We start from the raw sequence: 57,671 nt of genomic DNA, 5'->3' as shown, positions 1-57,671 counted from the left end.
GAGCTTTGGCTTACCCGCAATGGCAAAACTGCAGGTGTCCATAGGCTTTAATTGCAGGCTGGCATTTAAAACCTCCTGACCATTTATAAATACCTTAAGCAGATGATTTAGTTGCGTATTAGCACAGATGTTCAGTTGACTTCCTTGTTCCGCTGCAGTTATGTGGAAGGAAAGCTGCTGATTGCCGTAGCTAAGTCCCCCTGTGTTTTTAACCGGGAACCAGTGTTCCTCCCAAGTATCAAACGTGCAGGGTAAAAATGAACGGTGTTTAAAAGGAGTTTTGGAACTTGCAGCAATACTTTGGTTAAAAAGCCTTCCCGATTGGACTTCGGTGTACTGTCCGTCACTATCCGTTAGTAAATCTTCCCAAATCATTCCATAGCGCGACAGTCCCCAGATCCAGATTTTTTTACCTGGTTTGTCGTCATAAGCCGCTGCATGGCCCATGCCAAATTGATCGTTGTGCCAGTAGCAGCCCCAAAAATCGGAGAAGGATCCAAATACATGATAAGATTTATATTCGCCTACGTCGTTCTGTTCATATTGGGAGATGTGTTTCCCATTTTCATCTTCCGGCCAGTTTAAGGCTGTGCCATTATGGCCTATATGTTTATGGCCAGGAAATACGTATTCCAGGTTTCCAGCAGTTTTTATCCCCACATTGTTCCATTGATAGTAGGATTGCGACAGGCAGCTGTTATTATACCACCAGCTTTTGGTGCTAAAGTAAGCCGCATTCTTATCCAGGTGAACCTCAATTCGCCATTCCGTGCGCGATGGCCAGTCCGTAGCGCCAATAAAACAACTCACACTTCCATCCTCATTGTGGCGTAAGTGATAATCTATCGGTGCAGAACAGGAGGGCGTATGGCCAATAATGCCCATGTTGGTTTCCATTCCTCCAGAAGTCCAGGGCCCCCGCATCGCAACATCCCTGAACTTCGCGGTGTGGTTAAAGTAAATAAATTCTTTGCCCGTGGCTTTTTCAATGGCCCCCCAAATCTTACCCCCTATAGATGGGTTAATCCAGAGTTTTATAAAATCATTTTCCATGACCACCATTTCCCAGGCCAGGTCTTGCGGATGATCAGTATAACCATCAAATCTATTATAAGGGTACAAGCGGCCAAATTCAGGAACAGGGTTGGGATCTGAATAGGGGTAGGTGCAAAGAACAATTTGTTCAGTTCTGATTTGGGCCTTCCCGTTACATGTTGATCCTTGTTCCATTTGCAGGTGATAAATTTGTTTATCAAACTTAATGAACTAAATAATAATAAGCAAGTAAAAATGTATAATTGTGTGCGGACACAATAATGCTGAGCATGGATAAATGGATAAAATGTGTTTAATTTGTAATACGTATACATTTTAAGTTTCGAAGGCGTTTCGAGGCGCTTTTGCCAGGAGCAAATTGCTGCTTTGAGCAGTTCAGGAGATTAAATAAAATTCCTGTGTGGTAAACTTTCTGTTACAGTTAAAATCGATACATTTACATAATTAAATAAATTAGCCTCCGTTTTTTTAAGAATGAAAGAAACAAAGAACATCCGTATAAAAGATATTGCCCTTAAGGCAAAGGTATCTGCGGGAACAGTAGACCGGGTATTACATGACAGAGGAAATGTTTCTGAAAAAGTAAAGGAAAAGGTACTGAAGATTTTAGCGGAGATGAATTACGAGCCAAATTTTATGGCCCGGGCACTTGGTAACAAAAAAGAGTATCGTTTTGCAGCTTTAATCCCTGATCCGGCTTTCGATGCTTACTGGCTGGATCCTAAACTAGGCATTGAGAAAGCTGCAAAAGAAGCCAGGCAATATGGTGTAAATGTAAGTCCGTTTATGTTCAACCCTTACGATGTGCAGTCTTTTAAGGAGATGGCTGAGGCAGTTACTCAGTCCAATCCCGACGGGATTTTATTGTCGCCTATTTTTTACCGCGAGGTACTTTCCTTTTTTGAAACCTGGAAAAAGATGGAGATCCCTTTTGTGTTGTTTAATACGCAGATTGCGGAGTTCGATCCCCTGAGTTACATTGGGCAGGATTCTTACCAGAGTGGTCTTGTTGCAGCAAACCTGATCCATTTTGGCAGGCCACAGCCTGCATCGATATTGATTGCGCACATTGATGAGGAAATGAGTAATGCGGCGCATTTGATTAAAAAGGAGCAGGGCCTTAGAAATTATTTTATCCAGAATAATCTGAGTGAGCACTATGAAGTGATTAAAGTAGAGTTAAACCGCAACAATTACGCATTATTTGTAGAGCAGCTGGATGCTGTATTTGAAAGTAATCCTCAGCTGCAGTTTTGTTTTGTAACCACCTCAAAAGCTTACGAGATTGCAAAATATTTTGAGCAGAAGTTCATCAATCATATTAAAATTATTGGTTACGATTTAATCCCTCAAAACCTTCATTACCTGAATAAAGGTGCCATAAGTTTTTTGATTAACCAGAATCCGCTTGGACAGGGTTATTGGGGAATTAACCAGCTGGTAGACCATCTGGTGTTTAAAAAGGAAATTTCTGCCATTAAGTTTTTGCCGCTTGATATCGTAACCAAAGAAAACCTTAATTATTACATAGACGAATCTATGTTGTACAACAGGTTTTAAGATAGTTACTGGAAATAAAGCGATCCAAAGAACTGTGACTGATGGAAGTTTGGTTCGTCAGATTCAATGTTGTTCCATGACAGGTAGTGTGGCTTCGGAAGCCCATCTCCGCATTTAAAGAAATTGACCCTGCTTTGGCTCTTGTTAAGGCTACTGAAGTGATGAAAGATCATCACTTCAGTAGGAATAACTACGGTAAGTTCCCAGTCTATTAACTTTTCTTCTCTGGGGTTCCGGATGCGGCTTTCATGTTTTATTTTTCTAATCTCAGCTACCGGCAATAACTGTCTTTCCCTTCCGCTTCCATAACCCAGTAAACAGGTGCCTGCACAATTGAACTCAAAATTGTAATAGTCAGCATCATCATTAAAGCCGATAAAAAACTCAACACAGCTGTCCAGGTATACCGGGTCATTAGGATTTAGGTACACTGCGCGTATGGCTTCTTCAGTGACGAAAAATTTAAGCAAAATGGCATTTTTGCCATGCGCAATGGCAAAAGATACTTCAGGTTTATAACCAAATTCGGGCCATGGCCTGCAGGCTATAGCATGTCTCATTTCCTGATCCAGAGATTGGGAAATCTTTTCTATAGGTGTGCAAAGGTTAATGTCTTCTAAAAAGGCTGCCTGGAGCATATTTGTATATATGGGGTTACTTCTTCTTATAATTTCGTTTATAGCCAATTTTTTCTACCGGAATGGCCTTAAATCCGGGTATTTTTTCCCAAACTATCGCATCTTTTTTTAACCTGAAATCCTCCTTTGCGTAATTTACAAATCCCGGGTCAGTAGTGGTTTCAAAATTGTCATCTGCATACTGGGTCAGTTCCGGCTTACCTTCTACTCTTTCCTTGTTGTTTACCAGAAGGTTTTTGGAAAAGAAATTACGTTTGGGCATTCCAGGATCATCTTCCCAATAGTTGGCCAATGCCGGATACTGTACAGAATATGGCGGTTTATTGTAGTTTACCAATTCCAGTCGTGTCCTGAATAATCCGTTTGGCGCCATCACCCCTCTGGCCCAATTGCTCAGTCTGTTGTCCATATGAAAGGCGTAGCGGTTGTCTATAATGATGTTATTGGTGTAAGGATTATCCCTGCCGCCACCAATAAAACCTGCCACTGTACCGGCTTTATAAAAAATATTACTGTAAACCTGCATGCCGCATGCGCCATCATCATGATAAATGGCCATGGTTTTATGTTCACTGCCTATGTGACTAAAGTAATTGTATCGTACAATTTGTCCCTGCTCGGAGGGGTTACGGCCAAAATATAAAGCACCCATATCATCGCCTTCCAGGTTCAGGTGATGCAGGTTGTTGTATTCTATCAGGTGATTGTTACCATGTAAAAAGATGCCAACAGAAGGTGCATTGTACACCTCGCAATTGGAAATGTGGTTACCACAACCAGTAATCCAGATGCCCGGCCTGTACGTTTTCTCCAATCTGTTGTAGTCGTGTACACGGCAGTTTTCTACGTAGTTGTTACCCGCCTCCAGGGTTAACCTGTTTCCGCCGTTCAAATAAATGCCACCACAGCCGGTATTGAATATCTCGCAGTTAACGATACCATTATTTGTACCCGCTTCCCTGTCAAAATTGCTGTTGTCGTAAACATATTGAACAATATTGCCTACCGTTCTGGAAGTTGGTATGCCGCCAACATTAGACATAGGGTCGATAGGTTTTACACCTTTGCCCATGTAAATGGCCATTAATCCGAGGTTAGAGAAGCTACAGCTCTCTATCATCAGTTTTGTTGTGCGTTCCGTTGAAATTCCCATTCCCCTGCCACATTGGAAAAAGAGGTTCTTAACCGTAACATTTGATACGTCATCAAGGGCAAGCAAGGGTGTCTCCATTTCAGATATTTCAACTTTATCGAAATTATCGGGCGGCAGGAAATATAAAGTCCTGGTGCTTTCTTCTACATAATATTCTCCCGGAAGATCAATCTCTTCAGGAAGATTATACACGTACCAGGAACGCCAGCCCTTTCCGCTGCTAAAACCGTAATACGAAGGGTATTTACTCGAAATGACTTTTTTAACCGTATCAATAGCTTTTAACTGTACAGCGTCGTCCGCATAGCCCCACATAAAATAGCCGGAGATCCAGGCTTTTTCGGGGTGTTTCCATTTTGAGGGCCTGCTTACTGAATCTGCATAAGTGAAAACACCGCCGCGGTTACTAAGGTCTCCCCAACGTGGAACAGATCCGGTATCCAACACAGATTTTATAGGGATGCTACCTTTATTTGGCCAGCGGGCAATAGTGCCCGGATGCCCATCAATAAATATTTCCAGCCAGGCAGGAGAAATAGGTCTGGAGAATCCAAACGTATGCATTTTGCCAATATTGGTGATACCTGCCTGATCCAGGTTAATTTGCCTGATTTTACTTCTTACCTCGGGCGAAAACCGTTGTGCAAATTCAGGATCAGAAACAGGAAGGATCAATTCCTTACCGGCAATTTTGCCACCGTGTAAAATAGCCTTTTCTTTTTTATAGCCGGTAAGAGTTAAGGGTACCTTAGAATCCCAGCCCGTTTTTGCCGTAATCTCAAAAGTCTGGTTTAAGAAATAAGTTCCTCCCCTTAAAATGATTTCTATAGGGGCAGAAGATTGTTTGCCGCTGCCTTTTGCTAAAGCTACCGCTTTTGTCAGGCTATTAACAGGGTTGTTTTTGCTTCCGTTTGCGGTTTCGCTCCCTTTTGGATCTACATATATTTTAGTAACAGATTGTGCGTTTGCAGCATAAAATGTGCTGCAAAACACTACCGCAAGCGACAAGGATAACTTAAAAAGATTCTTCATGCCTTATTGGTTTTTTTTAATCACAATCAGGTAGCCTTTCTCAGCCTCCATTTCAATATCATCTTTTAGGTTAATGGCTTTCGCATCCTGAAATTCCTTAACTTCAGGAATGGTTGCCGTAACTTCATTTGGTTTCATGCCAATGGCCTCCCAGTCAATAAGTAATTTGCATTTAGCAGGTTTAGAGGTCCAGTTGGCTACGGCAATAATTACTTCGTCTTTACCTTTGTAAATGGTAGCCTGTGTCTCTGGATTATTGGTCTTAACGGGTACTTCGTCGTTCCAGAAACCGATCATTTGTTTTCTTTCAATGTGATAGTCGTCCCAGAATTTCCAGATGTATTCTGGAGTTTTAGCCCTGAACCACCCTAACCTGTTGGTGATGCCAAAAACCATTCCGCGCCATGGGTTGCCGCCTTTGTTTAGCATTTGCGAAGAAAGACCAAAAGGAATTCCGCTCACTTCAATTAGCCAGTAATCTGCAGAGCGGTTATAATCTCTTGCCTCACCAACCCATAAATGGTCTATATAAGGTAACATGTCCATGTATAAATTTAGCGAAGATGCCCATCTAGCATATTTGTTGTAATGGTTCCAGGTGTGCATGTCAATTTTACCGCCGGGTCTTTCTCGTTCCAGGATTTTACGCGTGCGTTGCATGGTTTCCCTGTCTAATGCAAGGTCATCCATGTAAATCCCATCTATTTTTAGTTCCTTGCACATCCAATCCATTCCGCCCAGAAAAAAGTTATTTAGCCGCGAATCAGGTCTGGTTAATATGGCAAGGTCTTGCCTGCCTTTGTACTTTCCGGCAGTAAAGGTGGCCACCCAACCAGGGATGAAGTTTTCTTTGAGGTTTTTGCCCAACCAGGGGTGTACGCCATTAGGATTTACCAATGTTCTGGTGGCCATACCTGGGCCAGGATATATAATTTCGTCTCCCAAAGCACGCATTGCCCATAATTCAGGTGCGTTTACGCTGATTTCACGGGTAGTATAATAAATCTTTGTTTTAAAGTTTTTAACGTGCGAGCTATCTATAAAAGCTTTTAAATCTGGTACATTGTCATTGGCAAATGGATAGTCCAGAAAAGGATAGATGTCTTTTTTATGGTGAACGTTAATGATATTGGCGCCATGCTGTTCCGCAAGTTTTATTGTGTTGCTGGTGGTGTCAATATCAGAATGGTAATAACGGTCATTAAACTGAATGCTTTTGTTGATTAGTTTAAAGGGAGTCACTAAAAATTCAGCATCAAACAAATAAGTTTCACCTTTTTTAAGGATTCGCTGACCTGAATAAGCCTTAATCATAACTGCTTTGTCTTGCTTGTAGATATCTACACCGCCCTTATTGCCATTGCCCCAGGATTCAGGCTCATGAAGCGGTCCAAAAGGATAATATAAATTAACAAGCTGTCTCTGGTAATTCTTGCCTTTAAGTTTAAGCTTAAGCCCTCCGTTTACCGCGCCCATCCAGACTTCATCCTGATGTTTCTCAATAACATCCCATTTCCATTTCCATTCTTCCGGACTAAAGCCACCTTCTTTGTCCAAACCCATCATGTAAATGGCTTTTTCAGGTTGCATAGGCACCTGGAGTCTGATGTCGTCTATGTTGATGTCTTTTGTTGCAGATACCGTAGCACTGTAGCCTATAAAGCCGTCGTAATCTGCACGTCCTTTTACATTTACGGTAATATCCCCGTTAGTGAGGGTGGTTTCCCAATGTGTAGAGCCCGGAAAATGGTCTGTAAATTTTAATGTGGAAGCTTTTAAATCCAGCTCTTTGCCTTTTTGTTGGATCACAAATTTGATAGGGGCGGCAAGAATAGGCTGTCCATGAGGAGAAATGAGTTCGTTGTTTTTGTCAAAATAACTTTGGATATCTAAAGGCAAACCCTGATCAGAAAGCCTAATGCTCCGGCCCAGTATGCTGATGTCTTTTTGTGCTCTGGTTACTTGCTTAAAGCCATTTGTGATGCCATTGTCTAATGCTACATCTGTATTTAACCAGGATAAACGGGCTAAAGTTGTTTCATCGTTTAATCCATGATTCACAATCAGGTTTCCCGCTACCGTTAAAGTAACATCAATGAGCGTAGCTGGGAGGCCCTCAGGTTTAATTTCAACCGTCCCTTTAAACTCTCCTTTATAATCTTCCGGAACGTTTACGCCAAACCACAGCGGAAGTACAGTTTTTGGTTTGGATGAAATGGTTTTAGAGAACTTTTCGCCTTTGAATGAAATTCCACCCGTATTAAAACAAGTCACATCTTTAATTAGTTGTCCTGCGCTGTTTTTTAGGGAGGAGAAGTTTACCTGAATGTTTTTTAGCTGTAAGGCATCGGCATATACACCTACCTGAAAAGTATAATATTCTCCAGGTTGGGCCTTGCCATTTACGGAACTGAGCTCCCTGGCCGTGTAGCTGGTCCATTTTTCTGGTAAACTATCCAGCAGGCGGATGGAATTGGCTCTGCTTTCAGGGAAAGTGAAGTATTTTTTTTCTGGAAATCTTTTAAGTAATGATTTAACGTTTTCGGTTTTTGCTGGTTTGGACATTATAGTTGGTTCCAGGCCAATATAACCGGTTAGTTTGGTTTCCCTTATGGCATCTACATCAATGGCATGGGTTAATTTGTCCTTGTTTTGCGCGTAAACAAAAGGGCCCATTAAGGTAAGCGTAAATAGTAAAAGCTTTTTCATCTGCATAAAATTTGTTTTTAATGGTGATGAAGCGATCATGATTTGTTCATTTCAATATCTGTTTTTGAAAAATCAGGATGGTTTCATATTAAAGTTTAATTAGGTGTGGTTCGGTAATTCAAACAATTATTTCAGCGAAATCAAATCGTTCAATATACAGTTATATATGGTTTTTAAATGGCAAATCTAAAATTATGCGATTTGTTTAGGCCAAACTTAAAAAAAATTAGGATATATAAAAAAATAATTTTACAATTGTGTTCGCACACAGTAGCTGTAAAGTTAATTGTGTGCGTGCCCAATTACATTTTGTGTTTGCGGGCACTAGTGTATAAATGACAATAAGTACCGTAACCAAATGACCGATAAACCAACCAAACTTTACAACCTGGAAGAAATATCAAGTGCTTTTCTCATTAGCGGAGAAGTAGCGCATGTTGTCGCCTACGGATCTGGCCATATCAACGATACTTTTCATGTTAAAACCAAACAGGAAGAAGATCCTGACTACTTGTTGCAGCGCATCAATCAATATGTATTTACAGATGTACCAGGATTGATGAAGAACATTGAACTGGTAACCGCTCATGTAAGGGATAAGATGAACAATGCCGGTAATTATGATGCGCATAAACAAATGCTCACATTGATCCCAACCCGCAAGCATAAGTTTTACCATTTAGATGCTGAGGGTAATTTTTGGCGGATGTATTATTTTCTGCCCAATACCACATCTTATGATATTGTATCTACACCTACACAGGCTTATGAGGGCGGCAAAGCATTTGGCGAGTTCCAGGCTTGTTTGTCAGACATGGATGCCAAGCTGTTGGTAGAAACGATTCCAGATTTTCATAACATCGCAAAAAGAATTACCACACTTAAACGTGTAGTGGCTGAAAACCCGGTTGGAAGGGTGGAGGAGGTTCAGGATGAACTTGATTTTATTATGGAACGTGAGCATGCCATGAATGCCATATTAGATATGGGAAAAAATGGAATGCTCCCACTAAGAATTACACATAACGATACCAAATTTAGCAATGTTTTACTGGATGAACACGATAAAGCACAGTGTGTAATTGACCTGGACACGGTGATGCCGGGTTATGTGGCTTATGATTTTGGTGATGCGATCAGGAGCTCTGCAAATACCGCTGCGGAGGACGAAGCCGATCTGGACAAGATAGATGTAAACCTGGAGATTTTTCAGGCATTTACCGCCGGATTTTTAAGCAAAACAGGAAGTTTCTTAAGTAATAAAGAGATAGATTCTTTGATACAGGGTGCTTTGTTGTTTCCGTATTTGATGGGTGTGCGTTTTTTAACGGACTATATAGACGGAGATAAATACTATAAAATAAGTGCCCCAAAACACAACCTTCAGCGTGCAAAAGCACAGTTTCAGCTGTTGAAAAAACTTGAATATAATTATGATGCTATAAACAAAATTGTACTAGCCGAAGCGAATAAGATGCGCGTGAATTCCATAAGACAAGCTATTTAAAATTTCAAAACCAAAACTTAATTTAACCAAAGTATGATGAAAAACCAACTCAAAAATTTCTGTTCTTCAAAGCTGGGAACAGGAAAAACCATGCTGGCCTCGCTGGTTTTGCTGCTGCTTTTTGCAGCCGGCAACCTGGCCATGGCAACAGTAAAACCTCCAATTACTGTAAAAGGTACGGTGAGGGATGCCAAAGGGGTGACCTTAATTGGCGTAAGTGTAAAAAGTTCGGCCGGACAGGGGGCAACAACTGATTCTAATGGTGCGTTTACCATCGCTACAGATGACAAGGCTACTTTGACCTTCAGCTACATTGGTTACACTTCGCAAACCATAAGCATTAATGGGCGCAGCACCATTAATGTTACCCTGGCAGAAGCTGCCGCTAGTCAACTGAATGATGTTGTTGTAGTAGGTTACGGTACGCAAAAACGTAAGGATGTTACGGGGGCAATTACAACTGTAAAGTTTGATGAAGGTCCTAAATCTTCTATGCCCTTCATGAACGTTCTTGAAGCACTTCAAGGAACTTCCGGTATTAACGTGGGTCCATCAACAGCAGCTGGAGCAGCACCTAATATTGTGGTTAGGGGACAAAACTCTATTAGTAGTAACAATAAACCATTAATTGTTCTGGATGGAGTGATATTTAATGGTGAACTGAATGAAATTAATATGAACGACGTGGCAACCTTCGACATTTTGAAGGATGCAAGTGCAGCCTCTATCTATGGTTCGCAATCTCAAAGTGGAGTTGTAATCATCACAACTAAACGAGGAAAAACAGATAAGCCACAGATCAACTTTAGTACCTATTATGGCATTCAAAACTGGACTCGTGTGCCTAAAATGAAAACTGGCGAAGATTTTATTCAATGGAGAAAAGACAATTTAATTGCAAGGGGAAACAGTGTTGCTACTTTGGCTAATATATTACAACCCTTAGAACTTCAGGCCTATAATGAAGGTCATACATTAGATTGGATGGATGAAATCACTCAACATGCCCCTGTGCAGAATTACGAATTGAGTGTTTCGGGCAGGACTGACAAGCTAAACTATTATTTCTCTGCAGGCTATTTGGATCAAAAAGGCGTGCTATATAATGATAGATTCACAAAGCCCAACCTCACTATGAAATTGGAGAATAACATCACAGACTGGTTATCATTTGGTGCAAATGCGTACTATTCTTCTCGTGATTTCTCTGGATTTTCTCCAAATCTTTATATGGCAACTTATATGCCTCCATATAGTTACAGGTATTTACCTGGGTCAAATGATGAAATTTATGAAAGATATCCTGTAGGAAGTACATCGCTGTTTAGCCCTTTTTGGGGAAATCCAACCAATTCGATATTACCCGGGATATATGACGATGACTTGAACAGGCAGAGCAACATCAGGGGTACTGGTTTTATAAACGCTAAAATTCCATTTATCAAAGGCTTAAATTATCGTTTTGAAGTTACGGGTAACAAAGGTACAGTTGAAACAGCCTATTTCCACCATGAGTTTGGTGAAGTTAATACAAGGCTTCCAGCCAATGTCGCTAACCCCCTACAATTTTTGTCCAGAGCGAATGGATTTAGAAAAAATGATCAGACAAGCAGCTGGTTGATTAATAGTTTACTATCTTATACAAGGACTTTTGGTAGCCATAATTTTGACGTGCTTGCTGGTTACACACGAGACCACTCCAATTTTGAAAGTGTTCGTTTTAGTGGTGCTGATTTTGCTAAAGCCGGTACAACCTCCTTGGGTTACAATGGGCTTAATCTTGCAACCACGAAAGATGGGTTAAATGCGATAGTTGAATCAGGCAATGTTGGATATTTTGCCAGGTTAAATTATAACTATAAACAACGTTACTATGCAACTTTAAATGTTAGAAGAGATGGTAACTCAGCTTTTGCTGAAGGACATAAATACGGAGTTTTTCCTGGAGGATCTGTTGCCTGGGCAATGAGTGAAGAAGACTTCATGAAGAAAATTACTTTTGTTGACTATTTAAAAGTTAGGCTGGGTCTTGGAAAAGCAGGTAATCAGGCTGCAGTTCCATATGAAACGTTATCATACGCAGAATCTGGAAATACAGTCTTCGGCAGTACGACGACGACCTATAGTAATCCTGCAAATTTAGGCAACAGGTTATTTACCTGGGAGAAAACCCTTGGTCTAAACTTTGGTGTGGATTTTCAATTGTTAGACAACAGATTGTCAGGTAATATCGATCTATATAGAACAACCACTACAGATCAGCTACTAACTCGTCTAATTCCGTCTGTAACTGGTTATAATAGCGTAAAAGACAATGTTGGAGAAGTTAGGAATCAGGGTATAGAGATTACACTAAATACGGTTAACCTAAAATCGGACGGTGGTTTTACCTGGGGTTCAGGAATTAGCTTTTGGATGAATAGAAATAAGCTGGTTCATCTGTATGGGCTGGATGCGAATAAAGATGGCATTGAAGATAATGACGTAGCTAACGGGTTATTTATTGGTAAATCATTGGGTGCTAACTGGGATTATACTGTAGATGGTATAGTTCAAACTACTGATGTTGATTACATGAACAGGTATCTAACTGCTACAGGCACAAGAATATTTGTTCCTGGTGATTTAAAGATCCGCGATTTAAATGACGATGGTCTGATCAATGAGTTGGACAAATCCATTGTTGGTTATGCAAAAGAAAACTTCAACTTTAATATCTCAAATACATTTAGTTATAAAAATTTCCAGTTGTTTTTTAGTGTGAACGCAATTGTTGGTGGTGGTAAAAATAACTTTTTTAGTTCTACGAACGTGAGGGGTTTAAATCCAGGTGCCGTATTGTCTAACATTGCCAACTGGCTAGATCAACCATATTGGACACCTGAAAATGGCAACAATGAATTTCCAAGACCAAATTATCCAAACACGACGTATAATTATGGTTTTTATCAATCCAGAACATTTGTGCGTTTGCAAACTGCATCTCTAAGCTATACGTTTCCAAGATCGATCACAGAAAAATTGAAAGTGGATAACCTAAAGGCTTATGTAAGTGGTACCAATTTAATCACATTAACTGGATGGACCGGGCTTGACCCTGCAAATGGTGCTCAAATTGGTGGTAATGGTGGATCTTCGAATGGAAACGTAAATCTTTCTAATCCATTAATGCGGGCAATAACTTTTGGAATAAACTTAGCATTCTAATTAAAATCTACAAACATGAAATTATATAAAAATATGCTAATTGCTGCAACAACTGGGTTAATGTTGTTGGGCTCCTGTAAGGATGATAAATTTCTTCAGGAAACTTTAAAAGATAAGCTGAGTACTGAAACGGCTTATACGAACAAGGCACAATTTGATGCATTAAGCGCAACGATGTACCGTAGCGTTCAGTTATTTTATAACACAGCGGATCTTACCCATGAGGGATGGATTCTTGGATTGGGTACAGATGTATGTTTTGATCCACGTGATGATGCTGCTAAATTCAACAACTGGGGCCTGGTTAATTCAAGAGAAACTTTTTCTGCGGATTGGTTTAATCTGCAATACCAGATTATTAAAGTTGCAAATACTTTAATTGAAGCGGCCTCAAAACCAGGTGTGTTGTGGTTAAACGAGGCAGAAAAAACGTCTACCCTGGCAGAGGGTTATTTTTTCAGAGGCTTTGCATATCGGAATCTTGCCAATTTATATGGAGGTGTGCCGATTGTAGATAAACCAATAATGGAAAGTAAAGTTGATTTTGTAAAAAGTACCCGTGAACAGGTTTACGCTTTTGCCAAAAGTGATCTGGAATATGCCCGGACTTATTTACCACTTACTACAACTACTCCCGGAAGAGTAGTTCGTGCTGCTGCAGACCATGTTTTAGCAGAAGTAAATATTTCATTGAAAGATTACGATGGGGCTATTGCCGCTGCAACCAGAGTTATAGACGGCACCGATGGAGCGTATGCGTTGGTAAATGCGCGCTTTGGCGCACGTGCTAATGAGGCAGACAAGAATTACTATTATGATCTTTTTGTTATGGGCAACCAAAACCGTCAAGCTGGTAATACAGAAGGTATTTTCGTAGCACAGTTTGAGCAAGGCCCAACAGGTGCTGTGGTGCTTGGAGGAACTCAGAATTTTGGAAGACCTTTAATTGAACGGATGATGTGGTGTTACATTTGGGGCTTTCAGAAAGGTGGTTATACTTCAGGTTCTCCTCATGATACTACAGGACGTGGAGTGGCTTATGTTAGACCTACTAATTATACCAATTATACCATTTGGAAAAATGCAGGTAATGACCTGCGTAACACTGAGGTGAATATTAAACGAAAGTATTATTTCAATGCTGCTGTGGGTGGATTTGCAAAAGGAGACCTGATTCCTAAATCTTATTTAACTCTTAGAGAGGATACTATGCAATGGGTTTATCCAAATTGGCAAAAATTTGGTACAGACAAACATATTGCGGGATTGCCTGATAATGGTTATGTAAGGGACTTTTACGTAATCCGTTTGCCTGAAACTTATTTATTAAGGGCGGAAGCCAGATTAGCGAAGGGAGGGCAGGCACAACTTGTTGCAGATGATATAAACGCCGTTAGAGCACGTGCGCAGGCACCTCTTGTTTCAGCAGCAAATGCTACACTAGATTATATCCTCGACGAAAGAGCAAGGGAGCTATTTGGTGAGGAATTTAGAATGATGACCTTAACACGACTAGGAAAGTTATATGAAAGGACTAAGGCGTATGGATATGAAAAATCAGCAGCCTCAGTACAAACTTACAACAATCTGATGCCTATCCCTCAGGACATGATAGACAGGAATGTCGGCGCATTTATACCGAACAACCCGGGTTACTAACCCAACCAATAATAGTAATAGTTAATTCCTTGGATGTGCAGGCAAATGCCTGCACTCCCTGGTTTTTTAAACCAAATATACTTGCTAATACTAAACCTATGAGGTTAATAAAAGTACTGCTGCTTTCCACGATTTCGTTGCCGGTTATTCATGCTTATGCACAGGATAAAACCGGCTATGTGCCCCTAAGCCAAAAAGAGAAACAAAAAGTAGAGCAGCTGCTTAACCAGATGACAGTTGAGGAGAAAGCCCATCAGCTGGCTTCATTTTACCCCAACGCAGATAAAAGACTAAATGTACCTCACATGCAGGCAGGCGAAAGCTTACATGGTATTGTTGCTCCGGGAGCAACTACCTTTCCACAAGCCATAGCCATTGCCAGCTCCTGGGATCCAGCTCTTGTTGAGCGGGTATCGGGTGCAATTGCCAGCGAAGCACGTGCATTAGGTATACATCATGTGTATACGCCAATGCTAGGTGTAGTAAGAGATGCAAGATGGGGCCGGTTCGAAGAAGGTTACTCAGAAGATCCTTATCTGGTAAGCAAAATTGGCGTTGCTTTTATCAATGGTTTACAAGGAACAGGTAGATTCCGCTTTGATAAAAACCACGTTGTAGCTACCGCTAAACATTTCGTAGCCGACAGTGAGCCTTTGCTTGGAGCCAATGGTGCTGCCGTGGAAATTTCATTGAGAAGCTTACATGAAGTGCATCTGCCGCCATTTCGGGCCGCGGTTCAGGAAGCACATGTAGGGGCAATAATGCCTGCACATCACAGTTTAAACGGTGTACCATGTCACATCAATACCTACACCTTAAATGATGTGCTAAGAAAAGAATATGGTTTCGACGGGCTTGTGGTATCTGATAATAACGATATCAGATGGGTGCAGGATCGTTTGTTTGCCACTGAAAATAGAGAAGAAACAATCAGAAAATCTTTAGAAGCGGGTGTCCATACCGAACTTGCCTTTAAACAAACCTGGGCCGATAAAAGAATGTACGGCCCACCATTGGTTGCGCTGGTAAAATCAGGTAAAGTGCCAATGAAATTGTTAGACGATGCCGCTAGAAAAGTGCTGGAATTTAAAGTAGCACTGCATCTTGAAAATGAAGAAAACCCCATGGGCAAAGAAATGACCCAGTTGCAAAAGGAAACTAAAAATGCAGATGTAAATGCAGATGTTTTTTTCTCGCAGATTGATGGTTCATTGTCTAGCCCAAGGTCAAATTATAAAACTGTCCTCAATAATCCTGCACATGATGCATTAGCGCTGGAGGCAGCACGCAAGAGTATCATATTGTTGAAAAATAGCAATGGACTGCTACCTTTCAAAAAAGACCAGTTTAAAAAAATAGCTGTAATAGGCCCCAATGCAGATACCATCCGCTTAGGTACCTATTCTACTCAGCAGCCTAAGCATTTTATCACGGTAAGGCAAGGTATAGAAAAAGCCATCGGTGAAAACGGACAGGTGTTATATGCCAAAGGCACCGATATTCAGCATCCAAATGCTGCGCAAATTCAGGCTGCAGTAACCGTAGCAAATCAAGCTGAGGTGATTGTACTTGTGCTTGGCGATGACGACAAAACGGTAATGGAAAATGTAGATCGTGATGACATTAACCTGCCGGGGGCACAAGACGATTTAATGAAGGCTATGGTAGCTACAGGAAAACCTGTGGTATTGGTTCTACTACACGGGCGTCCTGCTGCTATACAATATGCAAAAGACAATGTTCCGGCCATTTTAGACGGATGGTTTTTAGGACAGGAAACAGGTGTGGCCGTTGCTGAAGCCATTTTTGGTGATTTGAACCCATCCGGGAAACTCACGGTTACTTATCCAAGAAATGTAGGTCAGGTGCCTGCATTTTATAATAGCCTGATCCCCGGCAGACCCAGGGAGATCTGGAATGCAGCTTACGATCCAACTTATCCATTTGGGTATGGCATCAGTTACACCACATTTAAATATTCAGACCTAAAGCTTTCCAAATCTGAAATGGTTGCGGTAGACACTGTTTATGCTGAAGTTAAAATCCAGAATACCGGAAAGGTAAAAGGGGATGAGATTGTACAGCTATACATCCGCGACAATGTGTCGTCTTTAGCACGGCCCATTAAAGAACTAAAAGGATTTAAAAGAATTACGCTGGAGCCAGGTGCTGTACAAACGGTAACCTTTCCAATATCATTACGCGCGCTGGAATTTTGGAAGGATGGCAAATGGATTACTGAGCCTGGTGCTTTTACCATTATGGTTGGCCCAAATTCAGTAGACCTTACCAATGTATCTTTAAAATTAACGCAATAAAGAGCTTATGAAATTAACGAAATACATCAGCAAGTGCATCCCGGTTTTTAGTATAGGATTGCTTTTTTCTTTTCCCTCGGTGGCGCAAAAATTATCGGTAGCTGCGCTGGTTTGCGAATATCAAACCAATCCAATCGGAATAGATGTAGTTAAACCAAGACTAAGCTGGAAGCTGAAATCATCAGGACAAGACATTCTGCAAACCTCATATGAACTGCGGATGAGCAAAGATTCTGCACAACTTAAAAATGGTAAAAATTTAAGCTGGACAAGTGGGAAAGTCAAATCTGCAAGCTCTGTACACATTATGTACAACGGCCCGGCCCTTGCTTCGGCACAACGCAATTATTGGCAGGTACGGGTTTGGGACAATAAAGGCAATGTTTCTAAATGGAGCGACTGCAACTATTGGGAAATGGGTTTATTGAAAACCTCAGACTGGACTGCCGAATGGATCAAAAGCAACATTCCGGCTGATACTGTTGACGGCCCTGCACCAATGTTTCGCCGATCATTTGAACTCGCCAAAGCAGTGAAATCTGCCCGTTTGTACATTACGGCACATGGCATTTTTGAAGCCTACTTAAATGGAAAACGCATAGGCGACGAGTATTTTGCACCCGGATGGACCAGCTACCGCAAAAGATTACAATACCAGGTTTACGATGTTACTTCTTTACTGAACAAAGGTAAAAATGCAGCAGGAGTGATGGTGGGTGACGGCTGGTACCGCGGGCATTTAGATAAATGGAAAAACATCTACGGCAAAGACCTGGCCCTGTTGTATCAACTCGAAGTTCAATATACAGACGGTACTAAAGAAACAATTGCCTCCAATAAGCAATGGAAAGCAGCCATAGGTCCCATTCGTTCTTCTTCTTTCTATAATGGTGAAGTATACGATACACGCCTGGAGAAAAAGGGTTGGAACATGAGCGCCTATAACGACAAAGGTTGGTTGCCGGTAACCACTGCCGTATATGACAACAGCATTCTTGTTGCGCCAGAAATGCCGCCAGTAAGGAAAAAGGAAGTCTTTCATCCGCTTAAGCTGATCAAAACTCCAAAGGGAGAAACTGTGATAGACTTTGGACAAAACCTGGTAGGCTGGGTGGTCATAGACATTAAAGGAAAGCTTGGTGATGTGATTACCATAAAGCATGCAGAGGTACTGGATAAGGAAGGGAACTTTTATACCGCTAACCTTCGTTTTGCGAAATCAGAACTCAAATACATTTTGGCCAGTAACCAGGTAGAGCATCACGAGCCGCATTTTACCTACCAGGGCTTTCGATACATTAAAATTGAAGGCTTCACAGGCAAATTAGATACGGCTGGCATCAGGGCTGTAGCCATGTACTCTGATATGGAAGCAACCGGAAATCTGGTTACTTCTAACCCTATGCTCAATCAATTGCAGCATAACATTCAGTGGGGTCAAAAGGGCAATTTTGTAGATGTGCCTACAGATTGCCCACAAAGAAATGAGCGTCTGGGCTGGACGGGCGATGCGCAGGCATTTAGCCGTACGGCAGAATATAACATGAACGTAGCGGGCTTTTTTACCAGGTGGTTAAAAGACCTGAGTGCAGATCAGCATGCAGATGGAGCTGTAACCTGGGTAGTACCAGATATCATGTCGCCAACCGCAGCAGGTGTTGCCGGTTGGGCTGATGCGGCCACAATTATTCCCTGGAGTTTGTACCAAACTTATGGTGATAAACATATCCTGGAGCAACAGTATCCTGGAATGAAAGCGTGGATAGGATACATGGAGCAAAAAAGTATCAATGATTTATGGAATACAGGTTTCCATTTTGGCGATTGGTGTTTTTATAGTCCTAGTCCAACGGATGATTCAGGAAAGGCTGCCGTAACCGATAAATACTTAATTGCTCAGGCATTTTATGCTAATTCTGTGCAGCTGATGATCAATACAGCCGAAGTTTTGGGCAAAGATGAAGATGTGAAGAAGTACCAGGCTTTGCTTGAAAAAATCAAAAAGGCCTTTGTAAAAGAATACGTAACGGGTAATGGCAGGGTTGTGTCTGGTACACAGACCGCAATGGCTTTAACGCTTTCCTTTGATCTATTGCCAGAAAACTTAAGAGATCAGCTGGCAGGCAGATTGGTAGAAAACATCAAAGCCTACGGTAACCACCTCACTACAGGCTTTCTGGGTACACCATATTTGTGCCATGTGTTAAGCCGCTTCGGTTACGATGATATGGCCTACACACTTTTGTTGCAAGATACCTATCCATCCTGGTTGTATCCGGTTACCAAAGGCGCAACCACCATCTGGGAGCGTTGGGATGGAATTAAAGCCAATGGCGATCTTCAGGATCCAAGTATGAACTCCTTTAACCACTATTCATATGGTGCAATAGGAGATTGGATGTACCGCAGAATGGCGGGATTAGATACAGACACAAAAAATCCAGGTTATAAAGGCATCACCATTGCTCCGCATCCGGGGGGGGATCTGAGCATGGTGAATGCTACTCTGGAAACCATGTATGGAAAGCTTCAATCCAAATGGCAGCTTAAAAATGGCCTGTTCATTTTAGATGTGGTTGTTCCACCAAATACTACTGCAGAGGTGATTTTGCCCAATGCAGCGAATACTGAGGTAACGCATAACCTGGTCGTTTCAACTTTAAAAAAGGCTGTAAAAAGCGGCAAAGACCTTAAGTATCCTGTTGGCTCTGGCAGCTATCATTTTGAGTATCATTTTAAACCATAAGCAATGATGAAATTAAGAACCGTTTTATGTTTTCTATTACTGGTAGCAGGTTTAAATACCTCAGCTCAGTTATACAATATCAAAGATTATGGTGCCATAGGTGATGGCAAAACCATGAACACGCAAGCCATTCAGAAGGCCGTTGATGCGGCAAGCGCCAAAGGAGGAGGAAAGGTCGTTGTCCCGGCCGGATCATTTTTAACCGGCACTGTTCATTTAAAGTCGGGCGTTGAACTGAACCTTGAGCCCAATGCTGTGTTGTTGGGTAGCGCCAGTTTAGCTGATTATGAACGCAATGACAGGTGGTATGCGCTGTTAATTGCCGACAAGCAAAATAACATTTCCATTACAGGGAAAGGATCAATTGACGGGCAGGGGCATGATTTGGCTATGAGTATTCTTAAACTGGTAAAAAATGGAGCTATCAAAGATCCGCTGGTATTGAGAAGACCGAATGAAACCTTCAGACCTCAGCTGATTGAGTTACAGCGCTGCAACAAGATTCTGGTTAAGGATGTAACCCTAAAGAATGCGGCCTGTTGGGTGCAAACATACAATTTATGTACCGATATGGTGTTTGATAGTGTAAAAGTACGTAGCACCGCGTATTGGAATAACGATGGTTTTGACATTGTAGATTGCCAGAATGTAGTGGTTAAAAATTGCGATGTTGATGCTGCGGATGATGGCATTTGCCTTAAATCCAGTGATGCTTCAAGTGCTTGTGAAAACATCGTTATCCAGGATTGTAAAATACGCTCCAGTGCAAGTGCAGTAAAATTCGGCACCGCCTCTCTCGGTGGTTTTAAGAAAATTAAAGTGAATAATATTTTTGTTTACAATACCTACCGTACAGCTGTGGCACTGGAAATTGTAGATGGAGGTATCATGGAAGATGTTGAAGTGTCTAACATTACGGCTAAAAATTCAGGTGGCGGAGTTTTCATTCGTTTAGGGCACCGCAAAACAACAGTTCCTCCTGGAATCATCAGGAGAATTTCCATTAAAAACGTGAATGTAGAAATTCCTGCCGGTAAACCAGATGAGGGCTACGGCATTGCAGGTCCGCCAGAAGAAGATATCTTTCCCCACAATTTGATGCCTGTTATTATTGTGGGCTTACCTGGTCATCCGGTGCAAAATGTATCTCTTGAAAACATCAACATTGTTACTGCGGGTGCAGCCGACAAAAAGAAAGCATATGTTTCTTTGGATTCTATTCCTAAAATTGATGAAAGGGCAAGTGACTATCCTGAATACGTAATGTTTGGTGAACTGCCTGCCTGGGGCTTATATGCCCGTCATGCAGAAAACATTTCCATTAAAAACTCCAACTTCAAATATGTACAGCCAGATTTCAGGGCACCATTTGTTTTTAGTGATGTGAAAGGCCTGGTGATGGATAAAGTTAATGTGCCCGCTGTAATTTCTTCTGAGGCAGTGATTTTACACCAGGTGAGCGGCTCTTCCATTAAGAACTTAAAAACACCTTTACCAGGCAAAGCTACTGTTTACACCCTTAAATAAAGCTCATGTTTAGACGCCACTTTTTATCTCTTCTACCCCTTGCGGCAGCATCAGGCATCAACCTAAAATCAGTAGCTGCTTCGCCTGCAGTTTCAATAGAAAAGAAAACTGACAGCAGGAAGTACTGGATTCGGGTACTTACTAAAATAGCAGATCCGGTACTATTGAATTTAAGTGAAGGAAAGCTTAAAGCGAATATGCCGGTGGAAGTTAACCCAACGAGTACGTTGGATAGAAGTAAGGTGACGTATCTGGAGGCATTTGGAAGGTTGATGGCCGGCATTGCACCCTGGCTTGAACTGGGCGCTGATGACACGGAAGAAGGGAAATTAAGGGCAAAATATATTAGTCTCAGCCATAAATGTCTGGCGCATGCCGTTAATCCGGCATCGCCAGACTATATGCAGTTTACAGCTCAAAAGTATGAGCAGGCATTGGTAGATGCTTCCTTTTTAGCTCAGGCTTTAATCCGTGCGCCAAAACAGCTTTGGGAGCCTTTAAGCGCCGAAGTTAAGGCAAACCTTATTAAAGCTTTGAAATCTACACGTGTAATTAAACCCACTTACAACAACTGGTTGCTTTTTATGGGCATGATTGAAGCTTTTTTTCTAAAAATTGGCGAGGAATATGATGTGGTAAGATTGGATTATGGCATTAAAAAACATTTTGAGTGGTACAAAGGGGATGGTATTTATGGTGATGGCCCTGCCTTTCATTTTGATTACTACAATAGTTTTGTAATACAGCCCATGATGATGGACATAGCAGGAGTGATGTTAGAGAGCGGGAAAGAAAACAAAGCTTTTTATGCATTGGTGCAAGAACGGGCTGTGCGTTATGCGGCCATTCAGGAAAGGTTAATCTCTCCGGAGGGAACATTTCCACCAACAGGTCGGTCGCTTGCATACCGTTTCGGTGCCATGCAGGGCTTATGTCAGATTGCTTTGTTAAAAATGCTACCCCCAGAAATTAAGCCTGCTCAGGTAAGGGAAGCTTTAACATTGGTGATTAAAAGAATGATTGAGGCACCAGGCACTTTTGATGCCAATGGCTGGCTTACCATCGGGTTTTGTGGGCATCAGATAGATATGGGCGAATCTTATATCTCAACAGGTAGCTTATACCTCTGTAGTACAGGATTACTCGCTTTAGGCTTGCCAAAAGAAGACCCTTTTTGGAGTAACGCCCCGGCCGACTGGACGGCCAGGAAGTTGTGGAACGGCATTAATATGCCTGCAGATCATGCTGCAGCAAGTTTATAAATTTTTAAAACTACCTATGTGGAGGATAGGCCTATGAGATAAACAGCTATTAAACTACACATCCGGACTAACCATCAGGATTTCAAACCAAACCATTCACACCTAAACAAACTTAAAGTATGAAAAAAGTACTTGCGCTACTTGCGTACGCTATTCTCTGTAATACATATTTTGTATTTGCAGGTAAAGCAAAGATGCCTGTAGCCCCCAACGAGAAAAAACTATTGACCATTACAAAATCAAATCAGCAGAGGGTATTAACAGGTACTATCTATGATGAAACAGGAGTTTCACTTCCTGGAGCTACTATTAAAGTAGAAGGAAAAGAGCGAGGTGCTGTTACCAATGGCGAGGGTAAATACACCATCCAAATCAATACCAATGCTGAAGTCCTTATCGTCTCCTATATAGGATACATTAATCAGCGGATTACAGTTGGAGAACGAAAAGTACTTGATGTAAAATTACTCCCTAATCCTAAAAATGCACTCGATGAAGTTGCTGTTGTTGCTTTTGGTACGCAAAAAAAAGAGAGTGTAATTGGGTCAATTACTACAGTGAGACCAGGTGATTTAAGAGTTCCATCAAGTAATCTTACCACCGCACTAGCAGGGAGGGTAGCTGGAATTATTTCTTACCAAAGAAGCGGTGAGCCCGGAGCAGACAATGCTGATTTCTTTGTAAGGGGGGTTACAACTTTCGGAACAAATAACAAGCCTCTGATCTTGATTGATGGAATTGAGCTGACTTCAACAGATTTAGCTCGTTTGCAAACAGATGACATTGCAACATTTTCAATCATGAAAGATGCCACAGCAACGGCTTTATATGGTGCACGTGGAGCAAATGGAGTAATTTTAGTTACCACCAAACAAGGTGTTGCGGGTCAGGCAAAAATATCTATCAGGGCGGAGAATTCTGCTTCCATGGCCACGCAAAATGTGGAACTTGCCGATCCTGTAACGTATATGAAACTTGCAAACGAAGCAGTATTGACCAGAAATCCTGGTGCTGCAGCACTTTACCTTCCTGATCAAATAGAAAATACAGAAAAAGGAACGAACCCTTTGGTTTATCCGGCAAATGACTGGCGGAAAATGCTCTTTAAGGACTACGCCATGAACCAGCGTTACTATTTAAATGTAAACGGCGGGGGAACGGTAGCCAGATATTATGTTTCTGGAGGATTCAATAAGGACAATGGTGTTTTGAAAGTTGACGGAAAGAATAATTTCAACAACAACATCAATTTGAAAAGCTATACTTTACGTACCAATGTAAATGTTGACCTCACCAAATCTACCGAGCTAATTGTGCGTTTGAGCGGAAACTTTGATGATTATAATGGACCGCTTGACAGCGGTACGGATATGTACAGAAAAGTAATGCGCAGTAACCCTGTTCGGTTTCCTGCATTTTATCCTGTAGATGAAGCACACAAGTTTGTCAAGCACATTATGTTTGGTAACTATGGCAACAATACTTTCCTAAATCCATATGCCGATATGGTAAAAGGATACAGAGATGAAAGCAGGTCCCAAATGATGGCCCAGTTTGAAATAAAACAAGGCTTAAATGGAATTACCCAAGGTCTTTCTGCAAGGGCAATGCTTAACCTTGGCAGAACTTCATTGTTCAATTATAAAAGGGCTTATGCACCTTTTTGGTATCAGTTAGCGGGTTATGATCCGCTAACAAATCAATATGTCGTATCTAAGACAAATGATAATGGAAGGGAATACCTTGACTTTTTACCGGGAGATAAAAAATTGTATTCCACTTTCTATCTTGAGTCGGCGATTAATTACAACCGAACTTTTGCTTCAAAGCATGATGTTGGCGGTGTATTGGTTATGATTAATAGAGAAGCCTTAAATTCAGAATCCAGTAATGATATTATGCTTTCACTTCCCTTCAGAAACATTGGTGTTTCGGGGCGTGCCACTTATGCTTACGACAAAAGATATTTTGCTGAATTTAACTTCGGGTATAATGGTACAGAGAAATTTGCAGAGAATAACCGCTTTGGCTTTTTTCCTTCTGCCGGGCTAGCGTGGAGTGTATCTAATGAGAAATTCTTTGAACCACTTAAATCAGTAATTAGCAATTTAAGATTTCGATATACCTATGGTTTGGTAGGGAACGACCAAATTGGGGATGCTAACGATAGATTTTTCTATCTTTCAAGAGTTACTTTGTCAGATCCAAGCCGGGCGGCAGTTTTTGGTCGGGACTTGAATGAAATAAAGAATGGTGTATCTATACAACGATATGAAAACTCATTGATAACCTGGGAACGGGCAGCGAAGCAAAACGTAGCTATGGAATTGAGTTTGTATGGTAAAGCCAATTTAGTTGCTGAGTATTATACAGAGAAACGCGATAACATATTAATGGCACGGACAGATATACCAAATACTGTTGGCTTTGCGTCCATTCAAAGATCTAATGTTGGTAAGGCATCGGGAAAAGGGATAGACCTATCATTGGATTTTCAGCATGCCTGGTCTAAAAACCTCTGGTTTTCAGTACGTGGTAACCTTACTTATGCTAAAAGCAGATATAGTGTATTTGAGGAGCCCAACTATTCGGAACCGGGAAGGTATAGAGTAGGAAGTTCCATTAACCAATATTATGGGTATATCGCTGAGCGCCTTTTTGTTGATGATCAGGAAGCTGCTAATTCACCTAAACAGGATTTCGGTTCTGCTGTATTGGGAGGCGATATTAAATATACTGATGTAAACGGAGATGGTATCATTAATCAGGCAGATATTGTTCCGATTGGAAATCCTACGTTACCAGAAGTGATTTATGGTTTTGGCTTTTCCTTAAGTTACAAGAAATTTGACATCTCTGCTTTTGCACAGGGATCTGCAAATCAGTCTTTTTGGATCAACCCAGCAGCTACTTCACCCTTCGTGCCATACGTTTATCCAAATACCACAGAGTCTACTGCTACCACTCAATACACAAACCAGTTATTGCAAGCGTATGCAGATAGTTATTGGTCAGAAGAAAACCGCAATCTCTATGCAACTTTGCCCAGGCTCAGTACTTCTGTAAATGCCAATAATATCCAGCCAAGTACCTGGTTTATGAGGAATGCTGCTTTCTTACGCCTTAAGCAAGTTGAATTTGGATATACCTTTTCTAAAAGTTTACTTGATCGTATAAAGGCTTCAAATTTAAGGTTATACATGAGTGGGACAAACTTGCTAATGTTAAGTAAGTTTAAAATTTGGGATTCGGAAATGGCTGGTAATGGACTGGGTTATCCACTGCAAAAGGTTTTTAATTTCGGTTTAAACCTCACCTTTTAATTGATTTAAAACATTAGATATGAAATATTCTAAAAATACAAACTGGTGTGTAAGACTAGCCATTTTAATTTTCGTCTCGATATTTTCGTCTTGTAAGGATTACCTGGATATAGTCCCGGATAGCCTTGCAACCATCGATAATGCATTTACTATGCGCTCGGAGGCGGAAAAATTTTTATATACCTGTTATTCTTACATGCCAAAAGATGGTAACCTGGAACAGGATCCTGCACTACTTGGCGGGGATGAAATTTGGGCAATCAACAACTCTCCAAAACCCAACTTTAGTCATGGGGTATTTAACCTCGCGCTCGGACTTCAGTCTACGGTAAATCCAATTGGAGAAGGTATGTGGGTCAATCTTTATAAAGGGCTTAGAGATTGCAATATATTTTTAGAAAGGATAGGTTCAGTTCCCGACCTCGGAGAACAGGAGCGTAAAGAATGGATTGCAGAAGTGAAGTTTCTTAAAGCGTACTACCATTTTTATCTGGTACGTATGTACGGTCCGATTCCATTGATCAGAGAAAATTTGTCTGCCGATATCAGTATCGCCGATGTGAAAATCGCAAGGGCCCCGGTAGATGAATGTTTTGCATACATCAAGCAACTGTTGGACGAGGCTAAAGATGACCTGCCGCCCAATGTTGTTGATCCGGCAAAAATGCTTGGACGCATCACAAAGCCTATAGTCTATGCTTTAAAAGCTAAAGTAATGGTTACTGCTGCGAGTCCGTTATTTAATGGAAATACAGATCAGGCAACTTTAAGAAATCGTGATGGTACGCAGCTATTTAACCAGCAATTTTCAACAGTAAAATGGGATTCGGCAGTTGTAGCCTGCAAGCAGGCAATTGAGGTATGCCATGCTGCAGGTCACAAATTGTATAAGTACAATCCATCTGTGTCGGTATTTGTGCTTACTGAAGAAATTAAGACGCAACTTAGTTTAAGACTGGCCTTTACAGAGCGATGGAATAGCGAGGTCATTTGGGCAAATACACAAAGCGTTAACAATACAACGCAGAGAATGGCGACTCCAAATGTAAACCCACTTTATCAGGAAAACCCTACTATAGGGTATGAATTAGCACCTCCATTAAAGATCGCGGATATGTTTTATACCAAAAATGGAGTTCCAATAACGGAAGACAATGCATGGAATGCAGCACTGACCCCTACACGGGTGGGCTCAGCTGCAGATCAGCGATATATCAGACTAGATTACGAAACAGCGGGATCAAATTTTGATAGGGAGCCACGCTTTTATGCTGACCTGGGTTTTGACGGTGGTGTTTGGTATGGGCAAGGATATTACAATGATGCAATTCCGTCAGGGACATATTTTGTACAGGCTAAAAAAGGCCAGCTTAACGGGAAATCGAAGCCCGATTATGGATCGATAACTGGTTATTTTATTAAGAAATATGTACATTATCAGAATGTACAAAATTCGGGAGTTTCCGATTACACCGTAACAGCTTATCCCTGGCCCTTAATTCGCCTTCCTCAATTATATTTGATGTATGCTGAGGCGCTAAATGAGCAAGGTGGTCCTGGTGCAGAAGTTCATGAATACATTAACTTGGTTCGTGAACGTGCTGGTTTAAAAACAGTGCGGGAATCCTGGACGAATTACTCAAATAATCCAGGCAAATTTGAAAGTAAGAATGGGATGCAAGAGATCATTCAGCAAGAAACGATGATTGAGCTGGCATTTGAAGGTGCGCGTTTTTGGGACCTAAGGCGGTGGAAGAGAAATATTGTGGAATATAGAAAGCCAATTCAGGGATGGGACATAGAACAATCCACTGCCGCTTTTTATTATCGCAAGAAATTCATTTTTGATCAGCGTTTTGGATTGAAAGACTACTTCTTTCCGATAAGAGATTTTTCCATTACTACTAACCGAAACTTAGTTCAAAATATAGGCTGGTAATTTATAAATAGATATCATGAAAATATTGAATTATATTGTTGTTGCTTTATTATTGAGTATAGTAGGGCAAAGCTGTAAAGAAGATGAGCGGCTAAAATATTTAAATGAAGATGCTCCGGCACCTCAGCAGGTGAGTAATATTAAAGTAGAAAATACCCCGGGTGGCGCTACTGTAACGTATCGGCTAAATGGAGATGAGAATCTTGCTTATGTTAAGGCTGTTTATGAAATTCAGCCAGGTGTATCGAGAGAAAATAAAGCTTCCATTTATACAGATACCTTAAAGTTAGATGGTTTTGGTGATACCAAAGAATATGATGTAAAACTTTATAGTGTAGGTAAAAATGAAAAGGTATCTGAACCTATTGTGGTAAAAATAAAGCCACTTACACCACCCATAGAATTAGCGTATGGTAATCTGAGCCTTGAGCCTGGTTTTGGCGGTGTGAAGATTAGGCTAAAAAATGCATTACAGGCAAATTTGGCTATCGTAGTCGATGCAGATACTGTCTCAAATGGTGTGCTAAGACCGTTACAGACATTTTATTCCAAAGCACCTGAAGTCTCTTTTTCTGTACGTGGATTAAGTTCAAAATCTATGAAATTTTCCGTTTACTTAAGGGATCGCTGGAACAACAAATCATTAGCGATAATCAAAGACCTGACCCCGGTTTTTGAGCAGAAAGTCCCTAAGCCTTTTAAAATTGTGCAATTGCCGACGGATGAATATACCCCTTCTTCCACTTCTACCACTGTAGATAAAATGTGGGATGGTCTGGTTGATCTTGGTATTTTTGCCTCTAGAAATAGTGCAACAATTCCGCAATGGTTCACCGTTGATTTGAATATTCCTGTAGTCATTAGTCGGATGAAAGTCCACCAAAGGTCCTCGCCATTTAATTACACGGGCGCAAGTGTGAAAACATTTGAACTGTATGGCTCTAATAGCCCTGCAACCGACGGCAGTTGGGCCAGCTGGACGTTAATTGGGAAATTCAACTCATTTAAGCCGTCTGGCTTGCCTTTAGGTCAGGTTACCACAGAAGACAATACGTATGGTTTTACTAATGGTGAAGATTTCGAAATGCCAGATATTCCACCGGCGTATAGGTATGTGCGCTTTAAGGCGCTGGAAACTTACGGGGGCGGTGGTCAGATCACCATTGCGGAGATTAGTTTCTGGGGTAAATTGTAATGTTAACCATTAAAAAAAATCAAATGAAAACTAGATTATATATAATAATGGCAATTGCAGGTGGGTGTGCTTTTATGGCCTGTAAAAGAATGGATAGTACATATAAACAATATGTTGTAAATAGTGGTGTTATCTATCCTGGAAAGGCAACTGCCCCTGTGCTGCATTCTGGCGACAACAGGGTTAGAATTACCTGGTTAAGAGGCTCCGATCCTAAAGTGGTAAGAGCAAAGGTCTATTGGAATAATTATACTGATTCTATTGAATTTGCTGTCCCAGCGGATAAGGACACTGTAGGAATTACCATTCCCAACGTACCTGAGAATTTTTACTCTTTCATTATCAAAACTTTTGATAGCAAGGGTAACGTATCTGTTCCGGTGGAGCTGTCTGGCAGCGTGTATGGTGAGCGATATCGGTCAAATTTGCTTCCAAGGCCATTGCTGACCAATACTGTCAATCTTGCTAATACATTGGGACTTCAATTCAATGATTTACCCTCAGGGACAACGATTGTTGGATCGGAGGTGGAATATACTACCACCACAAATTTGCTTAAGGTTGTACGGGTTAAAGCATCAGATCTTGCTTTGCAGCTTGCAGACTATAAAAAAGGAACTAGCTATCGCATTAGGACCCTACATCTGCCCGATCCTGTTGCTTTAGATACTTTTAGAACCAACTACCAGGTTGTAAACGAGCTTTCTCCTGTTAAAAGCCAGTTGTCAGTGATTGCTTATTCTTCCTATAATACAACGGATACTCCAGTTGGCTTCAGTGCACCGGCCAATCTGTTGGATGGCAATCAAAATACCAGATGGCTTTCACTTACCACTTTGTCTTACCCTCATTTTGTAACAATCGATTTGGGTACCCAGCGGACAATCAAAACCATCAGTTTATGGAGGTGGACAATAGCCCCTACAGCTACTGTACCCGTTCCTGTTCCAGACGAGCGGGGACCGGATGTTGTGAAGTTCCAGGGAAGTGTTGATAATGTAAACTGGATAGATTTGGGCGGGAATTTCAACTTTAACAGACTAACCAGCGCTGAACAAAAATTCACAATCCCTGGCTTGCCAGAAGTTCGTTACATAAAGTTAACGGCCGTAAGTGGTCCCCAGAAATTTGTAATCTTAGGAGAAATTAACTTTGGTCTATTGTAATTTCGAATAGATATATATCTTCAAAGGCCTGCATTCATAACGCAGGCCTTTTTTGATGCTAAAAAGACAAGCCCGTCCTGAACAATTGATCCAGATTTGTGTTATAATGTTCAAATCGATTAATTATGACTTACAAGGATTTATTACAGTCGCTAGCAGACAGGGCGGCTACAAATTATACCGCATACTTACAATCTAAAATTGACATCCTGAGCAATCAGGAAGATGGCCTGCTGGCAGATAAAACCAGTCAGTATAAAGATGGCTATGAAACCCTCGAAAAGAAATTTACCGCTGTGCTGGCCATGGTTAAAAATGGTCAGGCTTTGGAAGACACTGTACCCGAAGATGTAGCCGATGATGCTGTTAAATAATTAAGTTTGCCTATCTTTGTAGCTTTGCTATACTATGCTATCAAAGAAAACAAAATATGCAATAAAGGCGCTCGTAGCCTTGGGAAAAAATGTTCAGAATCCACCGATGCAAATTGTGCGGTTGGCGGAGCAGGAAATGATACCAAGGAAGTTTTTAGAACAGATTTTACTAGACCTTAGAAATGCAGGCTATCTGTATAGTAAAAAGGGTGCAGGAGGTGGTTACAGCCTTAATAAGGATGCTAAAGACATTTACCTGGTAGATGTGTTGCGCATTACCGACGGCCCTATTGCTATGGTGCCTTGTGCCAGCATTAAGTTTTATCGGAAATGTGACGAATGCCACGATGAGGTAACTTGCGGAATCCGGAAAACATTTATTGATGTGAGAGATGCTACCCTTAGAATTCTTTCCAACACCTCAGTTGCAGACGTTATTGCCCGCGAAACCACAGACTTCTTAGATATTTAACATCTTTTAACATCCAGAACGCTGTAGTCTTAATCACCTGTACTGCAAATATTGGTTAGCTTTGCCCCGAAAAATTAAAATACATGAATATAATTATGAATAATTTATCCAAAAGAGCCCTTCAGTTGTCTCTTTTAGTGATATTCCCGTTTTTATCTTACGCACAAAAGCCAAACTGGTTTAACCTTGACCTTAAAACAGATACTACTTTCGGTATCAGCACTGAAAAGGCTTATGCCGAGCTGTTGAAGGGAAAAAAATCTAAACCTGTTTTAGTAGGTGTACTAGATGGTGGCGTAGATTATAACCACGAAGACCTGAAAAGAATTGTTTGGGTAAATAAGAGAGAAATTGCCGGAAACGGAAAGGATGATGATAAAAATGGATATATAGATGATATCCACGGATGGAATTACCTTGGCTCTGCTAAAGGCTCTGTAGCTCATGAGACGCTTGAGTTGACAAGGTTGCTTAGAAGAGACCGTAAGAAATTTGAAAACGTAGATGCTGTATCAGTAGCTCCGGCAGATAAAGAAGCATATGAAGCTTATCAGAAAATGAAAGCCAAATACGATGAAGAAGTAGCAGAAGCGAAAGGAATTACCGCCAATATTGAAGGCTTTAAAAATGTAGTGGATGGAGTGGTTAAAAAAATTGGCAAAGAAAACCCAACCCTGGGAGATTTTCAAAGCTTCCAGGCCGTAACGCCAATGGAAACCAGAATTAAAACGGTATTGATTTCACAATTGCAAGAAGGTGGTACGTTTAAGGATTTTTATGATGCACAGATCCTAAAAGGTCTGGAGCACTATAAATCATCTTTAGATTACAACTTAAACATGGATTATGATCCGCGTCCCGAACTTGTTGGTGATAACTATGCAGACAGCAAAGAGCGTTTTTATGGCAATAGCGATATCAAAGGCCCTGATGCAAGTCATGGTACCCACGTTGGAGGGATCATAGCAGCCGACCGTACCAATAATTTAGGTATCAAAGGTGTTGCTGATAATGTACAGATTATGGGTGTACGTGCCGTTCCGGATGGTGATGAACGTGACAAAGATGTTGCTAATTCTATCCGTTATGCAGTAGATAATGGTGCTAAAGTTTTGAACATGAGTTTTGGTAAAGCATATTCATGGGATAAGGCGGCAGTTGATGCAGCTGTTAAGTATGCCATGAGCAAAGATGTGTTGTTGGTACAGGCAGCAGGTAACGACAATAAAGACATTGACAAAGAAACCAATTTCCCAAACCGTAAATACTTAACTGGAGAAACTGCTGCGGCATATCTTGTAGTTGGTGCTTCCGGACCAAAAGATGACGAGACTTTAAAAGCAGACTTTTCTAATTTTGGAAAAACAGCGGTAGATGTTTTTGCACCAGGTGTAAACATTTATTCTACCATCCCTGAAGGAAAATATGCAAGCTTTAACGGAACAAGTATGGCTGCTCCTGTAGTTGCTGGTTTAGCGGCATTGATTCGTTCATACTATCCAAAACTTACTGCTTTACAGGTTAAGGAGATCATTATGAAATCCGTTGTTAAAGTAAACCACAACGTTACTTATAAAGTAGGAGAGGAAGATAAGTCTGTTCCATTTTCAGACCTTTGCATTAGCGGAGGTATTGTGAACGCTTACAATGCTTTAAAATTAGCTGCTACTTATAAATAGCCATAATTGCCATTTACAAAACAGCCCCTTCCAGATTTGGAAGGGGCTGTTTTGTTTTTATGAATTTTGCCTTAGCTAAGAATCTCTTTGGCAATAGGAAACAATTGAACCGGGATGCCCTTGTCTTCCAGAAAGCAAAGCCTTTCGTATTTGTATTCATTGGCTTTCACTACATCATTAGCCTGTGTATATATACTGATAATCAAATTATAAACCTTTAGGCAATTTAAGTTAAGCTCATACTTCTTCAGGATGTCAATTACATCTTCTGCATAAGAAACTGCTTTTGCATACTCCTGTCTGTTCCTGCTTTGCTCTGCCTTATAAATGGAAAACAATGTTTCTGAATATTTGGTCATTGTAGCAGCCGTTTTATTTTTCAGAATGCTACACAAGATGCGCTCAATCTGATCGGCTTTTTTTCCTGGCTGTGTTCTGGAAAGCGCTGTGCCCAGAATATTTAGCATATATACCGTGAAAGGCGACCGTCCGCAAAATATTTGAGGGTGCCTGGCACCCATGGTCTCAATAATTTTTACAGCTTTTTGCTGCGTTCCGTAAAACAAATTTACAGCTAACGCTAATATATAACTGATCGCATCCTTTGTTTTTAAAGGTATTACAGGGCTCAAATCCAGACCTTTTAAATGGATGATATTACTGGCCGCCTCATTAGCGGTAATGCTGGTATCGGTAATCTTTTGGTAAATCACCTCGATAGCTACAAAAGGATCTACAATCCAATCTTTACTCAGCGTCCGGTATTTTGCCAGTTGCTCAATCCTTTCTAATATTTTATCCCTGTTTAAGCTTAAAATGTCGGGGATTGCAAGGATGCTCTGGTATACCAATGCAGATTCATCAGTGTCTGCAATTTCCAGCAAAGCCGCAATGGCCTCTTTGTAACAATTGTCAATCAAATCAAAGCTCGTTAATTCTTTGATGATGGACTCATGAAGACGGTGTTCTTTGATCAGTTCATAGGTGTCTGAATGCGTATTGATTCTATATTTTAGGTTTTCGGCCGTAAATAACATAAGGTAATTCTTTTCATAAGTGTTTAGACCAAGGGTAAAAACACTGGTCAGCATTTTGAAGTCCCCAATCTTAATTAAGAACCGTATTGCCCACTGTAATATGATAAAATATACCTGATTATTAGCATACTCTTTCTTAATGTAATCAAATACGGATGTCCCAATATTCAGGTTAAATTTTTCAAGAATTTCAATGAACAAAAAGTATTCAAAAATATGAGGATGAACAAAGCGAACAACTTCCTGTGGATGTGCATTTTCAAAACGTTTCTCTTCCATCAAAATTCCGTCGGCAAGTAACTCCATATAGGCGTTCGTGAAAGCCGACAATTCATTGATGAGTTCACTTTTTAATACAGAACTCCCTTTATCCCCATACGCTGTGAGCAGAATAATTTTTTTAAGGAACAAGATCTTTTCCGTATAATAATTAGAGCGGTAAATCTTTTCCTGGATAAATCTGGAAATCAGCTCGTAAAAGGAAAGATTTGTGTAATAATTAAAATTAGGGTCTTCTTCATTTAGTTGATAATACAACTGAATATGAAAAGGGAATTTAAGCTGTGCCTTTAGCTTTTGATTGATCTCTTTTCCATCCAGGATAGGCATTCTGGAAACAATCTGGTCAACCTCTTTAGCGGTTAGTGGGGGTACATTAGAAACATCATTCATGTTAAAATAATTACCTCTAAACCATACCGACTTCAAATAAGATGAGTGACGCATCCGCTCATAAAACCTGATCCAGGTAGTACAACGCATACTCATCACTACCTTTATATTCTCCGTATCCTCCAGGGCACATATGAAGTTAATGATGCTGTCAAAAATTTGCTCCTTAATTTCTCTTTTTAAAATCACTTCTCCAAAGCCATCTAAAATAATAATAAGCTTTGCACCCGCGGGTTTGTAATACAGGTCTACATATTGAAGCATGTTTTCCTTTGCCGGTATTCCAAGTTGTTCCTTTAGCCGTTCTTCCAAATTAAAAGGCCGGTCTTCAGTAATCAGATTATAGATGTTGCTGAAAAAAACGGTAGAATTTTTATAAGGAGAATCATCGGCTAAGAAAGTAGATTCCACAAGATGGCTCAACAGGGTGGTTTTTCCATAACCCGGTTGGGCAATGAAAGAAGTAAAGCGGAAGTTGCTGTTGTAGAAGAATTGAAAGTCATGCTCAGCAAATTTTCTGCCGATGGTCAAATCATAAGGGAGCCCGGACCTGTTTCTAATACCTTTTAGCGTGTATTCTGTGATTTTTGTAGCAGCCGTGTGTATTTCTTTCCTGGGCGTATTAACGATCAGCGCTTTGTTGTACTCTGCAGTTACAGGCTCCATCAAATGAACCTGGTCTACATATTCGAATAAAGTTGTGAGCGTAAATCGTGAAAAATTATGCTTTGCAACAGCGAAGCCAAAAAGCCTTTTTATAGTGGTTTCACTAACAGTTTTATTGAGCGTTTTGGTAATTTCTATCGAAATTCTTTTACAGTCCCCCGGAGTAATTGCACGTATGTCTAATTTGGACAATATTAAGCTCTTCAGCTCATTTATTTTAAATATTTCGTCCTTCATTCCACTTCGTTAATTTATTATCTGGTTATACAAAACTAAGATAAGCCATTATGTGCAGAATATGAACAACTATTTAGGCTAAGGAAATATTTGGTGGATTTGACAAAATGAGTAAAAAACTGAAAAACAGCTATTTATTACTGTAGTGGCGCATGAATGTTACATAAGCACAAGTGGAAATGAACAGAATGAATAGCCTTAACCACCACTCAATTTGAATGAACAACATGAATAATTGGATAAGGCCCTCCTATACTTAAAATTGTAGCAAAGTATTTATGTTGACCTCAATTCCCAAATCTATGAGCTGGAAATTTACATTATCCCAAAAACGAAACAGTTGTTACCTGTTGTTTTTAATCAGTGTATTAATAACGCTGTCAGGATCGAAATCGTATGCCCAAACCAGAATTTATGCAAACAGCACTGGTTATGTGAGCCCAAATGGTATGTCGTCACTTCTTGGTTGTGGCGGATTAGGTTTGGCACCCTGTTACAATACCGTGTCTGTGGAGAATCCTGCAAATGCAATTGTAAATAACGAAACCTTTGCACGTGTAAAATCGGGTTCCGGACTTGCACTCAACATTGGTGCTTTCCAGGGAGAGTTAGAGCTTATATTTCCTGCTACTGTAAATGCAGGCGTAACCTCCTATATCCGCATCAATAACAATACGCCGGATTTACTGAAAAGCTTATTGGGAGGTAACCTGGGAAATGTGCTTGCAGGTACTGTAGGCTCTATAGCATTGGGCAATCGTTACTTTGAGGCAGGGGCCCGGATGGGTACGGGAAGTGTTAATAATGTACTTTCCGGAAATAGTTCTGCCGCATTTATGACGGATAACATTAAACTTATAAGAGATGTTAATGGATACTATTACATTGCAATAACACCAGCAGCGGCTTACGATCGTGTGTATATAAAGGATTTTACCAATGCTTTAGTGGGGTTGGGGGCCAGCAGTTATACTGATGTATACTATGCCTTTCATGGCAGTGGTACAGATCCCTGCGCTCAGGGCTTTGCCACTTCGTTTGAGGGTACAGGCTTAAGCCTGGATCTTTTGGGTGTAGGAAAAGCGGGCGTAACAAATCCCGAACATGCCATAGATGCCGATCAAAATAACTTCTCCGAAATTAGCCTGGGCATCCTGAATGCCGCGGGTACCATGAGTCAGGATATTTACTTTGAAACCCTAACTAAAGCTGGAGACGATATTAACCTCCGCGTTAAAGCACCAGCAGCTTTATTAAATGTAGGATTGTTGGCTAACTTATCAATTACACCTTATAATGGCAGCATAGCGGGCACCACACAAAGCTTTTCGGGCAATGCTTTATTAACCCTTGATTTGCTGGGCTTGCTAAATAGCGGCGAAGTGGTAACCGTCCCTTTTAATTCACCTACAGCTTTTAACAGGGTAAAAATTACGCTCAGCTCGCTGATTAGTGCCAGCTTAACACAAACAGTAGAATTGTATGCTGCTTACCGCTCTGCAGCAAGGCCAACTTTTAATACTGCAACAAGCCCTAATGCGCTATCTATATGTAACGGTACTGCTGCCAACTTAAAGGCCATCACCACCAATGATAATGAGCTGCTTTGGTATGATGTAGCTACAGGAGGTATCCCAACTGTAACCGCATTTGATGGTTCTTTCCCTACGCCAGCTTTAACAGCTACAAAAACATATTATGTAGCTGCAAGAAGAATTAACTGTACCACAGAGTCTGTTCGGGTGCCCATTACGGTAACTGTAAATCCTGCAATTACATTTGCAACTACTACGCTGAGCAATGCCACTGTATCTGCGGCTTATTCTAAACAAATTACAGCGGCAACTGGTGGTACACCATCCTTTACCTATGCACTTGCGCCAGGTAGTACACTTCCTGCAGGTTTAACCTTATCTTCGGGAGGAGTTATTGGTGGTACGCCAACAGCAACTGTTACCGCCAAAGCCTTTTCCATTATTGCAACAGACAGCAAAGGTTGTACTGCAACGGCTAATTTTACATTAACTACCACGCCGGCACTCAGCATTGCCGCAATGACATTGCCTAATGGAACAGTTGGAATACCGTATATAACGCAAACCCTCCCTGCAGCTACAGGTGGCACGGGCCCATACACGTATTCCGCACCTGCATCAAGTCTTCCCCCCGGACTACAATTTAATGAATTAACACGCCAAATAACAGGTACACCTACATTGGCCAATCCTGATGTAAATCCAGCGGTACCTTATACCATTCCGGTAACCGTTACAGATGCCAATGGCTACAGTACTACGGTTAGTTATACCATTCTGGTAAAAGATCCACTGGTATTGCCTGCGGCATCTTTAGCCAATGGTACAACAAACAAACTGTACACCACGCAGACTATTCCGCTGGCTACAGGTGGTACCAAGCCTTATACCTATTCAGCGCCTGCATCAAGTTTGCCTCCTGGCTTAACCTTTAACGCTTTAACACGCGAAATTTATGGTACCCCAACTACTGCCGGAAACTATACTATTCCGGTTACTGTACAGGACGCAGAAAATAAAACAACAGTTAGAAATTACACCATCGCCATCAAAGATCCTTTGGCATTGGCTTCCGGAAGCCTTCCAGATGGAACTGTGAATGTTGCTTATCCTGCTCAAACCATTCCGGAAGCAACCGGTGGAAGCCCCGGATATACTTACTCCGTATCCAATCTTCCAAACAACCTTACTTTTAATGCCACTACCCGGGTGATATCTGGTGTGCCGGCAGCATCTGGTACCTATACCATTGCTGTTACTGCAAGAGATCAGGACCTGACTACGGTTACTGCGCAATATACCCTTAAAATAGCCGGACAGATTAACCTGCCTGCGGCCAGTTTGCCAAATGGCACGGTAGATATTGCTTATAGCCCGGTAACTTTGCCGGCGGCCACAGGAGGTGTTACACCTTATATATATTTGGCTACCAACCTGCCTCCGGGAATAACTTTTAATCCTTTAACCCGCCAGCTTGCTGGTACGCCAACTGTGGGCGGTACTTATATTATTTCTTTAAGGGCTACTGACCTTAGTTTAAATACAACTGTTACCGATTACACGCTGATGGTAACCGTAGCCAATCCTGTAGTTGCAGGTACTACCATATGTAGTGGTAGGTCGGCAACACTTACCGTAACTAACAATCAGCCTAATGTTACTTACCGCTGGTATGCTTCAACAGGTAGTGCGGTAATTGCTACGGGGACAAGTTTTCCAACAGGAAACCTAACTGCTACTACAACCTATTATGTGGAAGGCGCTTCTGGTACCGCAGTAAGTAACAGGATAGCTGTTGTTGTTGCCGTTACCCCGGCTCCACAACAACCTGTAGTAGCCACCAATAAAACCATTAGTTCAGGATCTTCTACTACTTTAGAGGCCAGCACCACAGATGGCAGTACCATTAACTGGTATGCAAATGCAACCGGTGGAAACGCCATTGGCAGTGGGCCAACCTATACCACCGGTAACTTAACCAGCAGCACTACCTTTTACGCAGAGTCGGTAAGTTCATCAGGTTGTACCAGTGCAGCAAGAACACCGGCCTTGGTTACGGTAACTACAGGTACACCAAATTCAAGCTGTAATGCAGCAACTTCTCAGGAAACTGGTGTAAACGGCATTTGCTTGTTGTGTTCTGTAGAAGGTGCAGGAAATTCTACCGATAATAACCCTAATAACTTTACTAAAATTAACCTGGTAGTTGGCGTAGGCGTTACAGGATACCAACGACTTATTTTCCAGAACCCTGGCTTAGCTACAGATAGCGTACGTTTAGATCTGGAAACCCCAACCGGATTATTAGACCTGAGTGTGCTCGGTGGCATTACCATCAATGTAATGAACGCTGGCAACATTGTTAGAACTTATACTTTAAATTCTAACCTGCTGGATTTAAAATTATTAAGCAGCAACAGGTTCCTGGCTACTTTTGTAGCCGGTGCAGCCTTTGATCGTGTTGAAGTTCGGTTCGGGGCAACCGTTTCCGCCCTCAGCAACCTGAGCATTTATGGTGCAAAAATTATTTACCCTAACCCTACAGTTACCGCTGGAAATCAAACCATCTGTTATAACGGCACCGCTGTTATAACAGCAACGCCAAACGGGGGCACTACTTTGAGCTTCTATGACGCACCAACAAACGGAAATTTAATTCCTGTTAGCAATAACAGCTTCACAACACCGGCATTAACCGCTACTACCACCTATTATATACAGGTAAATAAACCAGGTTGCGCAAATGATGAACGTGTACCAGTAACCATTACGGTTACGCCGCTTCAGGCAGTTCCTGTACTGGCTACCATTGCACCAGTTTGCGCGGGCTCATCTACCATTTTATCTGTAAGCAACCCACAAGCGGGCAGTACTTATAGATGGTACAGCACAGCAACGGCTACTCCCGGCGAAACACCATTGTTTACCGGAGCAGATTTTACCACCCCCGTGTTAAATGCCAATACTACTTATTATGTAGAAGCATCAAACGGAAACTGCATTAGTGCTACTCGTGCTGCAGCAGCGGTAACCGTAACCCCACGCCCTTTATTACCGGTAGTTCAGGCTTCAGCATCAACTGTTAATCCTGGTCAAACAGCTGTTTTAACCGCTACCTCTACAGAGAGCAATGTTACCTTTAGATGGTACACTTCGGCAGCAGCTACCACAGCAGTGTATACAGGCGCTACCTATGTAACGCCACCACTATTTACCTCTACTACTTATTATGTAGAAACGGTGTCAGCTTCGGGTTGTACTTCTCCCGGCCGTGTTCAAATTACAGTTGCTGTAAATAATGGAGGTTCGCCGGATCCTGTTGCCTGCGAAGCAGCGGTGTCAGAAACCAATGGTGTAGATGGTGGTATCCTTACGCTGCTGGCAGGGGTAAGCAATCCTGGCCTTGCCATAGATAATGATAAAAGCACCGCTTCTACCTTGTTGATGCCGGTTGGTGTAGTGGGTGCATCAACCTGGCAAAGAGCTGGCTTTACAGGCTTGTCTACCATAGGTGACACCGTTCGTGTGCGCCTTACCACAGGTGGTACTTTACTATCTGCAGCGGTGCTGGGACGAATTTCGGTGACGTCATACAATGGAGCTACAAGTAACAATGATGCCATATTTTTAAACAACAGTTTATTAAATATTCAGCTGCTTAGCGGAGGTACAGATGCCTTGATTACTTTAGTACCAAGCCTTCCATTTGACGGTGTAGAAGTACGTCTGGCTTCAGGCTTACTCGGCGCGTTAAATTCTGTTAACTTTAACTATGCTCAGCGTATCTTGCAAACTCCGGTAGTAACCGCATCAAGTGTAACTGCTTGTCCGGGTACAACAGCTTCACTCGCTGTAAGCAATACCCCACAAGCAGGCATTGTTTATAAATGGTACAATGCTACGGGTACCTTCCTGGCAGATGGGGATACATTTACCACACCAGTTATTACAGCAAGTACTGTATTTTATGTTGAAGCTACCCGCAATGGTTGCGCAAGCGCAAGAACAGCTGTAAATGTAACCTTAACACCAATACCCCAAAATCCGATATTACTTTCCAATACTGTTCAAACCTGTGCAAACTCAAACCTTACCTTCCAGGTGCAAAATCCTGAAGCCGGCGTAACTTATAAATGGTTTAAAGACGGAGCAGAGATTTTAGGGGAAACTACAGCTACGCTTAACGTAACGGGAATTACAACCAATGCAACTTACACTGTGCAGGCTATAAATACTGCATGTGCTACAACTTCGGCAGCAAATGCCTCTGTAACCGTTACCGTTGGTACATTGGCGCCGCCAATACTAACTCCTGCTGCGGTAACCATTAACGCTGGCGAGCAAACCATTTTAACAGCCAGTTCTGTTACTACTGGTTTAACTTACAGCTGGTATACAGAAAATCCGGTAACTAACCCTGGGGCGCTGGAAGTGTCAACGCCTACAAACGGTCAGAATGGAACCTTCCTTACACCAGCATTAACCACTCAAACAACCTATTATGTGATTGCCAGAAATACAGCTCCGGGTGGATGTACATCAGCTCCAGCTATTGCTGTAGTAAGCGTGTTGCCTCCAACCTCAACGGTTGGTGTGCCTTGCGAGGCGGCTACCGGTCAGGAAAACGATAAAGGAGGTTTGGTTTCTGTACTTGCAGGAGTAAGCAACCCAGGTTTTGTATTCGACAACAACATCAACTCTGGTTCTACGCTAATGGTTCCTGTAGGCATCGGTTCCTTCGTTTACCAAAGAGCAATTTTTACAGGTAACTCTTATACTGGAGATAAGCTTAAAGTAAGTTTAACTTCTCCATCAGCACTATTATCAGCTTCAGTATTGCCAAGTCTTACTTTAACTACCTACAAAGGCGGTGTAAGTAACAACGACGCGATGACATTGAGCAATCCACTTTTAAATGTTCAGTTATTGAGCGGAGGTTCTGAAGCCACTATTGAATTTACGCCAAATGCTGTATTTGACAGAGTAGAGATCAGGTTAAACTCAGGCTTACTTGGAGCGCTTACCTCAGTTAATTTTAACTATGCGCAACGCATTATTGCAGCACCGGCAGTTTCTGCCACTACGGCAATTTCATGCGGTGGTACAGGAGCAGTACTTACTGTGCTTAATCCTCAAACTGATGGTTCTGTTGTTTATAAATGGTATAGCGGCAGCACTTACCTAACCGGTAAAGATGGGGCCAGTTATACCACGGATGCCGCATTAGCTGCGGGAAGCTATGATTACTTTGTATCAGCCACCAGAAACGGCTGCGAAAGTCCAAAAACAAAAGTAACGGTAACCGTAGCACCAAAACCATTGCCTCCGGTGGCTTCAGCAGGAAACCCTGCAACTGTGTGTGCCAATACTTCAGTTACGTTAAATGTAGATCCTGTTGCGGGGATTACGTTTAACTGGTATAATGCTGCAACAGCAGGTACCTCATTGGTACTCAACAACAGCAGTTATACGGTACCGGCAAACATGCCGGCAGGTGTTTACGATTTCTATGTAGAGGCCGTTAACGCTGATGGTTGCGCGAGTGATTCACGTACAAAAATTACCTTAACCATTAATGATTACGCGGCTGCGGCTGATGTGATTATTGCCAATCAAAACGCATGTCTGGGTGCAGCTGTGGTGCTAAGCCCAACCAGCACTACGGTAACCAATCCTGTATTTACCTTTTATACCAATGCAGATAAAACAGGACCAATTACAACAGGGGTTACAGCAAATGGAATCCTGACCCTAACAGGCCTGACATCGGGAACATATACTTATTACATTGCTGTAAGCGGAACAAATAAATGTGAAAACACGGCCAATACGCTAAAACCAGTAACTGTTACTGTAAACAGCGGTGCCACTGCCGCAGATATTACCCTGGCCAACCAGAATGTATGTGAAGGTTCTACGGTAGTACTTGCGCCAACCACAACCGTATTGAATCCTGTGTTTACCTATTATGCCAACGCCAATAAAACAGGTCAGATTACCACTGGCATAACCGGAAATGGCATCCTTACTTTAACAGGATTAACTGCAGGTACCTATACTTATTATGTTGCAGTGAGCGGAAGTAACAGGTGCGAAAATGCAGCTGGGGCCCTCAAAGCCGTTACTGTAACTGTAAATGCAGTGGCTACACCAGCCGATATCGTAATCGCCGATCAGAGTGCGTGTTTTGGTTCGCCGGTTGTATTAATGCCGTCCAGCACCACTGTTACCAATTCTGTATTTACTTACTATGCAAATCCAGATAAAACTGGTCAGATTACTGCAGGAGTAACCGGAAATGGTACGCTGTCTGTAAGTGGGTTAACTCCGGGAGTATACAGGTATTATATTGCCGTAAGAGGAAGTAATAGATGCGAAAGTGATGCTGGAGCACTAAAAATGGTAACCATAACTGTAAATGGGCCAGCAACGGCAGCTGATATTGTTATAGCCAATGTAAATGCATGTTTAGGATTGCCAATTGTGCTTACACCAGGCAGCACAACAGTAACTAGTCCTGTATTTACTTTTTACGCCAATGCAGATAAAACAGGGCCTATTACCACTGGTGTAACTGGTAATGGTGTATTAACGCTTAGTGGCCTAACAGCAGGTACATACACTTATTACATCGCTGTATCAGGAGCAAATAAATGTGAAAATGCAGCAGGAGCGCTAAAAGCTGTAACTGTAACTGTAAATGGGGCAGCAGGTCCAGCCGATATTGCGATAAATGACCAAAGCGTTTGTCCGGATGTACCGGTAGTGTTGGTGCCAACCAGTCCTACAGTAACCAGCCCCGTATTTACCTTCTACGCTAATGCAGATAAAACCGGGCCTATTACCGCAGGTGTAACCGGCAACGGAACCCTGACTTTAAATAACCTGGCTTCTGGTACTTATACCTATTACATTGCGGTAAGTGGTGCAAATAAATGCGAAAATCCATCAGGAGCTTTAAAAGCAGTTACTGTTGTGGTTAAGGGATCTGCCGTAGCTGCCGATATCGCCATTGTAAACCAAACCATTTGTGAAGGTTCACTAGCTGTTCTAACGCCAACCAGTACTACGGTAACCAATCCTGTGTTTACCTTCTATGGCAATGCAAACCGCAGTAATCCGATTACTGCCGGGGTTAGCGGAAGTGGAGTACTTACCTTAAGTGGCCTTGCTCCAGGTACCTATACCTATTATATTGCAGTAAGTGGTAGCAATAAATGTGAAAATTTACCGGCTACACTTAAATCAGTAACTGTAACCGTAAACGGAAACTCTTCAGCTGCGGATATTATCCTGGCAGATCAGACTTCTTGTTCTGGTTCTACTGTAACGCTTACGCCAACCAGTACCACAGTAACCAATCCTGTATTTACTTTCTATTCAAATGCAAATAAAACAGGTTTAATTACCACAGGTGTATCTGGTAATGGTATACTTACTTTAACGGGGTTAACTCCTGGTAACTATGTGTATTATGTTAGTGTAAGCGGAAGTAATAAATGCGAAACACCTGCAGGTGCACTAAAAATGGTAACCGTTACCGCAAAAGGCGGAGCCAATGTTACAGATATTACTGCTGCTGGTCAGGCAATATGCGCAGGCAATACTGCAACCATAACACCGGTAACTACGATTACTAATCCTGTCTTTAATTATTACAGAGACGCCGCCTTAACAGATCTGGCAGGTACAGGACTAAGCTTTACCAGCCCTGTGCTTACGGGTACTACCAACTATTACCTTACTGTAAGCAACAGCACTACCTGTCCTAATGCTATAGGTAAACTGGTTACCATTACCGTAAACCCATTACCTGTTGCACCTGTTGCGGCAAGTACCAGTATTTGCGCTGGAGAGTCTACCATAGTTACGGTAACAAATCCTCAGCCCGGAATAATCTATCAATGGTTTGATGCTTTAACAGGGGGTACACTTTTACAGACAACAGAAATGTTTAATACTGGTGTTTTAACAACTACCACAAGGTACTATGTGCAGGCAGTAAGCACTTCAAATTGTCCAAATGGTGGCGGAAGGGTATTGGTTACGGTAACCGTAACACCTAAACCACTGGTACCTGCAGTAGCTTCGGCAAATGTGCAGGTATGTAACGGAAGCACAGCAGTACTAACAGTCTCCAGCCCTCAAACAGGGGTTACCTACAACTGGTATAACCTTTCATCGGGTGGTATCATTCAGGGTACGGGCAATAGTTTTACCACACCTGTGATCACTACTCCGGCACAATTTTATGTAGAGGCCGCTTCAGGAACTTGTATCAGTACCTCAAGAACAATGGTTTCGGTAACGCCGGTTGCGGCACCAGTTGCGCCAGCAAGTGTAACCGCAGCAAATACACCATTATGTAGTGGTACTACTACCTTACTAAGCGTTGTTAATCCTGATGCAGCTTTAACCTATCGCTGGTACAGCACTGCAACTAATGGTACAGCTCTAACAACAGGTACTACCTACACACCTACAGCTTTAACAAGTACAACTACGTTCTACGTAGAAGCCGTAAATGCAACAAACTGCAGTAGCAGTAGCAGAACCGCTGTAGTGGTTAATGTATTGCCAGTATTAGGCACACCTGTAATAGCACTGCAAAGCAGCACCATAAACAGCATCACTTTTGGCTGGCCTGCGGTTGCCAATGCAACGGCATATGAAGTATCATTAGACGGACTTACCTGGACTGCTCCATCATCCGGTGCTGCGGGTACTTCCCATACGGTTTCCGGTTTAGCTCCAAATCAGCAGGTTACCTTACGGGTAAGGGCAAGGGGGGCTATTGCCTGCCAAACCAGTGCTTCAGGTAGCCTTACTGCAACAGTAGATAATCCGCTGGGCAATACCTTCTTTGTTCCAAATACCTTTACGCCAAACGGAGATGGTAGAAATGACCTCTTCATGGTTTACGGAAATACGGTTGCCAGAATGAAGATGCGTGTGTACAGTCAGTGGGGTGCATTTATTTATGAGTCCAACAGTCAGCAAAATGGCTGGGACGGTACATACAAAGGAATGCTGCAACCAAATGGTGTATATGTTTACTATGTTGAAATCACCTTTAATGATGGTACAACAGGCATGAAAAAAGGAACAATAACGCTGTTAAGATAAATGAACGTTCACCTGATAATAAATAAACGATGAAGAATCTCGCAAAAATAATAGCCGCAGGTATGATGCTCAGCTTTGGAGCGCTGGAAGTTACAGCGCAGGTTGACCCTCATTTTTCTCAGTACTATGCCAACCCGCTATGGTTAAACCCGGCATTAACCGGGGTAATTAACGGTGACTACCGGCTTTCTCTAAACGCTAAACAACAATGGGGTGCAGTTTCAAACTCCTATTTAACAGTTGGTGCATCTTACGATAAGGCACCTGTTAAAAACTTTGCTTATGGTGTGATGGTTATCGATCAAAAAGCTGGTGATATCAATTATAACTACCTCAATGCTGTCTTATCTGGTTCTTACCGGATAAGATTTGGTGCCGGTGGGCTTAAAATGGTTAATTTTGGTATCCAGGGAGGGATTTTGAATAAAAGTTTTGACCCTTCAAAAATTACAACCGGCAGCCAGTTCGATCCGGTAAATGGCTACAACGGGAGTATGGCCCTGAATGAAACATTTGGATCTTCTAATACTCTGGTTCCGGATGTTAATGCAGGGGCCATGTTCTTTGATGGCGATCCGGATAAAAATGCGAACACTTTTTTTGGTTTGAGTGCTGCCCATTTAACCCGTCCGCTGGATAAGTTTATGGGGGCAAACGTAAAAATGCCCATTCGGTTTACCGGCCATGGCGGGGTGCGTATGCGCATGAGCCAAACGCTGGACATCACACCGAATGCCATTTACATGAAACAGGGTAATGCCCGCGAAATTGCCGCGGGTGCATATGCACAGCTGATGATTGATTACGATTCGGATATTTTATTTGGTGCCAATTACCGGGTAGATGATTCCGCCATTGCATTTTTTGGAATGCACCTGCGCAATGTAGTGTTCGGCCTCAGCTATGATTTTAATACTTCTTCACTGAACCGCGCAACCGGTAGCAGGGGCGGTCTGGAATTGTCTGTGTCATTTACCGGTTTAAAAGGGCTGCTAGGTCCCAATTTCTTTTGTCCACGACTTTAAAACTACCAGATATGAAACGATTTAGAACATTGCTCTTTCTCAGTCTGCTCTTCAGCACAGCAGTAAACGCTCAGTTTGTAACCAACAGTAAAAGGGTGGCCGATGTATATTTTCAAAATAAGGAATATTATGCTGCGGCAGAATATTATAAAAAAGCACTCAAAATATCATCTGACAGTGCAGGTTTTGTAGTACCCTATGCTTTCGATAAAAACATTTCAAAAGAAAGCCCGAAAAGGGATGAATATGAATATTGCGTATATCAGCTTGCCAGCTCATTACGCCTCTATAAAAATTATAAAGATGCGCAGGCCTGGTATGCCATTGCGGTAAATTTTGGTAATCCAAAGTATGCCTTAAGTACCTATTGGTATGCAGAAACTTTAAGGGCAAACCAACAATATGCAGAGGCTATACCTGCATTTAATGCCTTCCTTGCTAAATATAAAGCTGTTGATGAATATACCCAAAGTGCAAAAATGGAGGTTGCGTCCTGTAATTTCGCTTTATACGAAAAAAAGTACCCAAGGTTGTTCCAGTTAACTAAGCTGGGCAACGACATCAATCAGAAAGGATCAAATTACACACCCTATATTGAAGGGAATAGTTTTTATTTTACCTCGTCCAGGCCAGTGGCAGTTTCGGGTAAAACAGTAGTGCTGGAGGGAGATCAGAACAGTTCAAAAGTGGCCAAAAAGCAAAGCCCTTTTGTAAATGCCATTTATGAAGTATCAGGAAGCCCTATGGCACAAAATGTGTCTCTTCAAAAAGTTGCCCCGATTATTAAAAATAATGAGTCTGCTGCGCCTGCAATACATCCCAATGGAAAAGTAATGTATGTAACCAGCTGGGCAAGCAAAGGAACCCGGAAAATTTATCAGCTAAACGCAATGGGTAATGGCTGGTCAGAACCTTTGGAGTTGGGCGCACAGGTTAATATAAATGGTTATAATGCCATGCAGCCCTTTGTAAGTAAAGATGGAAAGTACTTTATGTTCTCTTCTGATAAGCCTGGAGGATTTGGCAGATATGACCTCTGGTATTGCCCGATTTTGGGAGACGGTTCTCTTGGTGAGGCTGTAAATATGGGTAGGCAGATCAATACCAGGGATGACGAGGAAGCTCCTTATTATAATGCGAAGACAGGAAAGCTTTTGTTTAGCAGCAATGGTATGGTTGGTCTCGGCGGACTTGATTTTTATGAATCTACCGGTGATTTTAAAACCTGGTCTGAGCCCATAAATATGGGTTATCCATTCAATTCTTCCAAAGATGATGTTTCATTTACACCAACTAAAGATGACGACAGTGAAGGTTACATTAGTACAGACCGGGCTTCATTGTGCTGCCTGGAAATATTTTATGTAAAAGTAAAGTATCTGAATATTCATGGTGTGGTAATAGACTGTAAAACCTCTAAACCAATAGATGGGGCAATAGTAACCGTTACAGATTCTGCCACTAAAATTACACTAACCGCAGGAACGGATGGGTTTTATCATTTCAGGGTGGCTACCAACAGAAAGTTGACGCTGAAAGCGGAAAAGGCAGACTATTTTTCTAAAGTGTTAACGTATACTTACGATCAGCTTGGCGTAGATACCATGTTTAGTCCCGAGATTTGCCTTGTACCTATGGTAATTGATAAGCCAATTGTATTAAAAGATATTTATTACAATTTCGATAGTGACTCCTTAAGGGAGGAATCTAAAGTGGTGCTGGACGGATTGTATAAAATCATGATGGATAATGATAAAATTGAAATTGAACTGAGCTCGCATACCGATAATATTGGTACAGTAGAGTACAATGCAGATTTATCGGCACGCAGGGCAAAATCTTGCGTAGATTATCTGATCAGTAAAGGTTTGTCTGCAACCCGGGTAACCAGTAGGGGTTACGGATTTAGTAAGCCGGTTGCGGCAAATCAATATCCTGATGGAAAGGACAATCCAGATGGAAGGCAGCTGAACAGAAGAACAGAATTTAAGGTCACCAAAAAATAATCTTTTTGCTGACCAAACCCGCCGCAGGATGCGCTATCGCTCGTCTTCCTCATAACGGACAAATTCGTAATCGGATTTGTCCGTTTTTTTATAAAATACCTTGTAACTGGAGTTAGGGGGTAGGGTAAAATGGAATGAAAATTCTTGCTCAGTTTTGTCTTTTGGTTTAAAACCGGGCATTAGTGTGTCGGCAACCATTTTTATGTGATCTGCTGAAGCCATATGTGTTCGTATAAGCTGTAAATATACGCCCTTTAGCGGGCAGATACTTTTAGCCTGTTTGCTTTTTTAAAATAAATTGTGCACTTGTTAAATAAAAAGTACTGATTACAGGAAATTGAAACAGATGGCTGAAACCAAATTTTGTTTAAACTGTAAAAAAGAACTTACAGGAAGATCAGATAAAAAATATTGTGACGACTATTGCCGGGCAAGTTACCATTCAATGAAAGGCCGGGATAATGTCCGCGGATACATGAGCCGTACCAATAAAACTTTAAAAAAGAACAGGCAGATTCTACACGAACTCTGTCCGGATGATAAGAATAAGGTATTGCGTTCACAGCTCGTCAAAAAGGGTTTTGACTTCAATATCCTTACCAGCATCCGTAAAACGGATACCGGTAAAATTTACCATTATTGCTACGAAATGGGCTATCTGATCATCAATGAAAAATACATTTTGATTGTAAAAAACAGAACAATTTCCCGAAGCTGAAATAAATATCCAGCGAGTGCTAATGTTTAAGTTTGGCTTTAAAAACCTTCTCCAGTTTCTCTAATTTAGGGAGAATAACCAGGCGACAATAAGGTTGATCGGCATTCTTATTGAAATAGTTTTGATGGTATCCCTCAGCTACATAAAAAGGGACAGCTTTGCTAATCTCTGTGACCACAGGTTTGCCATAGGCTTTGGTTTTATTGAGTTCGGCCTTGTATTGCTCTGCAATTTGTTTTTGCTCCGGGCTGTGATAAAAAATTACTGAACGATACTGTGTACCTACATCTGCACCCTGACGGTTGAGCGTTGTGGGGTCATGGCTTTTCCAAAATACTGCCAATAACTCTGCATAGCTGATTTTCTGTGGATTGTAATTCATCTCAATAACCTCGGCATGACCAGTGGTTCCGGTACAAACTTCTTCGTAAGACGGATTTGCTAATCCGCCTCCTTCAAATCCTGATTTAATATTGGTAACGCCATCCAGTCGCTGAAATAATGCTTCGGAACACCAAAAGCAACCCATTCCGAAAGTGGCTTTTTGCAATTTTACCTGTTGTGCATGGCTGCTATTGAAACTCAGAAGCCCGATTGCTAAGATGAATAGATATTTCATAGTAAGGTGGTTTTATTTGTGTAATTAAAAATACGCAAAGACTGTGGCTTAAGTTTCCTGTTTTCGTCAACTTATCCACATAAAGCATTTTATTGACAATTCTTTTATAATTTAGTTCTTGTAACCCATAAAATGCAAATCATGTCTACAACTTATATCCCCACCCTAGACCTTGGATCTTATATTGAAGGAACTGAGCAGCAACGTAAAAAGTTCTCTGACGAACTTGGCCGTGCTTTTAATGATTCAGGTTTTGTAACCATCACCAATCATGGTGTAGATCAGGAATTGATTGCAAAGTTGTATGAAAATATTCAGGGTGTTTTTGGTTTGCCGGCAGCTATAAAAGCCAAATATGAAAAGCCTGAACTTGCCGGTCAGCGTGGTTATACAAGTCCGGGTAAAGAAACTGCCAAGGGCGCTAAAACGGCAGATTTAAAAGAGTTCTGGCAAATTGGACAAACTGTAGTAGATGGTGACCCAATAAAGTTTCAATATCCAGACAATGAGTTTCTGGAAGAAATTGAGGGTTTTAATGAAGTAACCAATGAGATTTACCAAAAGCTGGAAAGTAATGGTAAACATTTGTTGAGAGCGATTGCTACTTATCTTGAATTGCCCGTTGATTATTTTGATGCGCATGTACACAATGGGAATTCGATTTTAAGGGGCATTCATTATTTTCCTATTGAAAATCCCGAGGCCATAGCTGATGATGCAGTACGTGCAGGTGCACATGAAGACATTAACCTAATCACATTATTGATCGGCGCCAGTGCAGACGGTTTGGAAGTGCTTACACGCAGTGGAGAATGGTTGCCAATAAAAGCGCAGCATACAGACATTGTGGTGAACGTAGGCGACATGTTGCAGCGTTTAACCAATAATAAATTGAGGTCTACTACACACCGGGTGGTTAACCCGCCCAGGGAACTGATGAAAACTTCCCGCTATTCTGTGCCATTCTTTTTACACCCGCGTATGGATATGGACTTAACCAGTTTGCCATCTACTATAGATGCAGCGCATCCAAAAGTATATAGTGACATGACTGCGGGCGAGTACCTTGACGAGCGGCTTAGAGAAATCGGATTGAAGATGTAATTCCTTTTAACCAGATCAAATTTTTTATTCTTTAATCGAGCTAGAAGTCTTTGTTGAGCAACTTTTCAAGTTCGCCAAAAGATACGTTCATTCTTACCCTGCCTTGTTTTGCATAGGCAATTTCTCCGGTTTCTTCGGATACGATGACCGCAACGGCGTCGGTTGTTTCTGAAATGCCAATTCCAGCCCTGTGCCTTAGGCCGAATTGTGGGGGAAGTTTATCGTTATCTGTAAGGGGAAGGATGCAGCTTGCGCTTTTGATTTTATTCTCCGCAATAACCACTGCGCCATCATGTAAGGGACTATTTTTTTGAAAGATGCTTTCCAGCAGGCGTTTGGAAATTTTGGCTTCCATGACCTCACAGCTATTGGCAAAAAGCTGGTCGTCATAAAACTTTACAAATACAATTAAAGCACCCGTTCTTGACTTCTTCATGCTTTTGCAGGCATCAACAATAGGTTTAATGCGCATCAGGTTATCCCTTTCTACGTTTTTACTGCCAAATAAGTAGCCCCACCAGGCTTTATTCTTTTGAAGGAAAGTATTCTTTCCAAGTAGAAGCAGGAATCTTCGGATTTCGGGTTGAAAGATCACGATCAGAGCTATAATGCCCACACTCATAAACTTGTCTATGATAGCTGTTAGCAACTCCATATGCAGTTGTTTGACCACAAACCATAGGATGGTAATGATAAACATCCCCAGCAAAAGATTTACGGCAAGGGTGTTTTTAATCAGGTTATAGATGTAATAGATGAGCAGTGCGACAAAAATAATGTCTACCACATCTGTTACCGTTATTTTAAGGAAATCGAAGTCAAAGGCTTTCATCGTGTTGCCAAGTTAAGCATTTTAACGAAAATGTTAGCGTTCCTGTAGCTTTTGAACCAGCGTAATACATTCCATGGCTGCTTTTACATCATGAACCCGTAATATGCTGGCTCCTTTTAATAAAGCCATAGTATTAAGGATTGATGTGCCATTTAGGGCTTCGGCAGCTTTAATGCCCAGTGGTTTAGTTACCATAGATTTGCGGGAAAAGCCAACAAGGAAGGGCAGACCAAAGATTTTTAGGTCTTCCATATGGTTCAGTAGCTCGTAATTGTGCTCCAGGGATTTTGCGAAACCAAAGCCGGGATCTAAAATCACATCTTTAACGCCAAGCTGTCTAAGCCGTTCTGTTTTTTCAATAAAGTAAGCCACTACCTCCAGGGTTACGTTTTCATAAGCAGGCTCCTGTTGCATGTTCTGGGGGGTCCCTTTCATGTGCATGATCATGTAAGGAACTTGTAATGCGGCCACGGTTTCAAACATGGCCTCGTCCAGTTCTCCGGCGGCAATGTCATTGATGATGTGGGCACCCGCCATAATGCTTTCACGTGCTACTTCTGCTCTAAAGGTATCTACGGTTAGTATGGCATTGGGAAAGTTTTTGTGTAAGGCTTCCACCACTGGAATCATGCGGTCAACTTCTTCCTGTACGCTGATGTGTACCGCTCCCGGCCGGGAAGAATAAGCGCCCAGGTCGATGTAAGTAGCCCCCTCTTTCAGAAAGTTTTCCGTTCTTACTATCGCGTCTTCTACATCTGCCGCCCGGCTATTTTTATAAAAAGAATCTGGGGTAAGGTTTAAGATGGCCATCACAGCCGGCTCTGTTAAATCAACTAATCTACCCTTTACGTTTATGGTTGTCTTTTGATTTAAAAAGGAATCTGTAGCTATCATGCGGTGCAAAAATACGGTATTATTTTTCCTTTTTCCTTCATTGCATATTGCTACTACAATTTCGCTATCTCTTCAACGCTCAACCCTGTACTTGCTAAAATATCATCAACCGGAAGACCTATTTTTTTAAGCTTGCGTGCAATATCCAGTTTTGTTTCCAATACCGTGGGCTCAGGCTCACTTTTAGGTGCTTGCTGCTTAAGAGGTTCATTTTTTCTAGCTGGTATGTCATTAGTTAACAGTTCATGCTCTTTTTTGTGACTCCATTTATTTGCTTTTTCTCCTAAATTTTCTTCTGAAAAGATACCTGAATTAACGAGTGCGGAACAGATTGCTGCTGGTTCAAATGTTTTATTGTTAATCAGGGTAGTCATACCTGCAGATTTGGAATAATATTGCAAACCTAAGCCAACGACACCCAGCGTACCTTTTGGAATAGCAACAGAAAATTCGGTAGCTGGCACCACTTCTTGTTCTTTACTAATCTCGGACGTTTGATAATTTACGTAGGTTTCCATTCCTTTTTCCATCGCATACAGGCTAAAGGCTACTTTAATGGTGCAATGTGTGGCGTCAGCCGGAAACTTTAACTGGTTCTGGATGTATATTTCTGGAATTTTTAAGGTTAGCGTGTCGTTTTCTAAAGTAACTACGGGCTGTACAAAAAGGCTGTTGATCAGCAGAGATTGCAGGTGAAATTCGAAGCCATTGAGCCTTAAAAAGCTATCTCTTTCAAATGTAAAACTTCCTGTCTTTTCGTCGAAGCAATGGTTCAACACATCTATAATAGGGGCATTGAATCGGTTGATCATCGTCGGATCATAAAACATGAAACAATTCATGTTGTCACGTATTAGTTTGGCTACCCTGCTGGCTTTCCCAAATACCCCTGCACGTTGTTTTGTGGCCTTAGTTTGCTTTGGACTGTCTGGTTGTGAAGAAAGAACTTGTTTGCCCCTCCACGATTTATAGACAGTGGGTCCAATGCTGCCAGATACTAGTTTGTTTTTTATAATGGCCATTTGATTATGTTAACTTATTAAAAAGGATGAGGAATTTTGTAAAGATAATTATAAGCTATGATAATTGAAAGCGTATAATTAAAATATGTAAAACATATTTATACTGCATTTTTTAGTAAAAAGGCGGACTAGATGTGGACTAGATGCGGTATGTATGCGGTAGTAGTGGTATCACTTTTTTATGAAAGTATCAACAAGTGCTGGATAGTGTGCTTTTCCCCAATCTGTAATTATGTCAATCCTATTGGGAAGATGAAGTTGTCGGAGTTTTACAGGTGATCCTTTTCAGCATATAATAAAGGAAAATGCCAAAAGCTACATAACCTACAAAAATGAGGTAGCCGGGCTGCAGAGAAGAGTAATTTATTGTGGTACTTTCCATAAACTCCGTTTTTATATTCAAATCGGTAAGTTGGCTTTTGAGGATCCCGTTTAGCCCAATATAGGTCATGAGAATCCCAACAACCATTACATCTGCCATATCCCACTTCCCAGCTTCAAAGGCAAGGTATCTTGTTACTCCATTTTCCGAAATACGGGGTCCACATAACATATGAATTCCCCATGCCAGCATCCTGAGTACCGGTAAGATGATTACAAAAAGTATAATCAGGATACCCACTGTAACCGCATCGAACTTAGGCTGAGCAATCAGTACCTGAGCAACTCCAAGTATGCTTTTGCTTTGATAAAAAAGCACCTGGTTTTCAAAGGAAATTTTCTCGCCCATGATCAGGATATGCAGAGAACTTATCCTTGCATCTACTTCAATAATAGAAGTGGTAACCCCTACCGTAAGCAATACCAGTGCAATTAACAGTAGCATCACAAAAAACGTAGTATACAATTGCTCTTTTTTTCTCAACAGTAGCCACAATGCTATTGCAAATGCGGCGCAACATAGCATGGCATAGGCATAATTATAGGTCACGTTTCTAATAGAATCTAACCGGGTTTCGATTTGTTGATTAAAAGCAGCTGCATTTGAAACCTCGTACTTTTTAAACATCTGCCGGGTTACCGATTTTATGGCCACTTTAGTGCTGTCATAGGTTTGATCAGCCAGTTCATCAAATTCACTCAGGGCGATATTTTTCAGTTTTCCTGTTGCCCTGGGGCTCGTAATTCTATTCACTATAATTTTAGCAAAGGAAGGCACCTGGGCATGCAACTCTTTTGAGTCTACAAATTGCTTAAACGCAAATTTCTTTAGTTTTCCTCCAAGGCTTTTCTGAGGCTTATTAAATTCATTTACTACTTTATCTACCATTTCGTGCAACTGGGCTTCTACACCCTGGCGCACAAGTTTTTTTTGTTCAGGGCTTACCTTAAAATCTTTGATCTCGCCGGTAACTACTTTTGAAAGTTGCTCTGTCCATAAGTCTATAGAGAATATGCCAAAGGTGATATTATTGACCGTAGCATAATCCTGCTTTATCTGCTCTTGTTGGGCCGAAAGCCCGTGAAATTTATAACCCAAATAGCTAATTGCAGCGAATAATACGCCAAGGACCAGCACCAAAAAGACATTATCGATGACTGTGCTTTTGGATGATAAAACTTTTGAATGTTGCGGCTGCCTGCTCAATGTATTTGGGTTTTAGGTTTATGTTTTGTTTTACGATAAATTAATGCGAATTGTGCGGACTGATATACTTAAGTATTGTTGATAAGATCAAGCCAAACAGTACAAAGGCGATAAATATAATGTAGCCTGGCTGCAGGGCGGTATTGTGTGTGGAGATCAGTGTAAGTGAGTCTGCAGATACTTTCATTTTTGCAAGCTGCTCTTCCAAAAGCCCATTCAGCCCAATATAAGCCATCAGAATAGCGATGACAATTACATCTGCCATGCTCCACTTGCCAGACTGGAAAGCGAAATATTTGATCATCCTGTGCTCTGCAATACTTTTTCTTCCTAACAAATGAATCCCTGTGGAACTCAGTTTTATTACAGGAAACACAATGCTGAAAACCAATATAAGCACCCCTACAGCAACTGAATCTAGCCCGTTGCCACCAAGTAATATCATGACCACGTCAAGGATGCTTTTGCTCTGGAAAAAAAGTACCTGATCGTGAAACTCGATTTGCTGACCCAGCAACACGAAATCAAGGGAGCCTATCCGTGCATCTACCTCTATCATAGAGGCGGTAAGACCAACAGCCAACAAGATAAAAGCAAAGATCAAGGAGAGCACAAAAAGCGTAGGATGCACCACTGTTCGTTTACGGAATAGCCACCACGCCACTAAAAAGACTGCAATAGCGCAAAGCATAGCAACAGAATAGCTAAGTGTAGCGGCTTTAATGGATTTTAATTCTGCCTGAACTTTATTGTTGAAATTCTCCCTGCCAGAAACGTTGTAACGGGCATAAACTGAATTAACTTTAGCCGCGTTAGCTTTTAGTGTGCTGTCTATAAATTTAGTGTCCTCCAACTCGTCAACCTCGCTTAAGGCCATCAAACTCAATTGTTTTTTGGTGGCCGGGTTGTCAACCTTTTTGATCACAGACCGGGCAATCTCCGGAACGCGCTTTTTAATGGAATCAACTTCTACAAAGTTTTTTACGGCAAATTTAACTAGTTTTCCCTTGATCGATTTTTTCTTTGGTTGGGTGATCAATGCTTCTGCTTTATTGATCAACGCAAGGATAACGCCTTCTATTTCTTTCTGTAACTGCTTTTTTTGCGCAGGGTTGATATCCAGATTTTTTGCCTGGTGGTTAATGATCGCCTCAACTTTGCCCGTCCACTGCTCAATAGAAAATAGGCCCAGCATAATGTTATTCATTTCTGCATAGTCCTTTTTAAGGTGTTCTTGTTTTTCAGAGAGTTCATGCAGCTCATAGCCACAATACGCAGAACCGACAAGTACACAGCCCAGCACAATAACCAGCAACATTCTTGCAATAAAAGGGCCCTTTTTTTTCGGCTGAAGGTTGTTCGTGTTCAAGAGTTTAGGATTTCCATACAAACATCATGGGACCTAAAATGTTTTAAGCTGGTGACATTACCTGTAATAAGCTTTACTCCTTGATACAGGTTTTTTATTAGATTTGTATCAGATGGGGGCTAACGCAACGTCTTAAGTAAAACTAACCTATAACCGGATGAAACACCTCATAAAATCCTTTCTCACCATTTCTTTTCTTATCAATTCCGTCTTAACTATGGCCCAATTGGCGCCAGCCAAAGGGCTTGCAGCGATTAAAGAAGATGATTTGAAAAAAGACCTCTACACTTTTGCAGGTGACGGTTTTAGAGGGCGGGAGTTCTGTTCGCCAGATGAGCTTAAAGCTGCAGTATGGTTGGCCGAACAAATGCGGTTGGCAGGAATGCAGCCTGCCGGAAAAGATGGAACATTTTTCCAGTTCTTTAATGTTCAAAGAAACCGCATATCATCTGCAAGTAACATCAGCATTGGAGCTAAAACGCTGAGACTTTGGAAAGACATATTAGCAATTGAGTCTATCGCCTCTAATATTGATGCAGACATAATTTATATTGGAGCTGGTACTAAAGAGGCTATTGATGCAGCTAACCTGGAAGGAAAAGTGGTGGCCTTGATTCCAACGTATGATGGTTTAGATTTAAATGTCGCATTTCCTGAAGTACGCTTTATGCAAAGGCTTGCCCTATTAAAGTACAGAAC

The 57,671-nt window shown here is 41.5% G+C and carries 32 protein-coding genes (2 of these 32 cut by a window edge); 21 read left to right on the top strand and 11 right to left on the bottom strand.

Going from position 1 to position 57,671, the window contains the following annotated elements:
* Window positions 1-1,230 carry the 5' end (the start) of a DUF5107 domain-containing protein gene (locus LPB86_RS00440; protein ID WP_230640495.1) on the bottom strand. The gene continues 1,893 nt to the left of window position 1, outside the view, so only the first 1,230 of its 3,123 coding nucleotides appear in the window; its start codon is at window positions 1,228-1,230; its stop codon lies beyond the left edge, outside the window.
* Window positions 1,231-1,530: 300 nt separating this feature from the next.
* Between LPB86_RS00440 and LPB86_RS00435 the strand changes: the two genes are divergently transcribed.
* On the top strand, window positions 1,531-2,616 hold the full coding sequence (locus LPB86_RS00435; protein ID WP_230640494.1) for a substrate-binding domain-containing protein: 1,086 nt from the start codon (window positions 1,531-1,533) through the stop codon (window positions 2,614-2,616).
* 5 nt (window positions 2,617-2,621) lie between these two features.
* Here LPB86_RS00435 and LPB86_RS00430 read toward each other — a convergent pair whose 3' ends face one another.
* Genes LPB86_RS00430 through LPB86_RS00420 form a run of 3 tightly spaced genes read right to left on the bottom strand, consistent with a single transcriptional unit; the run spans window position 2,622 to window position 8,148 of the window.
* Window positions 2,622-3,254 carry a carbohydrate-binding family 9-like protein gene (locus LPB86_RS00430; protein WP_230640493.1) on the bottom strand — a complete coding sequence of 211 codons (633 nt, stop codon included), beginning with the start codon at window positions 3,252-3,254 and terminating at the stop codon, window positions 2,622-2,624.
* A gap of 16 nt (window positions 3,255-3,270) precedes the next feature.
* Complete coding sequence (locus LPB86_RS00425; protein WP_230640492.1) at window positions 3,271-5,439, bottom strand: right-handed parallel beta-helix repeat-containing protein; 2,169 nt, start codon at window positions 5,437-5,439, stop codon at window positions 3,271-3,273.
* Window positions 5,440-5,442: 3 nt separating this feature from the next.
* Window positions 5,443-8,148 carry a glycoside hydrolase domain-containing protein gene (locus LPB86_RS00420; protein WP_230640491.1) on the bottom strand — a complete coding sequence of 902 codons (2,706 nt, stop codon included), beginning with the start codon at window positions 8,146-8,148 and terminating at the stop codon, window positions 5,443-5,445.
* 358 nt (window positions 8,149-8,506) lie between these two features.
* Between LPB86_RS00420 and LPB86_RS00415 the strand changes: the two genes are divergently transcribed.
* From LPB86_RS00415 to LPB86_RS00350, 14 genes are all read left to right on the top strand, one after another.
* Window positions 8,507-9,655 carry a phosphotransferase enzyme family protein gene (locus LPB86_RS00415; RefSeq protein ID WP_230640490.1) on the top strand — a complete coding sequence of 383 codons (1,149 nt, stop codon included), beginning with the start codon at window positions 8,507-8,509 and terminating at the stop codon, window positions 9,653-9,655.
* Between the two features lie 33 nt (window positions 9,656-9,688).
* Entirely contained in the window at window positions 9,689-12,862 is a 3,174-nt protein-coding gene (locus LPB86_RS00410; protein ID WP_230640489.1) for a TonB-dependent receptor, read from the top strand.
* A 15-nt stretch (window positions 12,863-12,877) separates the two neighbouring features.
* Window positions 12,878-14,521: a RagB/SusD family nutrient uptake outer membrane protein gene (locus LPB86_RS00405; RefSeq protein ID WP_230640488.1), complete on the top strand. Its 1,644-nt coding sequence runs from the start codon at window positions 12,878-12,880 to the stop codon at window positions 14,519-14,521.
* A gap of 98 nt (window positions 14,522-14,619) precedes the next feature.
* Complete coding sequence (locus LPB86_RS00400) at window positions 14,620-16,839, top strand: glycoside hydrolase family 3 N-terminal domain-containing protein (protein WP_230640487.1); 2,220 nt, start codon at window positions 14,620-14,622, stop codon at window positions 16,837-16,839.
* A gap of 7 nt (window positions 16,840-16,846) precedes the next feature.
* Window positions 16,847-19,585, top strand: coding sequence for a glycoside hydrolase family 78 protein (locus LPB86_RS00395; RefSeq protein ID WP_230640486.1), 2,739 nt, complete (start codon window positions 16,847-16,849; stop codon window positions 19,583-19,585).
* Window positions 19,586-19,588: 3 nt separating this feature from the next.
* Window positions 19,589-21,112 (top strand): glycoside hydrolase family 28 protein, encoded by a 1,524-nt coding sequence (locus tag LPB86_RS00390; protein ID WP_230640485.1) that lies wholly within the window; start codon window positions 19,589-19,591, stop codon window positions 21,110-21,112.
* Between the two features lie 5 nt (window positions 21,113-21,117).
* A complete protein-coding gene (locus tag LPB86_RS00385; RefSeq protein ID WP_230640484.1) occupies window positions 21,118-22,374 on the top strand; it encodes a DUF2264 domain-containing protein in 1,257 nt (418 codons plus the stop codon).
* 119 nt (window positions 22,375-22,493) lie between these two features.
* Window positions 22,494-25,697: a TonB-dependent receptor gene (locus tag LPB86_RS00380; protein ID WP_230640483.1), complete on the top strand. Its 3,204-nt coding sequence runs from the start codon at window positions 22,494-22,496 to the stop codon at window positions 25,695-25,697.
* Window positions 25,698-25,716: 19 nt separating this feature from the next.
* Window positions 25,717-27,636 (top strand): RagB/SusD family nutrient uptake outer membrane protein, encoded by a 1,920-nt coding sequence (locus LPB86_RS00375; RefSeq protein WP_230640482.1) that lies wholly within the window; start codon window positions 25,717-25,719, stop codon window positions 27,634-27,636.
* Between the two features lie 16 nt (window positions 27,637-27,652).
* Window positions 27,653-28,831 carry a DUF5000 domain-containing lipoprotein gene (locus LPB86_RS00370; RefSeq protein WP_230640481.1) on the top strand — a complete coding sequence of 393 codons (1,179 nt, stop codon included), beginning with the start codon at window positions 27,653-27,655 and terminating at the stop codon, window positions 28,829-28,831.
* Window positions 28,832-28,854: 23 nt separating this feature from the next.
* A complete protein-coding gene (locus tag LPB86_RS00365) occupies window positions 28,855-29,997 on the top strand; it encodes a DUF4998 domain-containing protein (RefSeq protein ID WP_230640480.1) in 1,143 nt (380 codons plus the stop codon).
* Between the two features lie 125 nt (window positions 29,998-30,122).
* Complete coding sequence (locus tag LPB86_RS00360; protein WP_230640479.1) at window positions 30,123-30,371, top strand: hypothetical protein; 249 nt, start codon at window positions 30,123-30,125, stop codon at window positions 30,369-30,371.
* 34 nt (window positions 30,372-30,405) lie between these two features.
* Window positions 30,406-30,843, top strand: coding sequence for an Rrf2 family transcriptional regulator (locus LPB86_RS00355; RefSeq protein WP_230640478.1), 438 nt, complete (start codon window positions 30,406-30,408; stop codon window positions 30,841-30,843).
* A gap of 95 nt (window positions 30,844-30,938) precedes the next feature.
* The gene (locus tag LPB86_RS00350; RefSeq protein WP_230640477.1) at window positions 30,939-32,522 is read left to right on the top strand and encodes a S8 family peptidase; all 1,584 of its coding nucleotides are present in this window, start codon (window positions 30,939-30,941) and stop codon (window positions 32,520-32,522) included.
* 71 nt (window positions 32,523-32,593) lie between these two features.
* On the opposite strand, the gene LPB86_RS00345 is transcribed toward LPB86_RS00350, so the two are convergent.
* Window positions 32,594-35,134: a hypothetical protein gene (locus LPB86_RS00345; protein WP_230640476.1), complete on the bottom strand. Its 2,541-nt coding sequence runs from the start codon at window positions 35,132-35,134 to the stop codon at window positions 32,594-32,596.
* 302 nt (window positions 35,135-35,436) lie between these two features.
* Here LPB86_RS00345 and LPB86_RS00340 point away from each other — a divergent pair, with 302 nt between their 5' ends.
* The 4 genes from LPB86_RS00340 (at window position 35,437) to LPB86_RS00325 (ending at window position 49,544) form a co-directional block, all read left to right on the top strand.
* Entirely contained in the window at window positions 35,437-45,795 is a 10,359-nt protein-coding gene (locus tag LPB86_RS00340) for a putative Ig domain-containing protein (RefSeq protein ID WP_230640475.1), read from the top strand.
* 29 nt (window positions 45,796-45,824) lie between these two features.
* Window positions 45,825-46,820 (top strand): PorP/SprF family type IX secretion system membrane protein, encoded by a 996-nt coding sequence (locus tag LPB86_RS00335; protein ID WP_230640474.1) that lies wholly within the window; start codon window positions 45,825-45,827, stop codon window positions 46,818-46,820.
* Window positions 46,821-46,831: 11 nt separating this feature from the next.
* Window positions 46,832-48,826 carry an OmpA family protein gene (locus LPB86_RS00330; RefSeq protein ID WP_230640473.1) on the top strand — a complete coding sequence of 665 codons (1,995 nt, stop codon included), beginning with the start codon at window positions 46,832-46,834 and terminating at the stop codon, window positions 48,824-48,826.
* A gap of 346 nt (window positions 48,827-49,172) precedes the next feature.
* Window positions 49,173-49,544, top strand: coding sequence for a hypothetical protein (locus tag LPB86_RS00325; RefSeq protein WP_230640472.1), 372 nt, complete (start codon window positions 49,173-49,175; stop codon window positions 49,542-49,544).
* Window positions 49,545-49,563: 19 nt separating this feature from the next.
* On the opposite strand, the gene msrA is transcribed toward LPB86_RS00325, so the two are convergent.
* Entirely contained in the window at window positions 49,564-50,163 is a 600-nt protein-coding gene (gene msrA, locus LPB86_RS00320; protein ID WP_230640471.1) for a peptide-methionine (S)-S-oxide reductase MsrA, read from the bottom strand.
* A 141-nt stretch (window positions 50,164-50,304) separates the two neighbouring features.
* Between msrA and LPB86_RS00315 the strand changes: the two genes are divergently transcribed.
* Window positions 50,305-51,267 carry an isopenicillin N synthase family oxygenase gene (locus LPB86_RS00315; RefSeq protein ID WP_230640470.1) on the top strand — a complete coding sequence of 321 codons (963 nt, stop codon included), beginning with the start codon at window positions 50,305-50,307 and terminating at the stop codon, window positions 51,265-51,267.
* 40 nt (window positions 51,268-51,307) lie between these two features.
* On the opposite strand, the gene cdaA is transcribed toward LPB86_RS00315, so the two are convergent.
* The 5 genes from cdaA to LPB86_RS00290 all read right to left on the bottom strand — a co-directional run bounded on the left by cdaA (window position 51,308) and on the right by LPB86_RS00290 (window position 56,972).
* Window positions 51,308-52,099, bottom strand: a complete 792-nt coding sequence (cdaA, locus tag LPB86_RS00310; RefSeq protein WP_230640469.1) for a diadenylate cyclase CdaA — start codon at window positions 52,097-52,099, stop codon at window positions 51,308-51,310.
* Window positions 52,100-52,132: 33 nt separating this feature from the next.
* Window positions 52,133-52,993, bottom strand: a complete 861-nt coding sequence (folP, locus tag LPB86_RS00305; protein WP_230640468.1) for a dihydropteroate synthase — start codon at window positions 52,991-52,993, stop codon at window positions 52,133-52,135.
* A 53-nt stretch (window positions 52,994-53,046) separates the two neighbouring features.
* Window positions 53,047-54,015: a hypothetical protein gene (locus LPB86_RS00300; protein WP_230640467.1), complete on the bottom strand. Its 969-nt coding sequence runs from the start codon at window positions 54,013-54,015 to the stop codon at window positions 53,047-53,049.
* 241 nt (window positions 54,016-54,256) lie between these two features.
* Window positions 54,257-55,603, bottom strand: coding sequence for a paraquat-inducible protein A (locus LPB86_RS00295; protein WP_230640466.1), 1,347 nt, complete (start codon window positions 55,601-55,603; stop codon window positions 54,257-54,259).
* Between the two features lie 40 nt (window positions 55,604-55,643).
* Complete coding sequence (locus LPB86_RS00290) at window positions 55,644-56,972, bottom strand: paraquat-inducible protein A (RefSeq protein ID WP_230640465.1); 1,329 nt, start codon at window positions 56,970-56,972, stop codon at window positions 55,644-55,646.
* Window positions 56,973-57,129: 157 nt separating this feature from the next.
* Here LPB86_RS00290 and LPB86_RS00285 point away from each other — a divergent pair, with 157 nt between their 5' ends.
* A protein-coding gene (locus LPB86_RS00285) for a M28 family peptidase (protein WP_230640464.1) crosses the window boundary here: on the top strand, window positions 57,130-57,671 show its beginning. It continues 955 nt past the right edge of the window; only the first 542 of its 1,497 coding nucleotides appear in the window; it begins with the start codon at window positions 57,130-57,132; its stop codon lies beyond the right edge, outside the window.

Source organism: Pedobacter sp. MC2016-14 (genome assembly GCF_020991475.1).
GTDB lineage: Bacteria > Bacteroidota > Bacteroidia > Sphingobacteriales > Sphingobacteriaceae > Pedobacter.
The sequence above is the reverse complement of the archived record's forward strand: the minus strand, read 5'-3'. Positions and strand labels throughout refer to the sequence as shown.

Bases quoted from the DNA above. Each gene is read 5' to 3' on its own strand.
- LPB86_RS00395 (WP_230640486.1), top strand. From the start codon at position 16,847: ATGAAATTAACGAAATACATCAGCAAGTGCATCCCGGTTTTTAGTATA.
- LPB86_RS00330 (WP_230640473.1), top strand. From the start codon at position 46,832: ATGAAACGATTTAGAACATTGCTCTTTCTCAGTCTGCTCTTCAGCACA.
- LPB86_RS00405 (WP_230640488.1), top strand. From the start codon at position 12,878: ATGAAATTATATAAAAATATGCTAATTGCTGCAACAACTGGGTTAATG.
- LPB86_RS00430 (WP_230640493.1), bottom strand. From the start codon at position 3,254: ATGCTCCAGGCAGCCTTTTTAGAAGACATTAACCTTTGCACACCTATA.
- LPB86_RS00400 (WP_230640487.1), top strand. From the start codon at position 14,620: ATGAGGTTAATAAAAGTACTGCTGCTTTCCACGATTTCGTTGCCGGTT.
- LPB86_RS00435 (WP_230640494.1), top strand. From the start codon at position 1,531: ATGAAAGAAACAAAGAACATCCGTATAAAAGATATTGCCCTTAAGGCA.
- LPB86_RS00300 (WP_230640467.1), bottom strand. From the start codon at position 54,015: ATGGCCATTATAAAAAACAAACTAGTATCTGGCAGCATTGGACCCACT.
- LPB86_RS00410 (WP_230640489.1), top strand. From the start codon at position 9,689: ATGATGAAAAACCAACTCAAAAATTTCTGTTCTTCAAAGCTGGGAACA.
- LPB86_RS00425 (WP_230640492.1), bottom strand. From the start codon at position 5,439: ATGAAGAATCTTTTTAAGTTATCCTTGTCGCTTGCGGTAGTGTTTTGC.
- folP (WP_230640468.1), bottom strand. From the start codon at position 52,993: ATGATAGCTACAGATTCCTTTTTAAATCAAAAGACAACCATAAACGTA.
- LPB86_RS00315 (WP_230640470.1), top strand. From the start codon at position 50,305: ATGTCTACAACTTATATCCCCACCCTAGACCTTGGATCTTATATTGAA.
- cdaA (WP_230640469.1), bottom strand. From the start codon at position 52,099: ATGAAAGCCTTTGACTTCGATTTCCTTAAAATAACGGTAACAGATGTG.
- LPB86_RS00385 (WP_230640484.1), top strand. From the start codon at position 21,118: ATGTTTAGACGCCACTTTTTATCTCTTCTACCCCTTGCGGCAGCATCA.
- msrA (WP_230640471.1), bottom strand. From the start codon at position 50,163: ATGAAATATCTATTCATCTTAGCAATCGGGCTTCTGAGTTTCAATAGC.
- LPB86_RS00345 (WP_230640476.1), bottom strand. From the start codon at position 35,134: ATGAAGGACGAAATATTTAAAATAAATGAGCTGAAGAGCTTAATATTG.
- LPB86_RS00375 (WP_230640482.1), top strand. From the start codon at position 25,717: ATGAAATATTCTAAAAATACAAACTGGTGTGTAAGACTAGCCATTTTA.
- LPB86_RS00380 (WP_230640483.1), top strand. From the start codon at position 22,494: ATGAAAAAAGTACTTGCGCTACTTGCGTACGCTATTCTCTGTAATACA.
- LPB86_RS00420 (WP_230640491.1), bottom strand. From the start codon at position 8,148: ATGAAAAAGCTTTTACTATTTACGCTTACCTTAATGGGCCCTTTTGTT.
- LPB86_RS00370 (WP_230640481.1), top strand. From the start codon at position 27,653: ATGAAAATATTGAATTATATTGTTGTTGCTTTATTATTGAGTATAGTA.
- LPB86_RS00415 (WP_230640490.1), top strand. From the start codon at position 8,507: ATGACCGATAAACCAACCAAACTTTACAACCTGGAAGAAATATCAAGT.
- LPB86_RS00340 (WP_230640475.1), top strand. From the start codon at position 35,437: ATGAGCTGGAAATTTACATTATCCCAAAAACGAAACAGTTGTTACCTG.
- LPB86_RS00325 (WP_230640472.1), top strand. From the start codon at position 49,173: ATGGCTGAAACCAAATTTTGTTTAAACTGTAAAAAAGAACTTACAGGA.
- LPB86_RS00360 (WP_230640479.1), top strand. From the start codon at position 30,123: ATGACTTACAAGGATTTATTACAGTCGCTAGCAGACAGGGCGGCTACA.
- LPB86_RS00390 (WP_230640485.1), top strand. From the start codon at position 19,589: ATGATGAAATTAAGAACCGTTTTATGTTTTCTATTACTGGTAGCAGGT.
- LPB86_RS00355 (WP_230640478.1), top strand. From the start codon at position 30,406: ATGCTATCAAAGAAAACAAAATATGCAATAAAGGCGCTCGTAGCCTTG.
- LPB86_RS00335 (WP_230640474.1), top strand. From the start codon at position 45,825: ATGAAGAATCTCGCAAAAATAATAGCCGCAGGTATGATGCTCAGCTTT.
- LPB86_RS00365 (WP_230640480.1), top strand. From the start codon at position 28,855: ATGAAAACTAGATTATATATAATAATGGCAATTGCAGGTGGGTGTGCT.
- LPB86_RS00350 (WP_230640477.1), top strand. From the start codon at position 30,939: ATGAATAATTTATCCAAAAGAGCCCTTCAGTTGTCTCTTTTAGTGATA.